This is a genomic window from Nonomuraea sp. SBT364, assembly GCF_001083785.1.
Lineage (GTDB): Bacteria > Actinomycetota > Actinomycetes > Streptosporangiales > Streptosporangiaceae > Nonomuraea.
In genome coordinates this window covers 1-56,415 of the sequence record NZ_LAVL01000045.1, presented here as the reverse complement: position 1 = coordinate 56,415, position 56,415 = coordinate 1, and the positions used below count along the sequence as shown (strand labels likewise).

Here is a 56,415-nt window from a genome sequence, read left to right as displayed (position 1 = left end):
GGTAGAACTCGCTGGTGCCCATCCGGACGCCGCCCCGGTTGAGCGTGGAGTCGGAGCGGCCGTAGATGACGCAGCTCCCGTCGCGTTCGAGCTTGATCCAGTCGCCGTGCCGCCACACGCCGGGGTAGACGTCGAAGTAGCTGTCGCGGTAGCGCTCGCCGGACGGGTCGTTCCAGAACATCACCGGCATCGACGGCATCGGCGCGGTCAGCACCAGCTCCCCCACCTCGCCGAAGACCGGCTTGCCGGTGGGATCGAACGACTCCACCCGGGCCCCCAGCGACCGGCACGGGATGACACCCGCCCTGATCGGGTGCAGCACGGTGGCGCCGACGAACCCGGTGCACACGTCGGTGCCGCCGGAGAACGACCCGAGCGGCACCCCCGGCAGCTTCTCCGCCACCCAGGCGAACCCCTCGGGCGGCAGCGGCGACCCGGTCGAGCCGATGCCGCGCAACCGCTCCAGCCCGTCGGGCGTGAGCCCGGCCTTCAGCGACGCCATGATGTACGGCGCGCCCACGCCGAAGTAGGTCACCCCTTCCGAGGCGGCGATGCGCCACAGCGCGGCGGGCGAGGGATGCGTGGCCGCGCCGTCGTAGAGCACCGGCGTGGCACCCACCAGCAGGGCGCCGATGAGGTAGTTCCACATCATCCAGCCCGTGGTGGTGTACCAGAAGAACACATCCCCCTCACCGAGGTCCTGGTGGAAGGAGAGCGACTTCAGGTGCTCCAGCACGACGCCGCCGTGCCCGTGCACGATCGGCTTGGGCAGCCCGGTGGTGCCGCTGGAGTAGAGGATCCACAGCGGATGCCCGAACGGCACCCGCTCGAACTCCAGCGGCGCGCTCTCCGCGCGCAGCCCCTCCCAGCCGATCACCTCGCCGCGCGGCAGCTCCCGGTCGTGGCCGGGCGCCGGCTCGGCCCGCTGCGGCGCGCGCCCCTCCTCGGCGGCGCTCAGGTACGGGATCCACACGGTGGCGCGCAGGCCGGGCAGCGCGGCGGCGATCTCGTTGACGGCGGCCGAGCGGTCGTAGCTCTTGCCGTTGTAGTGGTAGCCGTCGACCGCGATGAGCACCTTGGGCTCGATCTGCTTGAACCGGTCGACGACGCTGGGCACCCCGAAGTCCGGCGACCCGGCCGACCAGATCGCCCCCAGCGAGGCGGTGGCCAGGAACGCGATCAGCGCCTGCGGGATGTTGGGCAGGTAACCGGCCACCCGGTCGCCGCGCCCCACCCCGAGCCGCACCAGCCCGGCGCGCACCCGCGCCACCTCGTCACGCAGCTCGGCGTAGCCGATCTCCTGCCGGGCGCCGTCCTCGGAGACGAACACCACGGCCACGCCCTCGGTGCGGCGCAGCGCGTTCTCGGCGTAGTTGAGGGTGCTGCCGGTGAACCATTCGGCGCCGGGCATCGTTCCGGAGATGACGGGCCCGTCACCACGCTCACCGATCACCTCGAAGTAGTCCCAGATCGACGTCCAGAACTCGGCCGGCCGCTCGACCGACCACCGCCACACGTCCTCGTAGGGCTCCCCGGCACGCCCTGCCGACTCCAGGTAGCGCGTCAGCCGGGCGCGGGCGGCGGTCTCTTCGGTGGGTTCCCAGAGAAGTGCACCTTCAGCAACCATGTGCCCCATCCTGTCGGCCGCTCAGCGGAAAGTCATACCCGACCTCCCACATAACTTGCTATCTCCTCAGGTGGTCCACCGCCATACGCGCGGCCGTGCCGATCACCGCGTCGGCGCGCGGCTGGTTGAGCGCCGTGGAGAACGAGCGGGTGCACACCGCCACCGCGTAGCGCCCGCCGTCGGGATACTCCACCACGCCCGCCTCGCCGCGCAGCGTCGGCAGCGTGCCGGTCTTGCCGCTGACCGCCACGTCGTCGTACGGGAACCCGGAGGCCAGCCGGTGCGGCCACACCTGCAGGTTGAGCACGCCGCGCATCCACGCGCAGGAGCTCGGCGAGGCGGCCTCGTCCCGCCAGATCAGCCCGAACAGCCGGGCCAGCTCGCGCGCGGTGCTGTGGTTGGTGCGCGGCGGGTCGAGCACCCGCAGCCGGGCCAGGTCCTCGGGTTCGAGGAACGGCCAGGCGTGCCCGGCGTCGTCGGCCATGCTGGAGTTGGTCTCCCCGGCGCTCTGCAGCACCCGGGTGCCCGTCAGGCCGAACCCGTCGAGCATGGCGTTGACCGCCTCCATGCCGACCCTGGCCAGCAGCACGTCGGCCGCGGTGTTGTCGCTCACCGCGATCATCAGGTAGGCCAGGTCGCGCAGCGAGATCGTGACGTCGTCCAGCATCGCCGACAGCCCGGTCGGCCCGCCGACGCGATCGGCGCCCGTGACGGTCACGCGGCTCGCCGGATCGAGCAGCCCGGCGTCCGCCTGCCGGCAGAACTCCACCATCAGCGGCACCTTGAACATCGACGCGGTCGGCACCGGTTCGTCGGCCCCGTGCCCGATCTCGCGGCCGGTGTCGATGTCGGCGGCGAGCAGCCAGCCGCGCACGCCCGCCGCGCGGAACAGCGCCTCCAGGTCCGGGCCGCTCATGCCAGCATCCCCGGCCTGCGGCTGACCCGCCGCACGGGTGTCGCGTCCTCGTCGGTCATCCCCGCGCGCTCCTTCAAGGTCCGTTCGGCCACGGCGGAGAAGTCGGTCACCGCTGCCGTGGCCGCCCGCCAGGCGGTGGAGACCCGGTAGGCGATGGGCGAGCCTAGCAGCGGCCGCCAGGCCAGCCCCGCCACGTCCGCCCTCGGCCCGAACGCGACGGCGGCCCCGGCCATCACCAGGCCCAGCCCGGCGCCCTGGTGCACCTGCGCGGGCACGTACCCGTGGCGGCGGCACTCGGCCAGCAGCTCGGCGTGCAGGCCCGGCTCGCCCTCCCTGGGCGGCATCAGCAGCTCCCGTCCGGCCAGGTCGGCCAGATGCACCTCACCGGCCCCGGTCAGCGGGTCGCCCGCCGCGAGCAGCACCCCCTGCGACTGCACCAGCGTCCGGCCGAAGTGCAGGCCGGGGGCGGTGACCGGATGCCGCACCACGCCCACGTCGATCACGCCTTCGGCCAGCGCGCCCACCTGGTCGGCGGTCCAGATCTCGGCGGGCGCGAGGCGTATCTCGGGATTGCTCTCGCGAAAGCCCTCGACCAGGGCGGCGAGGACGGCGGCGGCCAGGTCGGGCGGGACGCCGACCTTGAGCACGGCGGCCTCGCCGTGCCGCACCACCTCGTGCAGCCGGTCGGCCCTGGCGACGATCTCCCGGGCCTCGCCGAGCAGCAGCCTGCCCGCCTCGGTGAGCCTGACCTGCCGGGCCGAGCGGTCGAACAGCCGCACGCCGAGCTCCTCCTCCAGGCGCTTGATCCGCTGGCTGAGCGGGGGCTGGGCCATGCCGAGCCGGATCGCGGCGTTGCCGAAGTGCAGCTCCTCCGCGACCACGGTGAAGTAACGCAGATGCCGGACCAGGTCCATGACCAGTCATTATAGCCAAACCCGTATCACCGGATCGCCTATATCAGTATTGGACAGTTCCGCCGGGGCTCTGCTGTCCTCTGACGCATGGCATCACAAACGGGGGCAATGTACGCACATCTCCAACCGGAGAAACCGCGCAGGCGCAGGCGGCGATGGCCGTGGGTCGCCGGGGTGCTCGTGCCCGTCGTCGCGGCGGCCGGGACCATGTGGGTGCTGCGCACGACGGGATCGCCCGAACAGGTCGCGGACGCGTACCTGTCGGCCTGGTCCGCGCAGGACTACCGGGCCATGCGCGAACTGGTCGCCGACCCGCCCGCCGACTTCGAGCGGCGGCACCGGGAGTTCCGCACCGCGCTGAAGGCCGAACAGGTGTCCTTCCAGCGGATCAAGCCCAACGGCATCTTCGCCTCCGACGGCGAGGACACCGGCCGGGTGAGCTTCCGCGCCGCGCTCACCGGCGCCTTCGACTGGAGATACAGCGGGGACCTGAAGTTCGTCGAGCGGGACGGCACCTGGAAGATCGACTGGAGCCCGGCCGCCCTGCACCCCGACGTGACCGAGGACCGCACGCTGCGGCTGGTCACCGAGCGGGTCAAGGGGCTGGCGGTGCTGGCCGCCGACGGCAGCCGCATCGACACCCCGGACGCGCCCGGCTCGGTGCAACAGCTCGTCGCCGGGCTGGCGCAGACCTACCCCGACCGGTTCGCCGAGCGCGACAGCGACCGGATCGAGCTGGTCGAGGACGGCAAGGTCGTCAAGAACGTCGTCGAACCGCCGCAGTGGACACCGCTCAGGACCACCGTCGACCTCAAGGTGCACCAGGCCGGGGCCGACGCCCTGGAGGACGTGGACAAGCCCGCCTCGCTGGTGGCCGTGCGCCCCTCGACCGGCGAGATCCTGGCCGCGGTCAACAAGCCGGGCGGGTTCAACCGGGCGCTGCTCGGCAAGTACCCGCCGGGCTCGACGTTCAAGGTCGTCACCGCCTCCGCGCTGGTCGCCGACGGGGTGCGGCCGGGCGAGAGCGTGCGCTGCCCGGCCGAGCAGAACATCGGCGGCTTCCCCTTCCACAACGCCGGCTTCAAGGACTACGGCACGCTGGCCTTCCGGGACGCGTTCGCGCACTCGTGCAACACCACGTTCGGCGCGATGGTGGTGGACGACCTGGGCGGCGACCGGCTCGCCGAGGTGGCCGCCAGCTTCGGCTTCGGTGCCAAGATCATGCCGGGCGTCCCGGCGGTGAAGGCCGACTTCCCCTCCCCCAAGGACGCCACCGACCTGGCCTCCGCCTCCATCGGGCAGGGCCGGGTGCTGGCGAGCCCGCTCAACATGGCCTCGGTCGCCGCCGCCATCGCCGACGGCGCCTGGCGACCGCCGAGGCTGGTTCCCGAGGACCTCGCGCCCGGCCACACGCTGCGGCCCCGCAAGCTGGACGACGACGTGGTGAGCGCCCTGCGCACGCTCATGCCCGCCGTCGTGACCGACGGCACCGCGCACGCCGTACGCTTCCCCGGCGGGACGGCGGGCAAGACCGGGACGGCCGAGTACGGGTCGGGCGAGGAGCCGCCCGCGCACTCGTGGTTCATCGGCTATCGGGGTGACCTGGCGTTCGCGGTCATCGTGGAGGGCGGCGGCGCGGGCTCGGCGGTCGCGGCCCCGATCGCGGCCCGCTTCCTCGGCGAGCTGTCGTGACCAGCGGCTCACGGCGGGCCGGGATGGTCAGCCCGCCTTGCGGTCGGCCGGGGTCGTGAGGGCGGCGACGGCGGAGACCACCTCGGCGGCGTCGGACAGGTCGGGCAGCACGAGGTCGGCCCCGGCCGCGCGCAGCTCGGCGGCCGTCGACCGGCCCGACGCCACCGCGATCATCGCGGCCCCGCCGATCCTGGCCGTCTGCACGTCACGGGCCGAGTCGCCGATCAGCACCGTGTTGGCCGGCGTGAACGGGACGCCCAGGCGCTGCTTGGCCCGGCCCTGGGCGACCTGGAGCAGCGACGCCTTGGGGTAGACCTCCTCGCCGTAGCCGCCGAGCTCGAAGTCGACGTACTTGTCCAGCCCGAACGCCTTGAGCTTGTGCACCGCGTTGCTCTTGATCGTGCCGGTGAGCACCGTCTGGGTCACGCCGTCGAGCCGGGCCACGGACCGGAGCGCGTCCTTGGCGCCGGGCATCATCCGGCCCTCCTTGGGCAGCCTCTTGCGCCGGTCGGCGAAGGCCAGGGCCAGCGCCGCCAGGAAGCGGGGCAGATGGTCGTCCTCGGCGACGATCCCGTTGACGGCGAGCGTCTCGAAGACGATCTCGGAGTCGGGCCGGCCCATCGGCGGCACCAGCTTGACCAGCGGGCGCCCGGTCACCGCGCGGAACGCCTCGGCGTAGGCGTCCCTCGTCACGATCGCGACGTCGACCAGCGTCAGGTCGATGTTCCAGAGAACTAGGCGGTTGATGGCGGCCTCCTGACTGCGAACCGCCCCCAGAGTACGGCCACGACGCCCGTCCGGGCCTGCGGACCGGTCGAATCAGGCATGGTCCATGGCTTCGGCGAGCGTGTCGACGACCGGGAAGCCGGTCGCCTCCAGCTCGGCCCTGGTCGACATGCCGCCGGTGTAGAGCACCGCCCGCGCGCCGACGTGCCTGGCGGCCAGGCCGTCGTCCACGCTGTCGCCGATCACCAGCACCTGGCGCGCCTCGACCCCGGCGGAGCGGATGTGCGCGGCCATGTGCGCCGCCTTCTCGCCGCCGAGCAGCCCGGTCAGGCCGTCGATCCGGGTGAAGTGCCGGCTGATGCCGAAGGAGTCGACCTTCGGGACCAGGTGATGGTGCGGGGCCATCGAGCACAGCGACTGCGTGCCCGTCCAGCCCTGCAGGAGCAGCTCGGCGCCCTCGGCCAGCCCGCACTCCCCGGCCAGCCCGAAGTAGTGGTCGTGGAAGCCGCTGTCGAGCCGCTCCCACTCGCCCTCCGTCAGCGGGCGGCCGAGCATCCGCTCGTAGAACACCCAGATGGGCCGGGTGTAGAAGGCGCGGAACCCGTCGGCCGTCAGCGGCGGCAGTTCGTAGGGCCGGAAGACCTCGTTCGTGGCTCCGACGACGGCGTCGATGTCGTGGAAGAGCGTGCCGTTCCAGTCCCAGACAATGTGCTTTGTCATCATGTGCAGCTTAACCGGCAAGCAGATCCGGGATTTCCTGGGTGGCGTACCACATGAGCTCGTGCGCCTCGGCCCCGTCGACGGTGAAGCGGGCATCGTCGTCGCCCTTGTCGGCCTCGGGCAGCGCGGCGATCGCCGCCTCGATGTCGGCCACCGCGTAGAGGTCGTCGATGTGCACCGCTGCGACCTTGGCCAGCGGGATCGGCGCGGTGAGCCGGACGCGGGCCTTCTCCCGGAGGTCCGCGCCGCCGTGCGGCACGGGCTCGGCCACCTCCGCCGCGACGACCACCCGGCGGGCCGGGACGGCGACCCCGTCGGCCTGGTCGGCGGCCAGCATGCGCAGCGAGGCCCGGGCCGCCTCGGTGAGCGCCACGTACTCCAGTTCCTCGGTGTCACCCGAGGCGTACCACTCGGTCAGCGCGGGGGTCACCGCGTAGCCGGTCAGCGGGACCGGGCCCAGCTCCCCGGCCTCGGCGGCCCTGGCCAGCGCGGGCAGGGTGCACGGCAGATAGACGCGCATCACGAACCTTTCACAGCGTGCGAGGGTCCCATCATGCCCGCCGCAGCGGCAGCCGGAGGAGAGACTCGAGTTCCCGGATGGTCGTGTCCGCGTCGCGGTGGTGGATCCCGGTGATGCCCAGGGTGCGCGCGGCCACGATGTTGGCCTCGATGTCGTCGATGAACACGCACGACTCCCCCGGCAGGCCGATCGCGTCGAGCGCGTGCCGGAAGATGCCCGGCTCGGGCTTGCGCATGCCGACCTCGCCGGAGATCACGATCGCGTCGAAGACCTCGTCCCAGCCGTCGCGCGGATAGGTGTTGGACCACGAGTTGGACAGCAGGCAGGTCTTCAGCCCGGCCTTCCTGACCTCGCTCAGCATGTCGTACATGGCCTCGACCCGTTCGAAGCCGGCGAACATGCGGTCCAGCAGGCCCTCGGCCTCCAGCGGCGTGCCGTCGAGCGTCAGCAGCCGGGACGCCAGGTCGCGCTCGAACGCGGACCCGTCGAGCTCGCCGCGTTCGAGGGCGTGGATGACGTTCGCCTCCTGGCCGTCGTAGGCGGCCTCGACGAGCTCACGCATGATCTGGCGATAGTGGTCACCGTCGATGCGGTCGGCCGCGATCCATTTGGCGATGGAGTCGGACAGGCTGGTCGTGAGCACCCCACCCCAGTCGATCAGCACACCTGTGACCACATCCGCCTCCTCGTGACAGTCCGGCACTCAAGCGTAGAGCCTCGCACAAGGCATTTCGCCGGATATAAACCCCAGTTAAGGATCACCGAATCACCTGTTTATGGTGATGGTCCTGTCCGATCCCCCAGAAGGGACCGCCGTTGCCGACGACGATCCTGATCACCTCTCCTGACCAGTTCAGAGCCCCCGGCCTGGAGCTGTTCGACCTCCCGCCGATCTTCGCCGGCGGCCCGGCCTGGTTCACCAAACCCGTCCTGGTCGCCCTGCTCTGCTCGGTCCTCGTCATCGCCCTGTCCTGGGCCGCCTACGCCAGGCCGAAACTCGTGCCACGCGGCTGGCAGAGCTATGGCGAGTACGTCTACGTGTTCGTCCGCGACCAGGTGGCCCGGCCCAACCTGGGCAAGGACACCGACCGGTGGATGGGCTTCCTGCTCAGCGTGTTCCTGACCGTGATGGCCTGGAACCTCATGGGCGTCATCCCGCTCGTCCAGTTCCCCGTCGCCGGGCACATCGCCTTCCCGCTGGGACTGGCGCTGATCGTGTACGGCATCAAGGTCTACCTCGGGATCCGGCACCACGGCGTGCTCGGCTACCTGAAGGGGATCGTGATCCTGCCGGGGCTGCCGGGCTGGGCCTACGGGCTCTACGCGCCGCTCATCCTCGCCGAGGTGTTCGTCACCTCGCTGTTCACCCACTTCATCCGGCTGTTCGCGAACATGTTCGCCGGCCACATCCTGCTGGCGTTCTTCAGCGCCGTCGGGTTCTGGTTCCTGTTCGAGAGACTCACGCCGCTCGGCGCGGGGCTCGGCGTGCTCGGCGTGGTGATGACGATCCTGCTGACCGCGTTCGAGATGTTCATCCAGTTCCTGCAGGCGTATCTGTTCGCCATGCTCGCCGCCATGTACGTGGCCAGCGGGCTGCACGGGGAGCACTAACCCATGGCGCGGGCGGCCAGCTTGCGGTGCTCCGGCGAGCGCAGCACCTGGGCCGCCCGCTTCGCGGACGCCACCGGCGCCTCCTGAAGCAGGCCGCGGGCCTGCTTCAGCTTGAGCAGCCGGGTGACCGACTGGTCCAGCCGCTGCTCGGAGATCCGCCCCTGCTTGACCGCCGACACCACGGCGCCGTAGGCCTTCCGCAGGTCGTACGGCATCAGCAGCAGGTCGGCGCCGGCCAGAACGGCGCGGACGGCCACCTCGCCGTCGCCGTACTTCTTGCGGACGCCGTCCATGTTGAGCGCGTCGGTCGAGATGACGCCCTTGAAGCCGAGCTCCTTCCTGAGCAGCCCGGTCAGGATCGGCTTGGACAGCGTCGCCGGATCGCCCGACGGGTCGAGCTTGGGGAAGACGATGTGCGCGCTCATCACCGCGTCGACGCCGGCCGCGATGGCGGCCTTGAACGGCGGCGCGTCCAGGCGCTCCCACTGGGCGCGGGTATGCTTGATCACCGGCAGGCCGGAGTGGCTGTCGATCCGGGTGTCGCCGTGGCCGGGGAAGTGCTTGGCGGTCGCGGCCACCTTCGCGTCGCCGAAGCCCTTGACGGCGGCGGTGACCATCTTGGCCACCTTCGCCGGGTCGTCGCCGAAGGCCCGCTGACCGATGACCGGGTTCTTCGGGTCGATGTTCACGTCCGCGACGGGGGCGAAGTCGAGGTTGACGCCGAGGGCGCGCAACTCCTCGCCGGTGGCCCTGGCCACGGCCCGCGACAGGCCCGTGTCACCGGTCGCGCCGATCTGCGCGGCGCCGGGGAAGCGGGTCATCAGCGTGGACATCCGCGACACCAGGCCGTTCTCCTGGTCGGTGCCGACGAGCAGCGGCACTCCGGCGGCCTTCTGCATGCCGTTGGTCAGGTCGACGACCTGCGCCGTGCTCTTGACGTTGGCGGGGAACAGGATGACGCCGCCCAGATGGTATTCGCGGATCACCTTGGCGGGCGTCTGGGCGCCGTAGCGGGCCTGGTTCTCGCCGGAGACGGTGTCGGCGGCGGTGCCGTACAGGACGGGCATGAACAGCTGGCCGACCTTCTCCTCGGTGCTCAGCCCCGCCAGGACCCGCTTGACCGGGTCGGCGGCGGGCGCCTGCGTCGGGGCTGCGGGCTCGCCGCTGCTCGCGGGCGGTTTGGCGGGCGGCTGCGCCGGCGACGCCGCGGTCGCCGGTCCGCCGCCGCCGCCGCACGCCGCCAGGGCGATCGTCAGAACGCTTGCCGCACCGATCCGTCCAACCATGCACCCCACCGTATCCATGCGGCGACGTGCCCGTGCCCGGCGACGGCCAAATCTTCTACAACCCCAGCGCCTCCAGCTCCGGCAGGTGCGCGCGGGCCGCCGCGCGGGCGTCGGCCGCCGTCGTCGCCGCCCTGGCCGACTCCGCCGCCGCCCGGCACTGCTCCAGCGTGTGGTACGCCAGCGCGGCCCGTACGGCGGGAAGCGCGGCGGGCCCCATCGACAGCGACGCCGCGCCGAGCCCCGCGAGCACGCAGGCCAGCCCCGGGTCGGCCGCCGCCTCGCCGCAGACGCCGCCAGGCTTGCCCGCCCGTGCCGCGGCCGTCAGAATCCCGGCGAGCAGGTCGAGCAACGCCGGCTGCCACGGGTCGTGCAGCTCGCTCAGCGCGCCCAGCTCCCGGTCGGCGGCGAAGGCGTACTGGGCCAGGTCGTTGGTCCCGGCCGAGACGAAGTCCACCTCGGCCACCAGGTCACTCGCCCGCAGCGCCGCGGCCGGCACCTCGATCATGACGCCGGCCACCGGCAGGTCGGCCGCCCGGCACGCGGCGGCGAACCACCGGGCCTCCTCGGCCGTCGTCACCATCGGCGCCATCACCCGCAACTGCCCCGCGCTCCCGGCGCCCGCCGTGGCCAGCGCGTCGAGCTGCGCCTCCAGCACGTCCGGATGGGCCCGCAGCAGGCGCAGCCCGCGCTCGCCCAGCGCCGGGTTCGGCTCGCTGGATCCGGGCGGCAGGAACGCCAGCGGCTTGTCGGCGCCCGCGTCGAGCGTCCGCACCACCACCTGGCCGCCGGGGAACGCCTCCAGCGCCGCCCGGTAGGCCCGCTCCTGCTCCTCGGCGTCCGGAAGGTCCGGGCGGCCCAGGAAGAGGAATTCGGTCCGGTAGAGCCCCACGCCCTCGGCGCCGCAGGAGAGCGCCGCGTCGAGGTCGCCGGGGCCGCCGACGTTGGCCAGGAGGGGCACCGGGTGGCCGTCCTTGGTCCGCCCGGGCCCGGTGACCCGGTCGATGGCGGCCTGCCTGGCGGTGTCGACGCTCTCGGCCCGCGCCACGTCGGACTCCGTCGGCCGCGCCCGTACCTCTCCGGACGTCCCGTCGACCAGCACCTCGACGCCGGGCCGCAGGGTCGTCGCGCCGGCGCAGGCCACGACGGCGGGCACGCCCAGCGCCCTGGCCATGATCGCGGTGTGGCTGGTGGGCCCGCCCTCCTCGGTGACGAACGCGGCCACCGCCTGGCCGGAGAGCAGCGCCGTGTCGGCGGGCGCGAGGTCATGCGCGACCAGCACGTACGGCGCGGCGCCCGCGGGCGGCAGGCCCGGCAGCTCCTGGCCGGTGAGCTGGGCGATCACGCGGTCCCTGAGGTCGTCCAGGTCGGCCGCCCGCTCGCCGAGATAGCCGCCGACCCCGGCCAGCACCTGCCGATATTTCGTGAAAGCCTCGTGCACGGCCCTGGGGGCGGCCACGCCCCGGTCGATCAGCGACCTGATCTTCACGACCAGTCCGGGGTCCTCGGCCATCAGGGCCTGCGCCTTGAGGATCTCGCGGGCCTCGCCGCCCGCCCGGTCACCGCGCGCCTCCAGCTCACCCGCCACCTGGGCGAGCGCCAGGACCGCGCGCTCCTTCTCCTGATCCGCGTCTCCCGCGTGTGTGGCGCCCTCGGGGGGTTCGGGCACACGGGCGGTCAGGAGGTACGCGGGGCCGTGCCCGATGCCCGGGCTGACCCCCACCCCCCGCAGGTTCACGGCGTCGAGGCGATGCTGGCGAGCTGGTCGAGAACCTCCTCGGCACCCTCGCCCTCGGCCGTGATCACGATGGTCTCGCCCTGGCGGACGTCGAGCGCCATGATCTGCAGGATGCTCTTGCCGTTGACCCGCTGGCCGCCCGTGACCTTGGCGACGCTGATGTCCATCGGGGCCTTCATCGCCGTCTGCACGAACGTGGCCGCGGGCCGGGCATGCAGCCCCACCTCCGCCGCCACGGTCGCCTTGCGCTCGCCCATGAACCCTTCCTTCCCTCTTGCTACGTCCATCGAAAAAGCTCGTCGCCCGCGTGCACGGCACCCCGCGCCACGTCCGTCACCGCTCCGGCGACCGCGTCGAGGGCCACCACCGGGCAGACGGGCGAACGCCCGCCCGCCTCGATCGCGGCCGGATCCCAGGACACCACAGGCTGCCCGGCGCTCACCCTGTCGCCTTCGGCCGCCAGCAACTGGAATCCCTTTCCCTTGAGCTGCACCGTGTCGATGCCCAGATGCACCAGCACGCCTTTGCCGTCATCTCCCACGATGACGTAGGCATGCGGATGCAATTTCATGATTTTCCCAGCTATGGGGGCAACAGCCTTCCCCGGGCCCCGCAACGGGTCGATCGCCGTTCCCGGCCCCACCATGCCTGCCGAGAAGACCGGGTCCGGCACCGCCGCCAGACCCACAGCCGCCCCCTCGACCGGGGCGAGAACAGTCGTCATGGTCTCGCCCTCTTAGCCGATGATGTCCTCGATGTCGCTGGCGATGGTGTCGGCCTCCGGCCCCACGACGACCTGCACCACGTTGCCGGCGGCCATCACGCCGTGGACGCCGGCCGCCCGGAGCGCGGCCTGGTCCACCTTCGTGGCGTCGGCGACCTCCGTGCGCAGCCGGGTGATGCAGGGCTCGATCTCGATGATGTTGTCGGCACCGCCTAGACCGGCGATGATCGCGTTCACGTCCGCCGCCATCCGGTCCTCCTCGTCATGACTCTGCGACCAGGCTAAACGACGCTGTGTGATCAGTCCGTCTGGGTCACCTTGTTGAGGCCGCGCGGCGCGTCGGGGTCGATGCCCAGTCGCCTGGCCAGCGCCTCGGTGAGCAGCTGCCCGGGGACGATGAGCCCCATCGGCGCCAGCCATTCGGGCAGGTCGGGGCCGTTGAGCGCGGCCGTGCCCGCCCGGGCCAGCCCGTCGCCGCCGCCGATGGTGAAGGCCGCCGCGCCCGCCGCGACGACCCGCTCGGCCAGCGCCACCGTGCCCTGCAGCGTCGGGCTGTTCTCAGCGGCGACCAGCAGCGCCGGGGTGTCGGCGTCGACGACCGCGATCGGCCCGTGCAGCAGGTCGGCGTACGACAGGCCCATGGCGTGCAGGTAGCAGGCCTCCTTGAGCTTGAGCGCGGTCTCCAGCGCCGTCGAGAACGCCATCCCGCGCCCGGACACCACCACGCCCGGCTTGTCCGCCAGCCCCTCCACGACCGCGTCGAGGTCGCCGGGCTCGGCGATCAGCTTCTCCACCGCCTCCGGAACCCGCCGCAGCTCGTCCGCGTCCACCTCGGCGCCGAGGCCCAGCGCGAGCACGGCCAGCGCGGCGAGCTGCGTGGTGTAGGTCTTGGTCGCCGGCACCGCCTTCTCCTCGCCCGCGACCGTGCACAGCGCCAGGTCGGCCACCTGCGCGAGCGGGCTGGCGGCGCCGCCGTTGGTGATCCCGACCGTACGGGCTCCGCAGTCCTTCGCCCAGGTCAGCGTCTCCACGATCTCCTCGGTACGCCCGGACTGGGAGATGGCGACGGCCAGCACGCCGTCGAGGTCGAGCTTGCGCTTGTAGGTGGTCGCGATGGACGGCGCGGCCAGCGCGGACAGCCGCCCGGCGTGCGACTCGACCAGGTAGCGGCCGTACACGGCGGCGTTGTCGGAGGTGCCACGCGCGATGAACAGCAGCTGGCGGGTCTGCTCGCCCAGCGCCTTCACCTCGCCGACCCTGGGGAGCAGGGAGTCGAGCGTGGCCCGCAGCGCCTCCGGCTGCTCGGCGATCTCGCTGCGCATCTTGGTGGTCATCTCGTGTTCATCCCTCAACTGTTACCGTTCGGACTTGACCCTGTTTTGCGTCTTGTGGTGGTCTAGTCCGGACTAGACCAGTACGAACCATAGCCCATGACCCAGGTCAGATCGAGGGGAGGATCCGTGGCGCACATCGATCCGGACAGCCCGGTGCCCAAGTACTTCCAGCTGCGCGAGATCCTGCTCGACCTCATCGACAGCGACGAGCTCAGCATCGGCGCCGCGATCCCGTCCGAGCGCGAGCTCTGCCAGCGTTTCGGCCTGTCCCGCATGACCGTGCGGCAGGCCGTCGACCATCTTGTCTCCGAAGGGCGCCTGCACCGGGTGCCGGGCAAGGGCACGTTCGTCGCCCGGCCCAAGATCGAGCTGGCGCTCCAGCTCACCTCCTTCACCGACGACATGCGGGCCCGGGGCATGGTGCCCGGCTCGCGCGACCTCGACCGGCGGATCGTGCGCGCCAGCGCCCACCTCGCCAAGGAACTCGGCATCCAGCCGGGCGAGGAGGTGCACTTCATCGAACGCCTGCGCACCGCCGACGGCGAACCGCTGTCGATCGAGCGGGCGCACATCCCGGTCAAGCTCGCCCCCGACCTGTCCGACCACGACCTGTCCGGCCGCTCGCTCTACGAGCTGCTGGAGAGCCGCTACGGGCTGGTCATGGACGCCGGCGAGCTCACCATCGACGGCGGCATCGCCGACCCGAGCGACGCCGACCTGCTCAAGCTGGCCCGAGGCGGCGCCGTGCTGCTGCTCCAGCGACGGTCCTTCTCCGGCGGCGTCTGCGCCGAGCTCGGCGTGTCCACCTACCGCGCCGACCGCTACCAGCTCCGCACCATTCTGGAAATGCCCGCAAGACGGGGTTGAGGGCCCGACCCGGAGGAACTCCCGGTGAACGAGACCACCGCCGCCCGGCCTTCGCCGTTCGCACGCGTGATGAACGTGCTTCAGCGGATGGGCCGCTCGCTCATGCTGCCCATCGCCGCCCTCCCCGTGGCCGCGCTCCTGGTGCGCTTCGGCCAGTCGGACATGCTGGGCTCCAACGGCGCCGAGCCGGGCGGCCTGGCCGACGTCGCCGGGTTCGCCTGGATGAACGACGTCGCCCTGGTCATGGAGGCCGCCGGCGACGCGCTGCTGGAGAACTTACCGATGCTCTTCGCCGTCGGCGTGGCCATCGGCTTCGCCCGCAAGGCCGACGGCACCACCGGCCTGGCCGCCGTCGTCGGCTACCTGGTCTTCGACCGGGTGACCAAGGTGATGTTCGCCGGCTCCGGCATCCGCGACACCGTGATCATCCGGGAGGCGCAGGACCAGGGCGTCGCCGAGGTCATCGACTTCGGCCTGCAGAACCCCACGAAGGTGCTCGGCGGCATCCTCATGGGCCTGGTCACCGCCCTGCTGTGGCAGCGGTTCCACCGGATCAAGCTGCCGTCCTGGCTGGCGTTCTTCGGCGGGCGGCGGTTCGTGCCGATCATCACGTCGTTCGCCGCGCTGCTGCTCGGGGTGGTCATCGGCTGGGTGTGGCCGATCCTGGGCGAGTGGATCGGCCACGCGGGCGAGGCGCTCACCACGCTCGGGCCGCTCGGCACCGGCCTCTACGGGCTGATCAACCGGCTGCTCATCCCGCTCGGGCTGCACCACTTCGTCAACTCCATCGTCTGGCACGTGGTGCCGCAGTGCGACGTGGGCGGGCGGGCGCTCGGCGGCGACTGGAACTGCTACTTCGCCGGCGACCCGTCGTCCGGGCAGTTCATGGCCGGGTTCTTCCCGATCATGATGTTCGCGCTGCCGGCGGCCGCGCTGGCCATGTGGCGGGCGGCTCCGGCCCATCGGCGCACGGCGGTGGGCGGCATCATGCTGTCGGCTGCGCTGGCCTCGTTCGTCACCGGCATCACCGAGCCGATCGAGTTCGCGTTCATCTTCGTCGCGCCGGTGCTGCTCGTGGTGCACGCCCTGCTCACCGGGCTGGCGATGGCGCTCACCACGCTGCTCGGCGGGCAGCTCGGCTTCGGCTTCTCGGCGGGACTGCTGGACATGGTGCTCAACGCCAGCAAGTCCAACACGCAGAACTTACCGGGCATCCTCCTGCTTGGCGTGATTTATGGGGTTGTCTACTACGTGGTGTTCAGCTTCCTCATCCGCCGCTTGAACATCATGACCCCCGGCCGCGAACCCGAACCCGACGTCGACTCCGGCGAGCCCCGCGACCCCTAGCGTCGTTTTCCGCCCCCCGCCGCGTGGTAGGAACCGACAGACCCCCGTGACGTGCGGGGGGATGCATGACCAGCAAGGGCGGCTCGGCGTTCGCGGTGCTGCAGCGCGTCGGCCGCTCGCTCATGATGCCCATCGCCGTCCTGCCCGCCGCCGGTCTGCTGTTCCGCTTCGGCCAGGACGACCTGCTCGGCAAGGACGGGCTCGGCGGCGCCTGGCCGTGGCTGCTGCCGGTCGCCAACGTGCTGGCGGCGGCCGGTGGCGCACTCTTCGACAACCTGCCGCTGCTGTTCGCCATCGGCGTCGCGATCGGCTTCGCCCGCAAGGCCGACGGCTCCACCGCCCTGGCCGCGCTGGTCGGCTACCTGGTCTTCGACCGCGTGACCAAGACGCTGTTCTTCGAGGCGGGCGGCGGCGCCGTCTACGACCGGGTCATGATCACCACCTTGCGGGACGGCGTCCCGGTGCCCGCCCTCGACCTGGCCGCCGCCAACCCCACCGGCGTCCTCGGCGGCATCCTCATCGGCCTGGCCGCCGCCCTGCTGTGGGAGCGCTTCTACCGCGTCAAGCTGCCGTCGTGGCTCGCCTTCTTCGGCGGTCGCCGGTTCGTCCCGATCATCACGGCCGTCGCCGCGCTCCTGCTCGGCGTCGTGCTCGGGGTGCTGTGGCGGCCCGTGGCCGACTGGCTGGCCGTCGCCGGCGACTGGCTGTCGGCGCACGGCACGGCCGGAGCCGGCATCTACGGCCTGGCCAACCGCCTGCTCATCCCGCTCGGGCTGCACCACGTCCTCAACACGATCGTCTGGTTCACGCTGCCGGAGTGCCGGGCCGGCCAGCACGGCGCCGTCCGCGACGCGGCGGGCGACCTGAACTGCTACTTCGCCGGCGAGCAGGGCGCCGGCATCTTCATGACCGGATTCTTCCCGGTCATGATGTTCGGCCTGCTGGGAGCGGCCATCGCGATGTGGCGGGCCGCACTCCCCCACCGCCGCGCGGCCGTGGGCGGCATCATGCTCTCGGCCGGGCTCACCTCGTTCGTCACCGGCATCACCGAGCCTCTGGAGTTCGCGTTCATCTTCGTGGCCCCCGTGCTGTTCGCCGTGCACGCGGTGCTCACGGGGCTGTCGATGGCCCTCATGGCCGAACTGGGCGCCCGCCTCGGCTTCACCTTCTCCGGCGGCGCCATCGACCTGCTCCTCAACGCCAGCAAGTCCAACACGCACCGGGTGGACCTGATCATCCTGACCGGTCTGGTCTACGCCGTCGTCTACTACGCGCTGTTCACCTTCCTGATCCGGCGGCTGTCCCTGCCCACCCCGGGGCGCGAGGTTGAGGACGCACCCGAGCGATCCGCGTCCTGACCCGAAAGGCCGCCGACCCGCTCCAGCTTCCGGTGACCTTCTACGCCGGCCGCCGCATACCGGGACACGCATCGAGGAAGTTGGCGGCGGATGTATCTGCCGTCCGCGCCGAAACCTCCTAGTACCGATCTGTCGCCCCCTGTTGGAGGACCCATGCCTTCGCACGACACCCACGGATCGCTGGCCCTGACCTCCCACCCCCTGGTGTGGGGCGCCCCCGGCGCCCCGCCCGACGAGCGCAGGCTCCGGCAGCTCGGCCAGGCCCTGGCGGAGGTCCTCGCGGGCCGCCGGCCGCCGGAGACGCTCGTCGACCGGCTCACCGACCGGGCCTACCGGGAGCTGGTCCGGGCCGGCCGCATGATCGACACACCCCGGCCGCCCTTCGTGGGCGTCCCCCACGTCAAGGAGCCCCGAGACGGGGCCATCGAGATGTGCCTCCTGGTCCACTGCGGCGACCGCAGCCGCGTCCTGGCCGTACGGCTGGAGCGGCGCGGCGTCCAGTGGCTCTGCACGGACTTCGAGACGGCCTGAAGCGGCCCACCCGGCTGCACGGCACGCAGCCCCGGGCATGGAACGGCCCCCGCTCCGATGAGGGGCGGGGGCCGTTCCGGGGAGACCGTCAGGCGGCGTTCTTCGGGTCGCCGTGGCAGCGCTTGTACTTCTTGCCGGACCCGCAGGGGCACGGCGCGTTGCGCTCGACGTTGCCGTAGGCGGCGCGCTCGGCCGCGGTGCTGACGCGGGTGCGCTCCACGTCGCCCTGCTCGCCCGGCGCGGTGTATTCGAGCTCGGCCGGCCGGTCCGGACCACGCAGCCCGCGGGCGATGATGGACCGGGTCTCGGTCATCATCGGATCCTCGACCTCCTCGACGATGGGGTTCTCCTGAACCTCCACCTCAAGGTTGAACAGGAACCCGACCGAGTCCTCCTTGATGCCCTCCAGCATCGCGGCGAACATCTCGAAGCCCTCGCGCTGATACTCGATCTGCGGGTCCTTCTGCGCGTAGGCCCGCATGCCGATGCCCTCGCGCAGGTAGTCCATCTCGTAGAGGTGCTCGCGCCACTTGCGGTCGAGGACGGAGAGGATGACCCGGCGCTCCAGGTCGCGGGTCGCCTCGGCGCCCCACTCCTCCTCGCGCCTGGCGTACGCCTCCAGCGCGTCGGCCTTGATCCGCTCGCTGATGAGGGCGGCGGTGAGCTCCTCGCGCCCGCCCACCTCCTCGATCAGGTCCTCGAGCTTGAGCGTGACCGGGTAGAGGCCGGAGAAGGCCTTCCACAGCTTCTCGAGGTCCCATTCCTCGGCGAAGCCCTCGGAGGTGGCGCCGGCGACGTAGCCGTCGATGACCTCCCCGATGAAGCCGCGCACCTGGTCGTGCAGGTCGGCGCCCTCCAGGACGCGGTGGCGCTCGGCGTAGATGACCTTGCGCTGGCGGTTCATCACCTCGTCGTACTTGAGAACTTCCTTGCGGATCTCGAAGTTCTGCTGCTCGACCTGGTGCTGGGCGGAGGCGATGGCCTTGGAGACGATGCCGGACTCGATCGGCTGCTCGTCGGGGATGTTGAGGCGCGTCATGATCATTTCGACTCTGGCCGAGTTGAACAGGCGCATCAGGTCGTCGCCGAGCGACAGGTAGAAGCGCGACTCGCCGGGGTCGCCCTGACGGCCGGAGCGGCCGCGGAGCTGGTTGTCGATGCGGCGCGACTCGTGGCGCTCGGTGCCGAGCACGTACAGGCCGCCGAGCTCGGTGACCTCGTCATGCTCGGCCTTGACCTGGGCCTTGGCCTTCTCCAGGGCTTCGGGCCAGGCCTTCTCGTATTCCTCCGGGGTCTCCAGCGGGTCGAGGCCGCGCTGGCGCAGCTCGGCGTCGGCGCGGAACTCGGAGTTGCCGCCGAGCATGATGTCGGTGCCTCGACCGGCCATGTTGGTGGCGACGGTGACGGCGCCCCTGCGGCCCGCCTCGGCGACGATCGCGGCCTCACGCGCGTGGTTCTTGGCGTTGAGCACCTCGTGCGGGACACCGCGGCGCTTGAGCGCCTTGGACAGCCGCTCGGACTTCTCGACGGAGGTGGTGCCGACGAGGACCGGCTGGCCGGCCTCGTGGCGCTCCTTGATGTCGTCGACGACCGCGTTGAACTTGGCGTCCTCGGTCTTGTAGACGACGTCCGGCTGGTCCTTGCGGACCATCGGCCGGTTGGTGGGGATGGGCACCACGCCGAGCTTGTAGGTCTGGTGGAACTCGTTGGCCTCGGTGACGGCGGTGCCCGTCATGCCCGACAGCTTGTCGTAGAGCCGGAAGTAGTTCTGCAGGGTGACGGTCGCCAGGGTCTGGTTCTCGTCCTTGACCTTGACGCCTTCCTTGGCCTCGATGGCCTGGTGCATGCCCTCGTTGTAGCGGCGGCCGTGCAGGATGCGCCCGGTGAACTCGTCGACGATCAGGACCTCGCCGTCGGAGACGATGTAGTCCTTGTCCTTCTTGAACAGCTCCTTGGCCTTCAGGGCGTTGTTCAGGAAGCCGACCAGGTGGGTGTGCTCGGGCTTGTACAGGTTGTCGATGCCGAGCCAGTCCTCGACCTTGGCGACGCCGTCTTCCAGCACGCCGATGGTGCGCTTCTTCTCGTCGACGATGTAGTCGCCGGTGCTCTCCTCGCCGGGGTTCTTGGCCTCGACGCCCTTGCGCAGGCGGGGCACGATCTTGGCGAACTCGGCATACCACTTGCCGGACTGCTCGCCGGGGCCGGAGATGATCAGCGGCGTACGGGCCTCGTCGATGAGGATGGAGTCGACCTCGTCGACGATCGCGAAGTTGTGGCCGCGCTGCACGCACTCGTCCAGCGACCACGCCATGTTGTCGCGCAGGTAGTCGAAGCCGAACTCGTTGTTGGTGCCGTAGGTGATGTCGGCCTGGTATTGCTTGCGGCGCTCGTCGGGCTGCTGCCCGGAAAGGATCATGCCGACTTCGAGGCCCAGGAAGCGGTAGATGCGCCCCATGTTCTCGGCGCCGACCTTGACCAGATAGTCGTTGACCGTGATGACGTGCACGCCCTTGCCGGAGATGGCGTTGAGATAGGCGGGCAGAGTACAGGTCAGGGTCTTGCCCTCACCGGTCTTCATCTCGGAGATGTTGCCCATGTGCAGGGCCGCGCCGCCCATGATCTGCACGTCGAAGTGCCGCTGGCCGAGCACGCGGCGGGCCGCCTCGCGCACGGTCGCGAACGCTTCGGGAAGCAGATCGTCGAGGGACTCGCCATCGGCGTAGCGCTGTCTGAACTCGTCCGTCATCGCGCGCAACTCCGCGTCGGACAGGCTCGTGAAGTCGTCCTCGATGGAGTTGACCTGGTCTGCGATCCGCTTGAGCTTGCGCAGAGTCTTGCCCTCGCCGGCACGTAGGATCTTGTCGAGAATGGCTGCCACTTTATGTAAAGCTCCTCGCAGGTCTTCCCCGGCGGCGCCGCCAGGAGGAGAGGCCGAGACAAACTTCCCCGTAGCCATCGTAGGCGGTTCTGCAACCAGACACAGCCACCGTGGCGACAAGGGCGCGTACCACGTCTGGGAGAATGGGGGGCTAGGCAGAGAGTATGCCGGTTGACCGCCGGTTCGCACCGATAAACGGGATTTCCGGCAAAGGAAGGATTTGTCATGGTTGAGGGGCAGAAGTCGGAGCAGACCGAGAACCTCGGCAGCCACGGCGGCCGCGCGTCCTCGTGGCTCGCCGTGACGGTGATGCTGGTGGGCACCATCGTGGGCGGCTTCGGTCTCACCGCCGCCAACTGGCCGATCGTGTGGGTCGGCGTCGGGCTCTTCGTCGTGGGCGGCATCCTCGCCCTGGTGTTCGACATCTTCACCGATGTCGTGATCGACGCTCCCCGGGTGGGCATGCGCGCCGAAGACCACCGCTGACCTTCAGGGCCCATCCCTCGGGCCCGTCAGCCCCCGAAACGGGCATCGAACTTTCTGTCGGTGCCCCTCGCTAGCATTCCGGCATGCTTCGCCGTACGGAATGGCCACTATGACCGCCTTGTCCCCCGAGGAGGCGCGCCGCCTCATCCTGCGCGCCCAGGGCTTCGTGGGCGCGGACGCGCGCCGGGGCGGGACTTACGCGATGCTCCGCCGGCTCGGCGCGGTCCAGCTCGACACGATCTCGGTGCTCGCCCGCTCCCACGAGCTGGTCGCCTACGCGCGCCTGGGCGCGGTGGGCCGTCAGGCCGTCGAGCGCGCCTACTGGCACAATCCCGCCCAGAGCTTCGAATACTGGTGCCATGCCGCGTGCATCCTGCCCATCGAGCACTGGCCGCTGTTCGCGTTCAGGCGCCGCGCCTACCGGGATCGCCGCTACCGCTGGCACGAGGTGCCCGACCACGTCGACAAGCTGCTCCAGCAGGCGCGCGACTCCGGCCCGCTGACCACCTCCGACGTCGGCGGCGCCAAGAACGGCGGCCCCTGGTGGGACTGGTCCGACTCCAAGATCGGCCTGGAGTGGCTGCTCGACATCGGCGAGCTCGTCTGCGCCCGCCGGGTCGGCTGGCGCCGCGTCTACGACGTCGCCGAGCGCGCCGTCCCCGCCGCCCTCCTGGCCGAGGACCTCACGGACGAGGAGTGCATCACCCGCCTGGCCGCCATCGCCGGCCGCTCCCTCGGCGTCGCGACGCGCGGCGACCTGATCGACTTCCTCCGCCTCACCGGCCGTCACAGCGCCATCCTCGACGAAGCCCTGCTCAGCGGCGCCGCCGGCCTCGTCCCCGTGCACGTGGCGGGCTGGCCCTCCGTCAGAGCAGTCAGATCCGGCAAATCCGTCCCGGCGAGTTCGGCCCCCAACGCCTGGGCCGACCCCGCCGCCCTGGAGTCCGAGCCGCGCGGCCGCCACCGCACCACGCTGGTGTCGCCGTTCGACTCGCTGATCTGGCACCGCGGCCGCACCGAGCGCGTCTTCGGCTTCAACTACCAACTCGAGCTGTACGTCCCCAAACACAAGCGGGTGCACGGCTACTTCACCATGCCGGTGCTGGCCGGTGGCCGCCTGATCGGCCGCGTCGACCCGGCCCGCGAAGGCTCCACCCTGGTCGCCAGGCAGCTCAGCCTCGAACCCGGCCTGACCAGCGCCAAATGGGTCGACGCGCTGCGCGAGGCCCTCTGGTCGGCGGCCGAGTGGGTGGGCTGCGACACGGTCCGCGTCGAGCGCACCGACCCGCCGGAGCTCGCCCCCCTGCTGACCATGACCGGCGGGGCCTGACCGAGACCGAACGGTTTCCGGAATTGCCTGACTCCGGAAACCATGGGTTAGGCTCAAGGCACCGAGGACACCTCGCGCGTTGGCACCCAGGTCGGCGTCGCCCCCGGCGAAGCACCGCTATCGGGCCCGCTCCGCGGGGCCGGAGGGCAGGCGAGCATGACGCCGACGCTCACCTCTCGTCCAACGCCGCCGACCACAGCCTCCTCAGCCCCACCCGGCACCGATCACACGCGAGGTTCCGATCGGCGCCCAGCGTCCCCGGGGAAGGGCGTCGCGCCGCAGGGCGACGATCGCAGGCCCGTGATGCCGGCAGGCGGCTCGCCCCCTTGACCGGGCGGCGAGAGGACCATCGCCGGCCAGCACGCCGGCCCGCCCACCCATGCACCGTCCGCAGGCCCGGATGGAGCGATTCGCCCAGTCAGGCGACCGACCGCTCTCCGGCCCCGGCACCTCATCCCATCTCACTTCTCCGAACGGAGACATCCATGACCGTCATCGACACCGCCCCGCTCAACAGCGTCCGCCCGCCGGTTCCCACCACCGTGCGCCTGTCCGGCGAGATCGACCTCTTCACCAGCCCGGCCCTGCGCCAGCGGCTGTGGAACACCCTCAGCCACAGCAACGGCCTGCTCGTCCTGGACCTGTCCCAGGTGACGTTCTGCGACGCCGGCGGGCTGGCCGTCCTGATCGGCACCCAGAGCCGCGCCAAGGCGCGCGGCATCACGGTCGCCCTGACCGGCCTCCGGCCGTTCATGACCCGGCTGCTGCGCATCTCCGGCCTGACCTACCGCTTCCCGATCGTGCCCTGACGCTCGTCAGCGCGGCGACAGGACGAGGATCGCGTCGTCGTCCGTGAGGGCGCGCAGGCGCAGCCGCATGTCGTTGATCCGGCCCGGCGTGTCCGGCCGGACGGTCAGCGCTCCCACGTCGTGGCAGCGGCCGTTGTCGCACGAGCTGCTCACGCTGATGCTCATCCCCCGCACGCTCAGCCCTCCGGAGGAGCCGCGGAGCTCGATCCGCACCCCGTCGCCGTCCAGGGAGGCTACGGTGAGCCGGTCCACACCGTGCCGCTCGTCCACCGCGAACCGGTCGCCGGCCTCCACCCTGACCTCGCAGTCCGCGTCCCGGCAGGCCGCCAGCTCGCTCCCGTCCCGAGGTGCGGCCTCCACCGCCTGAGCCCCCGGCGACGCCGCCCCCGAATCCGGCACACCCACCGAACCAGGGGTGCCATCCGTACCCCGAGTGCCCGGGGTGCCAAGGGTTCCGTCCGCGCCGGAGGTTCGGCCCGGGGCCGGTGTTCCGGCCGGACCTGGGGTCCCGGCCGAGCCCGTGGTCGTCGGGGCGGAGCAGGCCGCGAGGGCCGTGAGAGCGGCGAGGGCCGTGAGAGCGGCCAGCGCGGTCGCGGCGGAGGCTCGGGCGGGGATCGGCATGGGTCTCCTCGGGCCGGGGGGAACGTGCGCGTACGTCACCCGGCCCGCGCACGACCCGGCTGACTCCACCCGAGGTTGTGCCCGGTCGCCGAGGACCCCGCCCGCCTGGAGGCCCCACTTCCAGCCACACCCGCCGCACCCGCCACACGGCCACACCGGCACACACCAGCCGTACCCGCCACACGGCCGCACCGGCCGGGCCGGCCGCTCGTGCAGCACTCGCCGTGCAGCCGTACCCCTCGCTCCCGCCGCGTCAGCCGAGGACGGGCTGGGGTGGCGCGTCGGCCGGAGGTGAGGAAGGGGGTGCGGCTCTAGGTGATCTCCAGCATGCGTTCGCGTACCGCGTAGACCACGGCCTCCATCCGGGAGTGCAGCTGCAGCTTGTCGAGGATGTTGCGGACGTGGTTCTTGACCGTGTTCTCGGAGATGAACAACTGCTTGGCGATCTCCCGGTTGTTCATGCCCTTGGCCACCAGGCGCAGCACCTCCATCTCGCGCTCGGTCAGCCTGGGGACCGGGAGCTGGGGCGGGCGCTCGCTCTCCTTGCGGCTCATGTTCGCGAACTCGCTGATGAGCTTGGCCGCCATCGCCGGGTTGATCAACGACTGCCCTTCGTGCACGCCGCGCACCGCCGCCGGGACGTCGTTGATCTGGACGTCCTTGAGCAGGTAGCCCGTCGCGCCGGCCTTGATGGCCTCGAAGAGGTCCTCCTCCTCGTCGCTGACGGTCAGCATGATGATGCGGGTGCTCGGGACGGAGGCCTTGATGCCCTTGGCGGCCTCGATCCCGTCCTGGCGGGGCATGCGAACGTCCATCAGGGCCACGTCGGGCATGAGGCGGTCGGCCAGTTCGACCGCCTCCTGCCCGTCGCTCGCCTCGCCGACCACCTCGATGTCTGGTTCCGCGGCCAGAGCCAGCGCCAGGCTCCGCCGGATCAGCTCGTGATCGTCCACGATCAGCACGCGGATCGGCTCGCCGCCTGCGGGCCGGGGCTCGCCGGACTCCGTCACGAAGCCTCCCAGATCCGCCTCGCGACCGCTGTGTACGCGCTTCGCTCGCTCAACTGCGCCTGACTGAGCTCGCTCACGTCTCCTCCTCGTCGGGGGGCCAGAGCCGTCGGACCGCCATGATGACACGGGAACCGCGGTCCGGGGGTGGTCGAGAAGATCTTTTGGGCCGTGATCAGGGCTCCACGAGCCGCAACACGCCGTAGTTGTAACCGCGCCGGTTGTAGACGACGCACGGCTGGCCGCTCTCCTTGTCACGGAACAGATAGAAGTCGTGCCCGACCAGCTCCATCTCCAGCAGAGCCTGATCGATGGTCATGGGTTCGGCTTTGTGGTACTTCTCCCTCACGATGAGCGGCCCGTCGCCGTCCATCTCGATGGGGACGATGTCGTCGTACTGCTCGTCGTCGGGCAGCCGGTCCGCTTCGGGCTCGGGCTGCGCGGGGACGGCGGCCGGCTGCTGCGGTGGGGCCGCCGGCAGGTCGGGCAGCGTCGCGGTGATCTCCGCCAGCGAGGGCTGGCTGTGGTTGCCGTGATGGACCTTGCGCCGGTCGGCGAGCCGCCGGAGACGGCCTTCCAGCTTGTCCATGGCGAGGTCGAGGGCGGCGAATCGGTCGTCGGCGGAGGCCTCTGCGCGGATGGCGGGCCCTCGCGAGTGAATGGTGAGCTCGACGCGCTCACGCTGGTCGGCGAGGCGCGGGTTGCGCTCCTTCGACACCTCCACATCGACTCGGATGAGTTTGTTGTCCAGACGTTCGATCCTGGCCAGCTTGGTCGTCACGTGGTCGCGGAACCGCTCACTCACTCCTGTGTGCCGGCCCTTGACGATGATGTCCATGCAACAGCCCCCCTTCGGTCTAACGACTGAGAAAGAGCGCCCGACGACGTGCATGCCGGGCGGGGTCTTCTGTCTGCCTCTCTGTCACCGTTACCCTCTTCCGCCGACTCGTCACCGGGAACTCGAGTGGCACCCGCCCGGCCGACCTGGTCTTCGACCCCACATTCGCCTGCTGAGGATTTCGCAGCTCTATTGCCACTACTGCCCTTCTCTCCTGACGGGGGACATCTGGACCCCCGGGGAGGCAGGACTTACCCCTAAGCCGCACCGTGATCGGTCGACAAAGAGTCGCCTTACGTGGACCGTTTTGCCTGCGGCTGGCATCGGCTAGCGGAGCCGGGAGCCCCGGCCCTGCGCAACCACGGACCCGAACGGGTGCCATGTTCAGACGCTATCCGGATCGGCGGCGAATGTCAGCCGGGGGATCGGACAAAGGATCACTTTCTGTGATTTTCGTACGGTGTTGCGGGCGTGACAGATGGCCGGTTACGGCGCCCGCATCCCTTATCCGTACGGGACATCGCCCCTCTGAGCTGCCCTACCCCCGCGAAGGGTTACGGACATGTGGCCCAGGAGGGAGGCGGCGGACTTGGATCTTTCTTTACCGACCGTCACCGGAATCGTTCCCGAACTTCTCGGCGTGTCGGCGCGGCGACGGGGAAGGCGCGCGGGGTCGCGCCGACGGTGATGGCGAGCGGCACCGGCGAGCCGGCGGCCCGGAGCGCTCTGGCGGCCTCGGACAGGGTGGCGCCCGTCGTGACGATGTCGTCCACGAGCAGCACAGGCGTCGCTGACGGCACTTCGGCGGGCGACCGGACGCGGAGGGAGGCAGCGAGGTTGGCGGCCCGCTCCGTGGCACTCAGGCCCGCCTGGTCGGCCACCCGTCGTGCCTGCCCGAGCGCGGGCCGGAGTGTGACGTCGAGCCCGCGGGCTCTCAGGCGCCGCACGGCCAGCGCGGCCAGCGTGCCGACCGCGTCGTGCCCCCGGCCCCTGAGCGAGCGCCGGGCGCTCGGCACCGGGACCACCGCGTAGCTCGCGGCCCGGCCGTACGCGCTGACGGCGCTCAGCGCGGTGAAAGCCAGCAGCTCCGCCAGGACGGCGGCCAGCGCCGCCTCGCCGCGCTCCTTGTAGGCGACGACGGCCCGGCGGAGCACGCTCGTGTAGGGGGCGGCCGACCAGCAGTCGGGCAGCCCGGCCGGGGGTGCGGCAGGACGAGGTCGAGCACGGCGTTCAGCACGCCGCCCATGATGCCGGTGACCACCGACAATCGGCTCACCCCAGGGCGAAGAGCGGCTCGTCCACGGCGGTGGCGGGCTTGGGGGGCCAGGGCTGCTTGTCCCGGCCGTACTCCAGGATCTCCTTGCCCTCTTCGGTGGTGGCCAGGATGACGTCGCCCAGGGCGGGGGGGCAGGCCCGGCGCTTGCTGGGCGAGGGNGCATCCGGCGGGCGGGGGCGGCCAGACCGGCCAGGCAGGTCTCGCACAGCCGCGCCCCGGCGGCGCCGCACCCCAGGCAGGGCTGCGGCAGGACGAGGTCGAGCACGGCGTTCAGCACGCCGCCCATGATGCCGGTGACCACCGACAATCGGCTCACCCCAGGGCGAAGAGCGGCTCGTCCACGGCGGTGGCGGGCTTGGGGGTCCAGGTCTGCTTGTCCCGGCCGTACTCCAGGATCTCGTTGCCCTCTTCGGTGGTGGCCAGGATGACGTCGCCCAGGGCGGCGAGCCAGGCCAGCCGCTTGCTGGTCGTGGGCAGCTGGACGGTCTCGCCGTCGCCCACGTTGATCTCCTTGACCACCTGGCCGGCCTTGGTCTGCACGAGGACCAGCAGGTGCTCGGAGTCGCTCCACGCGATGTCGCGGATCTCGTCGTCCCCCTCGGCCGAGATGAGCGTCTGGAAGTTGCTCAGCATCGCCCCCGCGCCGCCACCCGCCAGGGCGCCGACCTGGACCTGCTTCATCCCCACCCGGACGGCCACCCGCACGCCGTCGCGGGACATCCGCAGCGAGGTGACGTCGAGCCCCTGCAGGGCGGGGGCGGCGACGTGCTCGGGGCCCTTGCCGACCGACGGGTAGGAGCGCAGCACGCTGCCGCTCTGCCGGTCGTAGGTCCACAGGGAGCCGTCGCGGTGCCAGGAGGGCTCGGTCAGCTTCCCCGTCCCGCCGGGGATGGACTGCTGCCAGCGGCCGTCGGCGGCGTGCCGGGTGACCCAGATGCCGCCTTCCGTGGACAGGGCGGCGATCCGGTCGCGGTCCTTGGAGATGGCGAAGCCGGAGTACGTCTCCCCCGGCTGCCCGGCGGGCCCCACCAGCGGGTGGCCCTCGCCGTCGGTGCCGAGGATGTGCACGGCGCCCTTGCTGGTGTAGAAGACCTGCCGGTCCTCGACGGCCAGCCATCGCTCCGGCAGGTTGGCGGGCACGATGAGCGGCCCCGTCGTGAAGAACGGCTCGCCCTCCACCTGGACCTCCAGGCTGCGCCCGTTGGCCAGGCCGTTGACGCTCAGGCTGGCCCTGAGCTGGGCCTGCAGCCCCTCGCGGAAGGTGTCGGACGGGGTGAACGGGCCGGCCAGGTTGATGATCACGCGGTCCTCGCTGGACCTGATCGACAGCACCCGCGCACCGGGCGGGAACTCGTTGCCGACCGCGCCCTGCAGCGCGCTGGTCGGGCCCTGGATGACCCGCTCGACGACGGTCTCGGCGAAGCTCTCCGTCGCCTTGATGCGCAGCCGTACGCGGTCGGCCACGAGCCGGTCGGGCTCGCGGTCGCCGGCGGCGGTGCCGTTGAGGTAATAGAGATTCGTGGACCGGTACGCGCGCCGCACGTCGGCGTCGGTGAGCAGGAGGCCCTGCGGGAGCAGGTTGACCCGATAGTCGCCGTTGCGGTCCTTGACCAGGGTGATCGCCCGGCTGACCTTGTTGTCGTCGGCCGGGTCGACGGGCACGTAGGTGTCGTCCTCGTTGATCTGGGCGATCTTGGTGCCCAGGATCGTGACGATGGTCTCCTTCTTCTCCTTGTTCTCGACGATGTCGTCGAAGCGGAAGCCGTTGTCGATCACCGTGACGGGGCCGTCGGGCTTCCACACCCGCCTGGCCTCCTCGGTCAGGTACTTGGGCAGGATGCCGGGGTCGTCGGCGTAGGCGGCCATGGCGGCCTGGAGGCCCTCGACGACCTGCTGGGCGCTCCAGCCCGGCTCGGGTTCGACGGCGACCATGCGCTGGAAGGGCACGGTCACCGAGTCGCCGCCGCCGGCCTCCTCGATGGGGAACGGCCCGCCCACGGGGATCACCGCGCAGCCCGACATGGGCAGCACGGCCAGCGCGGCCAGCACGGCGGCGGCGCGGAGCCTGTCAGTCCTCGCCATGGCCGCCTCCGTCGCCGGTCGCCGGCAGCAGCACCGGGGTCATCTGGCCCCGCCAGGTGCGGCGCATCTCGATCTCGGGCGGCACCAGCGACAGCGGCGAGCCCTTGAGGTCGATCCCGGCGCGGCGCGGCAGCGTGAGCCGGAACTGCGAGCCCTCGCCGGGCTGCCCCCACGCCTGCAGCCAGCCGCCGTGCAGCGTGGCGTCCTCGCGGGAGATGGCCAGGCCGAGCCCGGTGCCGCCGATGGTCCTGGCGCGTGACGGGTCGGCCCGCCAGAAGCGGTCGAACACCAGCGTGTCCTCGCCGTTCTTCAGCCCGATGCCGTGGTCGCGCACGGCCACGGCCACGGCGTCGCGGTCGGCGCCGACGGTGACGACGACGTCGCGGCCCTCACCGTGCTCGATGGCGTTGAACAGCAGGTTGCGCAGGATGCGCTCGACCCGGCGGTTGTCTATCTCGGCCAGGCACGGCTCGTTGGGCAGCCGCAGCTCGAAGCGGGTGCTGTGGCGTTCGGCCAGCGCCTCGGAGTCGGCGATGGCGCGCAGCACCACGTCACGCAGGTCGACGGAGTCGAGGTCCAGGGTGGCGGCGCCCGCGTCGTAGCGGCTGATCTCCAGCAGGTCGGCGAGCATCGACTCGAAGCGTTCGAGCTGGGCCTGCATGAGCTCGGCCGAGCGTGAGGCCATCGGCTCGAAGTCCTCGCGGGCGTCGTACAGCAGGTCGGCGGCCATCCGGACGGTGGTCAGCGGGGTGCGCAGCTCGTGCGAGACGTCGGAGACGAACTGCCGCTGGACCTGTGAGAGCTCCTCCAACTGGTGGATCTTGAGCGCCAGGTTGGCGGCCATCTCGTTGAAGGAGGTCGCCAGCCGGGCCAGGTCGTCCTCGCCGCGCACCTTGAGCCGCTCGTCGAGCTTGCCGGCGGCCAGCCGTTCGGCGGCCTGGCGGGCCAGCCGGACCGGGCTGACGACCTGCCGGGTGACCAGGTAGGCGATCGCGGCCAGCAGCAGCACCAGCCCGAAGCCGACCACGACGATGGCCAGCCGGACGTTCGACAGCATCTGCTCTTCGTCGGCGAACGGGAAGAAGTGGTAGACCTCGTACCCGCCGTACGCGCTGATCATGGCGCCGATGACGAGCGTCTGCCGGGGCTGGCTCTCGCCGGCGAACTGGATCCGCTCGGTGAAGCGCTGCGGCGTTTCGATGAACTTCTCCGCCTGCCGCTGCAGCCTCTGGCGCAGCGCCAAGGGCACGTCGGCGGGCGTGACGTTGCCGGAGGCACGCGACTGGCCGGGCTCGGCGACGTTGAGGATCAGCACCTCGTAACGCTTCTTCGAGCCGTCGCCGCCCGTCCCGATGATGGCGTCCATCACCTCGTCGAGCGGGTCGGGTGGCACGGTCTTGCCGGCCTCGGCGGGCTTGGACTGGTCGTCCTCGTGGCGGCTGAGCGCGTCGGCGATGCGCAGCCGGTCGGCCGAGGCGTCACTGGCGGCCGACTGCTGGCGGCGTTCGATGACCGAGTTGTTGATCTGGTCCGACAGGAACGTGCCGAGCACCACCACCACGATCACCGAGATGACGAGCGTGCTGGTGACGACCTGGAGCTGCAGCGAGCGGCGCCAGATCCGCCGCGCCCTGCCCGCCGCACGCCTGGCCCGCCGGCGGACTCCGCCGAGTATCTGGCGGAGTGTCCGGCGGCGCGTGCGCCTGGTCGTCGTCGGGGGCATGGCGTGGCGTCAGGGCAGGTCAGGCGGGGCCGGCTTTGTAGCCGACGCCGCGGACCGTCACCACGATCTCGGGGTGCTCGGGGTCCTTCTCGATCTTGGCCCGGAGCCGCTGCACGTGCACGTTGACCAGCCGGGTGTCGGCGGCGTGGCGGTAGCCCCAGACCTGCTCCAGCAGGACCTCGCGGGTGAACACCTGGCGCGGCTTGCGGGCCAGCGCGACCAGCAGGTCGAACTCCAGGGGCGTGAGGTTGATGGTCTCCTCGCCGCGCTTGACCGAGTGGCCGGCCACGTCGATGGTGATGTCGCCGATCTGCAGGATCTCGGGCGTCGGCTCGTCGGTGCGGCGCAGCCGCGCGCGCACCCTGGCCACCAGCTCCTTCGGCTTGAACGGCTTGACGATGTAGTCGTCGGCGCCGGACTCCAGCCCGAGCACGACGTCGATCGTGTCGCTCTTGGCGGTGAGCATGACGATCGGCACCCCGGATTCGGCCCTGATCCTGCGGGCGACGTCGATGCCGTCGGCCCCGGGCAGCATCAGGTCGAGCAGGACGAGATCAGGGCGCGTGTCGCGGAACGCGTCCAGCGCCTTGTCGCCGTCGCTGACAAAGGATGGTTCGAAACCCTCACCGCGCAACACGATGCCCAGCATCTCGGCGAGAGCGGCATCGTCGTCGACGACCAGCACGCGACCTTTCATGGCCCCTCATTCGTTCTACGCATTCTGGGACATATCAGCACGATCGCTGAAGGTTACCCTTGGTCGGCGCATGTGTGGGACATGACACCGGGTAAAGGCGATATTGGCTCGCCCCCACGACCGCAATCTTCAGTCTGCGGTAACAGAGCGTCCTTCGGCCATCCCTGCGCGATATCCGTGGCACGAATCGACGCAGCGACACCACCGACCCGCCCAGCATGCCAGGATTGGGATATGTCAGACGGTCACGGTTCCACTCCCGAGACGCCCCGAGGCTGGGCCGCGGAGCAGCCTCCGCCCTACGGCGCGCCTCCGGCTTCCCCGTGGACCGCCCCAGGACAGCAACAGATCCCCGGTCAACCCCAGATGCCGCCCCCGCCGCCGCCCCAGGGTTACGGACAGGCGCCCTACGCACCTTACGGCCCCCATCACGGCCCCCATCCGCAGGCGATGCGCCCCGGCATCATCCCCCTGCGCCCGCTGCGGCTGGGCGACCTCTACGACGGCACGATCAAGCTCGTCCGGTCCAACCCCAAGGCCGTGCTCGGCCTGTCGGCGATCGGCGCGCTGCTCGGGACCGTCCCGCTGGCCGTCGGGCAGGCGTTGATGTTCGACAGCATGGGGTCCTTCATCGGCGACCCGAACTGGCTGACCCAGCCGGGCAACGACCTCACCGGCGGGTTCGTCGCGCAGTACGGCGGCACGATCGTCTCCTACCTGATCAGTTTCGTCGTCGTCACCGTGCTGACCGGCGTGCTGACCCGCATACTCGGCCGGGCCGTCTTCGGCGGCAAGATGACCGCCTCCGAGGCCTGGCAGGCCACCAAGAGCCGGATGCCCGCCCTGTTCGGCGTGGTCGGGCTGATGACGCTGATCATGCTCGCGCCCCTGGTGCTGCTGGGCGTCCTGCTCTGGGCGGTCGTCGCCGGCGGCGGCGTCGACTCACCGGAGGCGGCGGGCGGCCTCATCGTGGTCTTCCTCCTGCTGCTCCTGCTCTATCTCGGCTACGTGCTGTTCTTCCGCACCCGTTTCGCCTTCGCGCCGGCCGCCGTGGTCCTGGAGGGCCGGGGCCCGGTCGACGCGATGCGGCGCTCGTGGAACCTGGTGACCGGTGACTTCTGGCGGGTCTTCGGCATCCTGCTGCTCACCACGTTCGTGGTCGGCATGGTGGCGACGGTGCTCAACTTCCCGTTCACCATGGCCGGCACGCTGCTCGGGATGCTCGGCGGCGGCGCGCTGTGGACCATCGTGGTCGCCGCGGTGCTGATCGCCGTCGGCGGCACCGTCGGCGCGATGATCACCTATCCGTTCGAGGCGGGCGTCGCCGGGCTGCTCTACGCCGACCGCCGGATGCGGTCCGAGGCGTTCGACCTCGTCCTGCAGACCGCCGCCATCGAGCAGCAGCGCCAGGGCTGGGTGCACGCCTCGGCGGACGAGCTCTGGCACCCGTCCCACTCCGCCAGGCCGTGAGCCCGGTCGGCAGGGAGGAGGCCGCGGGGCAGGCGGCGCGCGAGCTCCTCGATCCCCGCTACGCCGACGAGTCCCTGCCCGACCGGCTCTACCGCTATTTCAGCCAGTTCGTCGGCGACCTGATGGACGCTGCCGCGGGCGGCGGCTCGGCCGGCGGGGTGATCGCGGCGGTAGTGATCGGGCTGATCCTGGTCGGGGTCGCCGCGCTGATCGCCTACCAGTTGCGCCGCACCAGCCGGCGCAACACGGCGGCCCCGGGGGCGCTGTTCGGCGAGCGCGCGCTCACCGCCGCCGAGCACCGCACGGCGGCGGAGCGGCTGGCCGCCGAGGAGCAGTGGACCGCCGCGATCCAGGAGCGGCTGCGCGCCATCGCCCGCGACCTGGAGGAGCGGGCGCTGGTCAACGGCATGCCCGGGCGCACCGCCGACGAGCTCGCGGCCGAGGCGGGCCAGGCCATGCCCACCTTCGCCGGCGAGCTGGCGGCGGCGGCCCGTTCCTTCGACGACGTCACCTACGGCGGCGTCCCCGGCACCCGCGAGACCTACGACAGCATGACCGGCCTCGACGACCGGCTCCGCGCCGCCCGCCCGATCCCGCTGGGAGGCCCCTCATGACCGCGGAGGCGACGCGGTCGCGGCCCACCACGCCCACGGCGAAGAGCCGATGGCGCGGCGGACGGTGGATCGCGCTGCTCGGGCTGCTCGTCGTGCTGGGCGGCGTGGTCAGCGTGCTGCTGGGCCCCGAGCAGGAGACCCCCCGCCCGCTCGACCCCGCCGACACGTCGCTGCAGGGCTCCAGGGCCCTCGCCGAGCTGCTGCGCGAGCGCGGCGTCACCGTGGACCGGGTCGACTCCGCCGAGGCCGCCGCCGCCCTGGGCGGCGACCGGGTCCTGGTGGTCACCGACACCCTGCACGCGTATTCGGGGGACCTGGACGGGATCCGGGGCGACCGCCTGATCGTCGGCGCGCCGCTCGGCGTGGAGGAGATGGCCGGCGCGAACCCGGTCGGCGCGGCCAGGCAGCGCTCCCGCGAGCCCGAGTGCTCCCTGCCGGCCGCCACCGCGGCGGGCAGCGCCCACCTCGGCGGCATCGCGTACTCCGCACCGCGCGGCACCACCGGCTGCTACCCGGCGGGCGACGGCTGGACGCTGATCAGCTTCCCGAACGGGAGCGGCACCACCACGGTCGTCGGCAGCGGCGAGTTCATGAGCAACCAGCGCCTGGCCGAGGACGGCAACGCCGCCCTGGCGCTCAACCTGATCGGCACCGGCAAGCCCGTCACCTGGCTGGTCCGCCCGGAGGTGCGGCCGTCGGGCGACCTGGCCGGCCCCGAAGGCGAATCGGTGTACGACCTGATGCCGCCGGGCATCCCGTGGGCGGTGCTGATGGCCTGCCTGACCGTGGTGCTGGTGGCGTTCTGGCGAGGCAGGCGGCTCGGCCCGGTCGTGGCCGAGCGGCTGCCGGTGGTGGTGCGCGCCTCGGAGACCGTCGAGGGCCGGGGGCGGCTCTACCGCGCCAGGCGGGCCAGGGGCAGGGCGGCCGACTCGCTGCGGGCGGGCACGATCGACCGGCTGACGCCCCGGCTGGGGCTGGCCTCGGGGGCCGGGCCGCACGAGGTCGTCGCCGCGCTGGCCGTACGGACCGGGCTGGACCCGCAGCAGGTCGGCGGCGCGCTGTACGGGCCGCCGCCCACCGGCGACGCTGAGCTGGTCGCCCTGGCCGGATACTTGGATTCCATCGAAAGGAAGGTCCGTGAACTTTGAGGAGACCACCCGCGTGACCGGGTCCGCGGACTCGGCCAGGGAGGCGCTGGGGGCGCTGCGCGCCGAGGTGTCCAAGGCCGTGGTCGGGCAGGACGCGGTGGTGACCGGGATGGTCATCGCGCTGCTGTGCCGGGGACACGTGCTGCTCGAAGGCGTGCCGGGCGTGGCCAAGACGCTCATGGTGCGCACGCTGTCGGCGGCGCTGTCGCTGGACTTCAAGCGGGTGCAGTTCACGCCGGACCTGATGCCGGGCGACGTCACCGGTTCGCTGATCTACGACACGAAGACGGCGGAGTTCGAGTTCCGCGAGGGGCCGGTGTTCACGAACCTGCTGCTCGCCGACGAGATCAACCGTACGCCGCCGAAGACGCAGGCGGCGCTGCTGGAGGCGATGGAGGAGCGGCAGGTGAGCGTGGAGGGCACGGCCCGGCCGCTGCCCGACCCGTTCGTGGTGTGCGCGACGCAGAACCCCGTCGAGTACGAGGGCACCTACCAGCTTCCCGAGGCGCAGCTCGACCGGTTCCTGGTGAAGCTGACGGTGCCGCTGCCGCCGCGCGATCAGGAGATCGCGGTGCTGGAGCGGCACGCGCTCGGCTTCGACCCGCGCGACCTGTCGCACGTCAAGCCGGTGGCGACCGCGGCCGACCTGGCGGCGGGCCGCGAGGCGGTCGCGGCCGTGCACGTGGCGCCCGAGGTGCTCGGCTACATCGTGGACGTGGCGCGCGCCACCCGTAACTCGCCGTCGCTGCAGCTCGGCGTCTCGCCGCGAGGCGCCACCGCGCTGCTGGCGGCCTCGCGGGCGTGGGCGTGGCTGTCGGGGCGCGCCTACGTGACCCCCGACGACGTCAAGGCGCTGGCCAGGCCCGCGCTGCGGCACCGCGTGCAGCTGCGGCCCGAGGCCGAGCTGGAGGGCGCGACCGCCGACGGCCTGCTCGACGGCATCCTGGCCTCGGTGCCGGTCCCGCGCTGATGGCACGCACATGACACTGACGGGACGCGCCGGCCTGCTCGCGGCGCTCGGGATCGTGGTGGTGCTGCTCGCGCCGTCGCCCGGACCTGCCGTGGCCGGCGTCTGCCTGCTGCTGGCCGCCGCGATCGTCGCCGACCTGACGCTGGCGGGCGCGGTGCGGCCGCTGCGCCTGCACCGCTCGGGCGAGCGGCTGGTACGGCTGGGCGCGCAGGCCACGGTCGAGCTGGTCGTGGAGAACCCCGGCCGCAGGCGCGTACGCGGCGTGCTGCGTGACGCCTGGCCGCCCTCCGCCGGCGCCGAGCCGCGCGTGCTGAAGCTGGACGTGCCGCCGGGCGAGCGGCGCAAGCTCGTCGTGACCCTCACCCCGGCCAGGCGCGGCGACCGCGAATCGGTCTCGGTGACCGTGCGCTCGCTCGGCCCGCTCGGGCTGGCCGCCCGGCAGGGCAGCCACAGCTCGCCCTGGTCGGTGCGGGTGCTGCCGCCGTTCCTGTCGCGCAAGCACCTGCCGTCCCGCCTGGCCAGGCTGCGCGAGCTCGACGGCCGGCATCCGGCGCTGGTGCGCGGGCAGGGCACCGAGTTCGACTCGCTGCGCGAGTACGTGGTCGGCGACGACGTACGCTCGATCGACTGGCGGGCCACCGCCCGCCGCCACGACGTGGTCGTGCGCACCTGGCGTCCCGAACGCGACCGCCGGGTCATGATCGTGCTCGACACCGGCCGCACCTCGGCCGGCCGGGTGGGCGAGGCGCCGATCCCGCTGGCCGGAGCCGCCGTCGAGGGAGGCGGCCTGCTGGCACGTCCCGACCCGCGCCCGGTGCCCGGCTGGCCGCGCCTGGACTGGTCGATGGACGCCGCGCTGCTCCTGGCCGCGCTCGCCGCCAGGGCCGGCGACCAGGTGGACTTCCTGGCCTACGACCGGGCCGAGCGCGCCCGGGTGACCGGCGCGTCCCGCACGGAGCTGCTGTCGTCGCTGGTCAACGCGATGGCGCCGATCGAGGCCGAGCTCATCGAGGCCGACTCCCAGGGCATGGTGGCCGCGATCCTGGCCCGGGCCAAGCGCCGCTGCCTGGTCGTGCTGCTCACCGACCTCAACTCGGCCGCCCTGGACGAGGGGCTGATGCCGGTGCTGCCGCAGCTGTCCTCCCGCCACCTGGTGCTGGTGGCCGGCGTCTCCGACCCGCTCGTCGCCGCCATGGCCGGGCAGCGGAGCACCGCCGAGCAGGTGTACGACGCGGCGGCGGCCGAACGCGCGCAGCTCGAACGCCGGCGCATCACCGCCCGGCTGCGCCGCCACGGCGTCGAGGTCGTGGACGCGCTGCCCGACGACATCGCCCCGGCCCTGGCCGACGCCTACCTCGCGCTCAAGGCCGCCGGACGGCTGTAGGAGGTCAGGCGCTCGGGGCCACGTCCGGGGCCCGTTCGAGGTCGCCCGTCTCGCCCTCGCGGGCCGCGCGCCTGCCGAGGACGACCACGTACGCCAGGAAGACGAGCTCGGCGAGCACGCCGATGCCCACGCGGGCGGCGGTCGGCAGCCCGGACGGGGTGACGAACGCCTCGATCAGCCCCGACACGAACAGCACCGCCACCAGCCCGAGCGCCACCGCCATCACCGCGCGGCCCTGCTCGGCCATGACCTCGGCCCGCCTGCGGTGACCCGGGTCGATGACCGCCCAGCCCAGCCGCATGCCGACGGCCGCGGCGAGGAAGACGGCGGTCAGCTCCAGGAGGCCGTGCGGGGTGATCAGGCCGAAGAAGATGTCCAGCTTGTCGCGGGAGGCCATGAGGCCGCCGGAGACGGCGACGTTGGCCGCGTTCTGGAACAGGACCAGCGGGATCGGGATGCCGAGGAAGATCGCGTACACGATGACCTGCAGCGACACCCACGCGTTGTTGATCCACACGCGGCTGGCGAACGACGCCGCCGGGTTCTCCGAGTAGTAGTCGGCGAAGTCGTGCTCGACCAGCCGCGTGATCTCCTCGGGTGAGGCGATCGCGGCCTGCACCTCCGGGTTGGCCGCCACCCAGGCGCCGATCACCCACGAGAGCGCCAGGAACGCCAGCGAGGTGCCCAGCCACCACCATCGCGCCCGGTAGGCCACCACCGGGAACGACACGGTGAAGAACCGCACCAGCTCCCGCCAGGCCGGCGTGCGCGTGCCCGTCACGGCCGACCGCGCCCTGGCCACCAGCGCCGACAGCCGTCCGGCCAGCATCGCGTCGGGCGTCGAGGAGCGGACGATCGACAGATGCGTGGACACCCGCTGGTAGAGGTCGACCAGCTCGTCGACCTCCGCCCCCGTCAGCGAGGAGCGGCGCTTGATCAGCTGATCGAGCCGCTCCCAGACCGGGCGGTGCGCGGTGACGAAGGCGTCGATGTCCACCTGACCATTGTGGCCGGTATGTCAGCTGCCCATAGCCGTTAGGCTCCACATATGTCGGAGGTTGTGACCGGTGACGCCGTCGTCCTCGAAGTGCGGGTGGCGCAGATGCCCTCGCGGTTCCTGGCGCTGCTCATCGACATGGGCGTCCAGCTCACCGTGCTGATCGGCGCGTTCGTGCTGCTGGAGGCGTTCGCGGTGATCTCGGACCCGGCGATGTTCGCCGCGGTCTCGATCACGATGGTGGTACTGGTCCTGGTCGGCTATCCGGTGATCTTCGAGACCGCCAGCCGGGGGCGCAGCCTCGGCAAACTGGCGCTCGGGCTGCGCGTCGTGAGCGACGACGGCAGCCCCGAGCGGTTCCGGCAGGCGCTGTTCCGGGGGCTGGCCGGGGTGATGGAGTTCTGGATGTTCTCCGGGGCGCCGGCGTTGATCAGCTCGCTGATCTCCCAGCAGGGCAAGCGGCTGGGCGACCTGTTCGCCGGCACCATCGTGATCGCCGAGCGCGGGCCGCGTGACGCCGGCCAGGCCATCGTCATGCCACCGCCGCTGGCCGCCTGGGCGGCGACCCTGGAGCTGTCGCAGCTCCCGATGGAGGTGGCCGCCGCCGCCCGTCAGTACCTGTTGCGCTGGCAGCAGCTGTCGCCGCAGGTCCAGCACGAGATGGGCGTCCGCATCGCGACCCAGACGGCCTCCTACGTCTCACCGGCCGCGCCGGCCGGCGTCCCGCCGCACGCCTACCTGAGCGCCGTCCTCGCCGAGCGCCGCCGCCGCGACCAGCTCCGCCTCGCCCAGCGCATGGGCACCCAGCCCGGCCAGTGGGCGCCCGGCCCAGGAGCGCCACCGACGTGGCAGGCGCCCTTCGGGGGCGCCCCCGCTCCTCCGACGGGCCCGCCGGCGCCGTACGCGCCGCCGGGGGTCGCGGGCCCACTCCCCGGCGGGTCCCCGTACGGGCCGCCCGGGGCGGGGGGTGGACCGTCCGAGGTGGGGCCGGAGGTCACGGCCGGGGGGTTCGTGCCACCTCAGTAGGCGTTCTGGGTCTGGGCGTTGAGCGACTTCTGGCGGACCTTGGCGGCCGGATCGGTGCGCGGGTCGGTGATGCGCAGGACGTCCAGGCCGAGCTGGATGTCGCTGCTGTAGATGTGGCCGTTGTAGTAGTAGGCCGACCAGGAGCCGGCCATGTCGCGGGGCTTGAAGGCGGCGCGGTCGAAGTAGCCGATCTCGGCGGGCCTGGCGGAGTCGGTGAAGTCCCAGATCGACACCCCGCCCTGGTACCAGCCCTGGACCATGATGTCCCGGCCCTTGACCGGGATCAGCGAGCCGTTGTGCGCCACGCAGTTCTCGGACCGGCCCTGCTCCCGGGGGATCTTGTAGTAGCTCCGCTTGACGAGCTTCCCGCCGGTGATGTCGTAGACGGCGTTGGCCCCGTGCTCCGGCCCGGTGCTCTTGAGGCAGGTGGCCATCACGCCGCCGCCGAGCTCGTCGGTGAAGACGACCTTGGTGCCGCTGTTGTTGAACGTCGCCGAGTGCCAGAACGCGAAGTTCTCGTCGGTGACCCTGGCGGTGACCTTCGGGCGTTCCCGGTCGGAGATGTCGATCAGCACGCCGTCGCCCATGCAGGCCCCGGCGGCGAGGTTCCTGGCCGGGTAGACGGTGATGTCGTGGCAGCCGCTGGTTGCCGACGCGGCTCCGTCGCCCCGCTCGTTGCCGCCGTCGGGGAACAGCACGGGCCTGGCCACGACCTTGGCGGCCGACGGCTTCTTGAGCGGCACCTTGACGATGGAGATCCGGTCGTGCGGCGGCTTGCAGCCGGGGAAGATGTCGCCGGGCCCGTACGAGGAGACGTACAGGTAGACGGTGTCCTTCGAGGCGCCCGGCACCAGCGTGTGCGTGTGGGAGCCACAGGCGGTCTCGATGGACTTGACGTACTTGGGCCGCTTCTTGGAGCTGATGTCGAAGATGCGGATGCCCTCCCAGGAGCCCTTGTCGGTCGGGGAGGCGCTGCGGGTCTTGCAGGAGTCGCTCGCGACGGACTCGTCCACGGACAGGAAGAGCAGGTCGCCCTTGACCGAGACGTCGCCCTGCGCGCCGTAGCAGGAGACGCGGCTGACGACCTTGGGCTTGGCCGGGTTCGCGATGTCGTACACGGTGAACCCGTTGTAGTTGCCCTGGTAGGCATAGGTGCCCTGGAAGGCCAGGTCGCTGTTGTACGCCTGCCGCGACGCGAACGGGGCCTGCTTGGGCACGTTGGCCACGTGTTCGACGTTGGCGCTGGTCCTGACGTCGTCGGCCGCGTGAACCGGTGACGCCGTCAGGACCAGCGCCGCTCCTGCCAGCGCCAGGGCGCGGCCGAGTCTGGACGCCACGGGGGGACCTCCTGTCAGGGGTGATCTACGAGGTCCCCCACTATGTCAGGAAATAATCGGGCTAGTGATGGTGGCCCCGCTCCCGGTACGACTCCTGCGTCTGGGCGTTCAGGTCGTCGAACCGCACGCCGTTCGCCCGGTTGGTCCGCGGGTCGTCGATCTTGAGCACGTCGAGACCCTGGTTGAAGTCGGAGCCGTAGATGTAGCCGTTGTAGTAGTACGCGGACCAGAAGCCGCCCGACAGCGCCGGCGCGGTGTTGTCCGGGCCGCGCTCGAAGAAGGCGATCTCCTGCGGGTTGGCCGAGTCGGTGAAGTCGACCACCGAGATGCCGCCCTGGTACCAGGCCTGGACCATGATGTCCTTGCCCTTGACCGGGATCAGCGAGCCGTTGTGCGCCACACAGTTCTCGGTCGCGTCCTGGTGACGGGCGATCTTGAAGTAGCTCTTGAACTGCAGCTGGCCGCGGACGATGTCGTAGTAGGCGTTGGCGCCCCGGGTCGGCCCGATCTCGGGGTTGCAGGTGGCCCTGGTGCCGCCGCCGAGCTCGTCGGTGAAGATCACCTTGTCGCCGCGGTTGTTGAAGGTGGCCGAGTGCCAGAAGGCGAAGTTCGTCTCGTCCCTGACGGTCGCGGTCACCCGGGGACGCTCCGGGTTGCGGATGTCCATGAGGATGCCCTCGCCCATGCAAGCGCCGGCGGCGATGCCCTTCTCCGGGTAGGCGGTGATGTCGTGGCAGCCGGTGGTGGCGGACTTGCCGTCCGGGTACGACCCGGGCATGCCGGGGAAGCCGCCGTCGGGGAACAGGTTGGGCGCCGAGATGACCGACGCGGAGGCCGGGTCACGCAGCGGCACCTTGATGATCGAGATCAGGTCGTGCGGCGGCTGGCAGTCGGGGAAGGCCGCGTTGGGGCTGTAGGACGAGACGTAGATGTAGACGTTGCGGCCCCGGCGGTCGGGCACCAGCGTGTGCGTGTGGGAGCCGCAGTTGGTCTCGACCGACTTGACGTAGCGCGGGTTGGTCTTGTCGCTGACGTCGAAGATCCGGACGCCCTCCCACGATTCCTTGACCGACGCGCTCTGCCCCGTGCTGCTGCAGGAGTCGTCGTTGCGCGAGGAGTCGACGGACCCGAACAGCAGGTTCCCGTAGACCGACACGTCCATCTGGCCGCCCGGGCACAGCACGGAGCTGACCAGGGAGGTCCGCTTGGGCTTGCGGATGTCGTAGATGGAGAACCCTGAGTAGTTGCCGACATAGGCGTAGTTGCCCTGGAAGGCCATGTCCGTGTGGATGTCGGGGAGGGCCTCGGGCTTGGGCACGTTGGTGACGTGCGTGATGTTGGGGCTCATGACGATCTCGCCGGGAGCCGGGATGTCCGCCGCCTGCGCGGGGATGCCGGCCATCGCCAATGCGATCGCGGCTCCCGCGAGGGTGAGGGCTCGTCGGGGTAACAACACCTATCCTCCTATAAAGGGGACATAAATGTATGAAATCTTCACCCCTGACGGTCACGCCGACCAGCACGCAAGTTGTCAAAACTTATACCTGTTTGCCCTCTTCTAACGATCATTCTTACGGCCTAGAATCCGCAGTTCCGACCGAAATCAGTCAGGAGGCTGAGTGCGCGCAGCGCTCATCGTCGTCGTCACGGGCACACTGATCGTCCTGTCGGGCTGCACCTCCGACCCCGCGCCGCAGGCACCCCGGGCCGGCTCCACCGCACCGGTGATCGCGCCGGGCCGCCCCGGCGAGGAGGCCAGGACCCTCTCCCCCGCCGAGGCCGCCACCGCGGCCCCCACCCCCAGCGCGAACGCCGCGGACGTCACCTACGTCCAGGACATGATCGTCCACCACCAGCAGGCGCTCGACATGGCGATCCTGGCCCCCGGCCGGGCGGCATCGGCCAAGCTCAAGAGCCTGGCCTCGCGGATCGCCGACACCCAGGGCCCGGAGATCCAGTGGATGCGCACCTGGCTCCAGGAGCAGGGCCAGCGCGTCCCCGACCACCACGCGGCCCACGAGGGCATGCCCGGCATGGCCACGCCCGAGCAGCTCGCCGGGCTCAAGGCCGCCACCGGCGAGGACTTCGACGCCCGGTTCCTGCAGCTCATGATCGCCCATCACCAGGGCGCGATCGAGATGTCGGAGCGGGTGCTGACCGGCGGCTCGCACATCAGGATCGAGGAACTGGCCAACGACGTCGCCGTCACCCAGACGGCGGAGATCAGCCGGATGCGGGAGATGCAGGCCGGCTAGGAGCCCGAACGCCAGGAGTGCAGGTACGTCTCCTGCTCGGCCGTCAGCTCGTCGATGGCGATCCCGGTGGCCGCCAGCTTGAGGCGCGCCACCTCCTGGTCGATGTCCGCCGGCACGTCGTACACGCCGGGGGCGAGCCCGGCCCGCTCGCGGGCGAGCCAGGCGACGGCGAGGGCCTGCGCGGAGAACGACATGTCCATCACGGCAGCCGGATGCCCCTCGGCGGCGGTCAGGTTGACCAGCCGCCCCTCGGCCAGCAGCAGCAGCCTGTGCCCGCCGGGCAGCACGTACTCGTCGGTGTTGGGGCGCACGCCCCGGTGCACCTCCACGGCCAGCTCGTCCAGCGCCCGCACGTCGATCTCGACGTCGAAGTGCCCGGCGTTGGCCAGGATCGCGCCGTCCTTCATCACGGCCAGGTGCTCGGCCCTGACCACGTCACGGTTGCCCGTCACGGTGATGAACAGGTCGCCCACCACGGCCGCCTGCTCCATCGGACGGACCTCGTACCCCTGGAGGGTCGCGTCGAGCGCCTTGACCGCGTCGATCTCCGTCACGATCACCCGCGCGCCCAGCCCCTTGGCCCGCTCGGCCACGCCGCGCCCGCAGTAGCCGAACCCGGCCACCACCACGGTGCGCCCGGCCAGCATGGTGTTGGTGGCCCGCATGATCCCGTCGAGCGTCGACTGCCCGGTGCCGTAGCGGTTGTCGAACATGCGCTTGGTGCGGGTGTCGTTCACCGCCACGACGGGGAAGCGCAACGCCTGCTCGGCGGCCATCTGCCGGAGCCGGATGATGCCCGTCGTGGTCTCCTCGCAGCCGCCGCTCACGCCGCCGAGCAGGTCGGTCCGCTCGGTGTGCAGGATGTTGACCAGGTCGCACCCGTCGTCGAGCACCAGGTCGGGCGCGAGGTCGAGGGCCTGGTGGATGTGCCGGTAGTAGGCGGCCCTGTCGACGCCCGCGCGCGCGTGCACGGCCATCCCGTAGGAGCGCAGCGCCTCGGCCACGTCGTCCTGCGTCGACAGCGGGTTGGAGGCGGCCAGCGCGATCTCGGCCCCGCCCGCCTTCAGCGCCCCCATCAGCACCGCCGTCTCGGCGGTGACGTGCAGGCAGGCGGCGATCCGCAGCCCGTCGAGCGGTCGCTCGGCCGCGAACCGCTCCCCTATGGCGGTCAGCACCGGCATCGCGCGGGCGGCCCAGCTGATCTGCCGCTCCCCGCTCTCCCCCAGGTCCATCGACTCTCCTTACGACGGAGGAGCCGGCGCGCACCGCGCACCGGCTCCTCCGGGGCTTGCTGTCAGTAGCGGTAGTGGTCGCTCTTGTACGGGCCCTCCACGTGGACGCCGATGTAGGCGGCCTGCTCCTTGGTCAGCTCGGTGAGCTTGACGCCCAGCGCGTCGAGGTGCAGCCGGGCGACCTTCTCGTCGAGGTGCTTGGGCAGCGTGTAGACGCCGATCGGGTATTCGGCCGTCTTGGTGAACAGCTCGATCTGCGCGATCACCTGGTTGGTGAAGGAGTTGGACATGACGAACGACGGGTGGCCGGTGGCGCAGCCCAGGTTCATCAGGCGGCCCTCGGCGAGCACCAGGATCGAGTGGCCGTCGGCGAACACCCACTCGTCGACCTGCGGCTTGATGTTGCGCCGCTCGATGCCGGGCGTCTTGGCCAGACCGGCCATGTCGATCTCGTTGTCGAAGTGGCCGATGTTGGAGACGATCGCCTGGTGCTTCATCCGGGCCATGTGGTCGGCCCGGATGATGTTGAAGTTGCCGGTGGTGGTGACGAAGATGTCGGCGATGCCGACGACCTCCTCCAGCGTGGTGACCTGGAAGCCGTCCATGGCCGCCTGGAGCGCGCAGATCGGGTCGATCTCGGTGACGATGACCCGGGCGCCCTGGCCGCGCAGCGCGTCGGCGCAGCCCTTGCCGACGTCGCCGTAGCCGCAGACCACCGCGACCTTGCCGCCGATGAGCACGTCGGTGGCGCGGTTGAGGCCGTCGATGACCGAGTGGCGGCAGCCGTACTTGTTGTCGAACTTCGACTTGGTGACCGAGTCGTTGACGTTGATCGCCGGGAACAGCAGCTGGCCGTTCTTGTGCATCTCGTAGAGACGGTGCACGCCGGTGGTGGTCTCCTCGGTGACGCCCTTGATGCTCTCGGCGATCTTCGTCCACCGCTTGTCGTCGCCGACCGTGCGGGTGAGCAGGTCGATGATGACGTGCCACTCCTCCGGGTCGTCGGCGGTCGCGGCGGGGACGGCGCCGGCCTTCTCGTACTCGGCGCCCTTGTGGACGAGCAGCGTGGCGTCGCCGCCGTCGTCGAGGATCATGTTGGGGGCGTCACCGCCGGGCCAGGTGAGGGCCTGCTCGGTGCACCACCAGTATTCCTCCAGCGTCTCGCCCTTCCAGGCGAAGACCGGGACGCCCTTGGGGTCGTCGACGGTGCCGTCGGGGCCGACGACCACGGCGGCCGCGGCGTGGTCCTGGGTGGAGAAGATGTTGCAGCTCACCCAGCGGACCTCGGCGCCGAGCGCGACGAGGGTCTCGATGAGGACGGCGGTCTGGATCGTCATGTGCAGCGAGCCCATGATCTTCGCGCCGCGGAGGGGCTGGGAGGCCGAGTATTCCTTGCGGATCGACATGAGGCCGGGCATCTCGTGCTCGGCGAGCCGGATCTCCTTGCGGCCGAAGTCGGCAAGTGAAAGGTCGGCGACCTTGAAGTCCATCGGGGTTCCCCTCGCATCACATTGTTGTCGCGACGAGTTTAGGCGCCTCCCCGCCCCGATCGCATCTCGCAGAGAGCTAACCTGACGTAAGAATGTAAGGATGCGCATCACGGAAGCCGCGAAACGGCTCGGCATGTCTCCCAGGATGCTCCGCTACCGGGAGGCGCTCGGGCTGCTGCCGCCCGTGCGCGAGCAGGGGGCGCACCGCCGCTTCGGCCCCGAGGAGCTGTCCGCCGTCGCCCAGGGGGTGGAGCTGGAGAAGCGGTTCGACGTCTCCCCCGCCGAGCTGGCGTTCGCCCTGCGCGCGCTCAGCGACCCCGCCGTCGCGGCCGCCGTGCGCGACCTCGGCGTACGGATCGGCCGCATCCAGGTGCCGCGCCGGGCGCTGGACTTCGAGAAGGAGAAGGCCCTGCGCCTGCTGCGAACCGCGGGCCCCGGGCCGACGTCAAACAGGGCATGAAAGAGCTCCTGATGGCCACAGTGCTCGCCCTGGCACCCGTCCAGGCGGGCACCGACGTCAAGGTGTACTTCTCCCACGGGTTCGGCATCCCCGGCAAGGTCGTCGCGGTGCACCGGACCTCCCCGCACGCGGGCCTCGCCAGGTTCGCCGTCGAACAGCTCATCAAGGGCCCCACGGCCGCCGAGCGCCGCCGCGGCCTGCACGCCGAGCTGGGCGGTCAGATCCGCGGCCGCTCCGACTGCGGCGCCGACTTCACCCTGAAGATCAAGAAGGGTACGGCCACGCTCCGCTTCTGCCGGACCGTCCTGGGCACCGGCGTGGGCGGCGACGCCCGCGTCCTGCGCACGATCGAAGCGACGCTCAAGCAGTTCGGCAGCGTCAAGAAGGTCGTCACGCTGGACCGGAAGGGCCGCTGCCTGTTCGACCAGACCGAGGCCGGCACGTCCTGCCGCACCGGCCACGAGTGAGGCCGGTCAGGCGTTGCTGGGCGTCCGGTCCAGGTCGGGCTCCAGGTAGATGACGCGGGCGATCGGCACGGCCTCCCGGATGCGCCGCTCGGCCTCGTCGATGCCGGCCGCCACCTCTGCCGCCGTGTCGTGGTGCGTCACCGCGATCTTCGCGGCCACCAGCAGCTCCTCCGGGCCGATGTGCAGCGTCCGCATGTGGATCACGCGGTCGACCTGGGGCGTGGCGTCCAGGGCGGCCCGGATCTGGGTCTCCATCTCCGGCGCCGCGCCCTCGCCGACCAGCAGCGACTTGGTCTCGATGGCCAGCACGATCGAGATGACGGCCAGCAGCACACCGATCATCAGGGTGCCGACGGCGTCCCACCGGCCGTCGCCGGTGATGACCGCCATGGTGACGCCGAACAGCGCGAAGATCAGGCCGAGCAGCGCGCCGAGGTCCTCCAGCACGATGACCGGCAGCTCGGGCGACTTGGACCTGCGGATGAAGGCCATCCACGACTGCTTGCCGCGCACCGCGTTGGACTCCTTGATCGCGGTGCGGAACGAGAACGCCTCGGCGACGATCGCGAAGATCAGCACCCCGAACGCCCACTGCGGCGCGTCGACCGGATGCGGGTCCGACAGCTTGTGGACGCCCTCGTACAGCGAGAACAGCGCGCCGATCGCGAACAGCACCACGGCCACCACGAAGGCGTAGAAGTAGCGCTCACGGCCGTAGCCGAACGGGTGCTTCTGGTCCTTCTCCCGCTTGGCGCGCTTGCCGCCGAGCAGCAGCAGCGCCTGGTTGCCCGAGTCGGCCACCGAGTGGATGCCCTCGGCCAGCATCGAGGACGAACCGGTGAACGCGGCCGCCACGAACTTCGCCACCGCGATGGAGAGGTTCGCGGCCAAAGCCGCAACAATCGCTTTCGTACCGCCGCTAGCACTCACCGGTCGTCTCCAGTCATGCGATCACTACTCATTGCCCGAACCGGGATCTTATTGGGTGATCCTGGACTTCAGCTCGGCAATGGGTGCAACAGTAGTCGGATCGATCCCGTACCCGAGCGCGAGGTAGGTGGCCGCGTAGTCGGCCAGCCCGACCAGCGAGGCCAGCCGCTCCAGCGGGTGCTCGCCTTCGGCGGACAGCTCGCTCACCGGCACGCCGCGGTCCTGCGCGAGCCGCAGCACCGCCTCCCGGGTCTCGGCGACCCGCGGGTGCTCCTCGGTGTCACGCATCAGGACGAGCCTGACCGTACGGCCGTGCTCCTCGGCGAAGATGTCGCGCCCGGCCAGCGGCCCGTCGAAGACGGCCACCTGGTTGTGCGCGACCTCCGGCAGCTCGCCGGAGACAGCCGGGTAGCCGGCGTCGGTGTTGAGCCGGCAGGCCAGCCGGTAGGCGGCCACGGCGGCCGGCCGCGACGAGCCCCAGATCATCGGCACGCTCTCGGCCAGGTCGAGGGCCAGCGACTTGCCCGGGTTGATGAACGACTCGCTGGACGGCCGGCACCGGTGCGCGATGCCCTCCAGCACGCCGGCCACCCGCTCGTAGAGAGCCTCGTCGGCCCGCGCCAGCCCCAGCGAGGAGGCGGCCACGACCAGCGGGATCGTCACCAGCCACAGATCGGCCCTGGCCCGCCCGGCCACCGGGAGCGGCACGTAGACGGCGCCCGCCTGGGTCGCCACGGCCTCCAGCGCCGACCCGGGCGCGCCCAGAGCCAGCAGCCTGCACCCCCGGCGCACCGCCTCGGCGGCCACCGAGAGCGTCTCCTGGGTCTCGCCGGACCAGGAGATCGCCACCACCAGGTCGGCGGCGCCCACCCAGCCGGGCAGCTGGTAGGAGCGCAGCGTGACGACGGGCAGCGGGGCGCTGTTGCCGCAGACCGCGGCCAGCATGTCGCCCGCGAGCGCGGAGCCGCCCATGCCCGTCACCACCACCGCGCGTGGCCTGAGGTCGCCGGCCAGCCGGTCGACACCGGACTCGACGGCGCACCGGAGCCCGGTGCGCACCTGGGCCGCCGAGGCGGCGACCGCGGGCAGCATGCCGCCCGGGTCGCCCTCGCTCAGGTGCCTCTGGTCGTCGAGCCGCTCCGGCTCCCAGGTCACGGCTTCCTGGCCTCGTCGACGAGCAGCACGGGGATGTCATCCCGGACCGGATAGATCAGGCCGCAGCCGGTGCAGTCGAGCTCTTCGGACTCGCCCTCGACACGCAACGGTGACTTGCACGCCGGGCAGGCCAGGATCTCCAGCAGCCAGTCGTCGATCTTCACTCGTCCACCTATCTCGCTCGCCAACGCCAAAACCGACCGTAACATCACGGTGCCACTACTCAGGTGGATTGCGCGCCCCGAATGACGGCTCGGATGTGCCCGGACGCCGCCCGCCTCGGCCGCCGGTTCATCGAGCCTCGATTCCGAGGTAGTCCTCGACGAACTTCGCGGTCTCCTCCCAGCCCTCGACCGCGACGCACTCCACGCCCATCGCCTTGACCGGGTAGTCGTTGCCGCCCTCGTCGAGCCGGTCACCGACGAACAGCACGTCGTCGATGGTCAGCCCGAGGGTGTCGAGCAGCCGGCCGATGCCGTAGGCCTTGTCCACGCCCTTGTGGGTGATGTCGACGGACGTCGAGCCGCCGCTGCGCACCTCCAGGCCGGGCAGCCGCTCCGACACGTGCGCGCACAGCAGGCGGCGCTTGGCGCCGTCGGGGTCCCAGGCGTACTTGGCGCCGGGCGGGGCCTGCTGGCCGAGCGCGGAGAAGGTGATCTGGCTGCCCCGGTCCTCGATGATCTCCCCCCAGGGGGCGTCGGCCCACAGGCCCAGCTCCTTGGCGCTGCGGGTGAGGACGTCGATGATCTCGGCCTTCTGCGGGCCGGTGAAGTCCTCGGCGTAGACCAGCCGCCAGTCCGCGTCCTGCCAGCGGTAGTAGCGGGTGCCGCAGGTCGGCATGAGGTGCAGCCGGGCGCGCTGCCCGTCGTCGATCGGCAGGTGGCGCAGCACCTGGGCCTGGAACTGGGCATACTGCCCGCCCGAGATCACGCAGACGTCCACCAGATCGAGCAGCCGGGACAGGAGCCCGGCCATGCGGTCGTCGATCCGGGACTTGGAGACCGCCAGCGTGTCGTCCAGGTCGAAGGCGACCAGAGAGAACTTGCGATTAATCGGAGCTCCTACGATTCGACCGCGGACAGGTGCCTCGACTGTACCCGGCCGGATGGCAGGCGGCGCGTCACCGATCCCGGTTGGGCTGGGTGGAGCGCAGGATGCGGAGATGCCCCCGCCTGCCGACCTCGACGGCGTCGCCCACCGGCTCGACGCCGCGCGCGGGGCTCGGCCTGGCGGCCTCACGCACCGCGTTGGCCAGCGCTTCGAGGTCGTCGGAGCTCGGTGAGCCGCCGTCGGTGGGCAGCCGGACGACCTCCCAGCCTCGGGGGGCGGTCAGCCGCTCGGCGTGTTCGGCGCACAGGTCATAACAGTGTGGCTCGGCGTACGTCGCCAGAGGGCCGAGAACCGCGGTCGAGTCGGCGTATACGTACGTGAGCGTGAAGACGGCAGGCTGACTGCAAGCAGTGCGGGAACAGCGGCGGACGGGGCTCACGGAGGGACCGTATCTGGTAAGAGTGCGAGGCGCCACTATCTGAGCGCTCTTAACGAGCGTGTCGCCACAATTCGGACACCTGTCGCAGCCTTTCCACCCACATGCCCCGATGGTGCCTGCCTTTAGACTTGCCGTGTGACTCTCAAGCGCGGTCCCAGGCGTCGTGACCGGCACGGTCGTGGCCTGCGCGGGCCGCTCGCGCCTTCGTACGTGCCCATGTCCAGGGCTCGCTCCGAGCGTTTCGACGACCTGGTGCTCGACGCCGTCGACCGGCTGCGGCCCAAGTGGGGCAGACAGCTGGCCGCGGTGGAGTTCGCGGTGGAGGACGTGCCGCCGCTGAGCGAGCTGAGCGACGGGCCCGGCTTCCGCGCCGGCCCGATCCCGTTCGGCCGCGCCGACACCGCCAAGGGCCAGGACCCGGCCTCGGTGGTCGTCTACCGGCGCCCTCTGGAGGCGCGCGCCCGCGACCGCGACACGCTCGGCGCGCTGGTGCACGACACGGTGGTCGAGCAGGTGGCGACGCTCCTCGGCCTGTCGCCGGAGGCCGTCGACCCGGGCTACGACGAGCGCTGACCCGCCCGCGCGGTCACGGCAGCACCGCCAGCGCGGTGTCCGCCAGGTGCGGCAGCATCGTCCACACCCTGGCCTGGGCCAGCGGCTGCGCGGTGACGAGCAGGCCGCCACGCTGCCGTTCCTCCATCACCCGGCCGCCGTACACCTGCCCGGACACCGGCGTCACCACGACGCCGAACGACCCCTTCGCCTTCAGCGGCACGCTCTTGGTGCGCCCGGCGGGCACCTCGACCTCGGCGGGTGGCCCCGGCTCGCCGTCCGGCGGCACGATCTGCACGCGCACCCGGCCCGCGTAGCCGGGGGCGGTCAGCAGCAGCCTGGAGCCGGCCCCGTTCGCCGCGACGGCGCTGCCCAGGTCGAGCGGCGGCGTCCCGGCGGTGTACGCCACGTCCTGCCGCGCCCCGGTCCCGGTGATCACCACACCGGCGACGACCGGGGCCGTCGAGTCGAGCACCAGCCCGGCGGACTCGCCGCCGATGCCCGTGGTCACGTCGATCGACAGCACGCCGCCCGCCGGCACGTCGACGGACTCGCGGCCCTTCATCGCGTACCGGGCGCCCTCGGTCACGGCGGTGATCCGCACGGTCGCGTCGGTCTCGCCGGGGGCCGCGATCAGCAGCTCGCGCCTGCCGCCGCCGCCCGGGATGCCGGGCACGACGACCTTCTTGGCGGGCGCGGCGGCGGCCGGCAGCCAGTCGGCGCCGCCCGGCTCCGGCGCGGCGCTCGCGGCGACGGCCACCCGGCCGATGAGCGAGGTCACGCTGACGGCCATCACGTCGGCCGACGGGGCGAGCCCGCGCAGATCGACCTTCCGGTGCTCGCCGGGCCCGACCTCCAGGCCGAGCCCCTCCTCGCCGGACACCAGTCCTTCGGCCGCCCACACCTGGACGTCGGCCATGGCGGGCGTCTTGGCGGCGTTCACCAGGTGCAGCGTCACGTCGGCGTTCGCCGGCCCCGGCCCGACCAGCCACGTCTCGGCGGCCGGCTCGGCGCACCGCACCCCGGCCAGCCCTCGGCGGGCGCCGGAGGTGGCGCGCGTGACGAAGCCGGCCTCCAGGCCGCCGGGCCCGGTCACCGTGTACGGCTCGGCGTTCTTCATGGTCTCGCGCGACATCGTGCCGGGCAGGTAGACGGCCACGTCCGCGCCCTTGACGCCGGGGCAGACCGCGGTCGCCGACTCCACGCCCACCCGTTCGGGCTTCGCCGCCTGGGTACCGGCCGGCGCGGGCTCGGTCACGTACGCGATCCCGTACAGAAGCAGGAGGGCGGCGAGGACGGCGGCGAGCGACGCGAAGCGGTTGCGCGGGATCGGCATCAGGCACCCGCCAGGGCCGGGTCTGGGGTGCGGGCGGCTTCCTCGGCGGGCTCGCGCCGGCCGGGCGCGGCCATCAGGGCCGCGAGCAGCACCAGCGCTCCCTGGAGCCACAGCCACGGCGTGTGCATGAAGTGCGCGGGCTGGGCGGGGACGGGGGTGACGGGCTCGGCGATCCGCCACAGGCCGCCGCCGTCCGACAGGCTCATGCGCTGCAGCGAGGGTTGTGAGTCGAGGGTCCTGGCGACCTCCGGCTCGACCGGCGGCGCCACCGCCACCATCGCGACGCCGTGCTGGGCGAGGACCGCGGCGTCGTCGCCGCCGCGCCCGCCCGCGAGCCCCTGCGCCGCCGCGGCCACCTTGGCGCGCTCGTCGGACGTGCCGGCCAGCTCCGCCTCGCCGATCAGCGGGGTACGGCCGCGCAGCACGGTGAATTCGGCGCCCCGGATGAGCAGGGTGCGTTCGCCGTGCCGGGAGTTCAGCACGGCCAGGGCGGGCAGCGGGTCGCGCGCGTCGCCGTCCAGCGGCCCGCGTACGCCCTGGACCAGCCAGTGCCCGGCGGCCAGCAGCGGCGTGCTGAACGCCACCGCCACCACGAGCCAGGCGGCGATCCTGCGCAGGCCGCCCCTGGCCCGGGCGGCGTCCAGCCGGTGCGCGCTGAGCGCGGCGAGCACGATCAGCGCGGCCCCGGCGACCGCCAGCGGCACGCCCGGCCAGGCGGGCGCGCCGTTCACGCCGACCCGGCCCGCCACGAGGGCGACCATCAGCGCGAACAGCGCGATCCCCCAGCCGGCCAGCACCGCGAGCAGGCCGGGCCCGGCCTGCGGCTCCGGCCGGGCGCGCCGTCCCGTGCGGACGCGATGGACGAGCAGCGCCGCCAGCGCCACCGCCAGCAGGCCGCCGGTCACCCAGAAGGGCGGCAGGCCGGGGCCGCCGGGGCTGAGCGTCAGCAGGTCGTGGGCGGCGGGAGCGGGGTTCACCAGGGCCGGGTCGTGCAGCCCGGCCTCCAGCAGGAACCTGCCCGGGTCCAGCAGGAGCCCGCCCAGCCACGGCAGCAGCAGCGCCACCGGCACGCCCAGCGCGACGCCCACCGACACGAGGACGCCGGGCCGCAGCTTGCGGAAGAGGACGACGGCGAGCACGCCGAGCACCAGGGCCATCGGCAGCAGCAGCGGCACGAACGCCACGCCCGCCGCCAGCACCAGCCCGAACCCCCAGGCCGCCCGGCGGGAGCGGCGCGGGTCGGGGCCCAGCAGGTGCGCGCCGAGGACCGCGCAGGCGGGCAGCAGCACCAGCACCGCCGCCGTGCCCAGCCGTCCCGCCGCGATCGCGCCGGTCGCGACCGGCAGCAGCGCGTACGTCGCGGCCACCCACACGCGGACGCCGACACCCGACTCGGTGGCGTCCGGCACGAGCCGCCGCGACGCCAGGTACGCCGACGCGCCCGCCAGCGGCACCGAGCCGAGCAGCAGCACGGACACGGCCGTCGAGGTCTGCCCGAAGGCCAGCGTGGACAGCGCCGCCACCAGCGCCACGTACGGCGGCGCCCAGCCGGCCGAGCCGAGCCCGATGTCGTGGTAGCCCTCGGTGTAGAACGCCCACAGGTCGCCCGCGCTCCCGGTCACCGGCACGAGCGCGCCGCCGCCGAGCCGCCCGGCGCCCAGCAGCGACCGCTCCGCCACCAGTGCGACCAGCGTGAGCCCGAACACCAGCAGCACGCCGGGACGGCCGAGGAACCGCTTGACCGGGTTGCCCTGGGGGACGGGCGCCGGCCCGATCTCCTCCTCGTCCGGGGCGGCCTGGTGATGGCGGCCCGCCGAGTCGACCGGCCCCTCGCCCGCAAGGAAGCTCTGCACCATGTCGGTGAGCCGGCGCAGGCCCGCGCCGCGCGGGGTGAGCAGCCGGCTGATCCGCTTGTGGCTCTTCTTGCGGCCTTCGCGCCTGGCACGCCGTGCCTTCGCCAGCCGCATCGGGTGCACCAGCACCGAGCCGAGCGCCACCAGCTCGTCCAGCGCGTTCGCGGGCTGCTTGCCCACGACGAACAGCAGCGTGCGCGTCAGCGAGCCCGCCACGTTGCGCAGCAGCACCCACAGCATCGCCGCGAACGGCAGGTTCGCCATGACGACGAAGATCCCGTTGCGCCGGTCCAGCCGGCGCGGATGGTCGCCGCTGACCGTCATGCGCCGCCGGCGGCGGGCCGACGCCTCGGCGTGCCAGGCCACGGCCTCGGTGACGACCAGCACCCGGTGACCGGCGTTGCGCACCCGCCAGCACAGGTCGAGGTCGTCGCGGAAGATCGGCAGGAACGGGTCCAGCCCGCCCGCCGCCTCCCACACGTCGCGCCTGATCAGCATCCCGGCGGTGGACACCGACATGACCTCGCGGGTGCCGTCGTGCTGGCCCTGGTCGAACTCGCGGGGCTCCAGCCCGGTGTCGCGGCGGCCGGTGCGGCCGACGGTCACGCCGATCTCCAGCAGCAGCCGCCGGTCGAGCCAGTCGCGCAGCTTCGGGCCGAGCACCGCCGCCTTGCGGTCCTGCTCGGCCGCGCGCAGCAGCGCCTCCAGGGCGCGGCGGTCAGGGGCGCAGTCGTCGTGCAGCAGCCACAGCCACTCGCCTTCGCCGCCCGGGGGCAGCTTGCCGAGCACCTCGGAGACGGCCTCGCCGAAACTCGCCGAGCGGGGCAGCTTGAGCACGTTGGCGTTGCCGAGCGCGCCGGTCAGCAGGTCGGCCGAGCCGTCGCGGCTGCCGTTGTCGGCGCCCACCACCCGGTCCGGGCGGTGACTCTGGCTCGCCAGGGCCTTCAGGGTCTCCCCGAGCCAGCGCCCGCCGTCATGGGCGACGACGATCACGGTGACGAAGGGGCGGGACATACGACTCCATTGGGCGGTGATCAAACGCCGCCACCCTACAGGCAGCACCGCCCATGGATACGGAAAAGGGTCACACGGGAGCCCGCGTGACCCTTTCCACATCTATCCCTAAACGGCCTGGCGCTTGATCCGTCTGCGCTCCCGCTCGGACAGCCCACCCCAGATGCCGAAGCGCTCGTCGTGCTCGAGTGCGTATTCCAGGCACTCGGCACGCACTTCGCACGATCGGCACACCTTCTTGGCCTCTCTGGTGGAGCCGCCCTTTTCCGGGAAGAACGCCTCTGGATCCGTCTGCGCGCAGAGAGCGCGCTCCTGCCAGCCGAGTTCTTCAGCGTCAAGCTGATCCTGTGCGATGACCAGATCGGTCACTGCACACCTCCCTGCCGCCCGCCCGCAATGGAGCCCCCCATGGAACGCCTTCCTTGTACCCACCCACGGGAAGGCGTAACAACATGGTTGTAATTACACGCGTGTGCCGTACGTGGCGTCAAGCGGCATGCCGGTATCCGGGGGAAGACCAGCTCTCGCCCCGGTCGTGCCTGGCATCAGATGTTCGCGCCCGGTTTGCGCCGGGCGTGTTCAACGCTGTCAGCGGTCGGAACCGTATCAGGGCGGGATGAGCCCCGCCCTCCGGGCCACCTCTTCTCTAGCAGTCGTTTGCCGGTTCCTTACCTGCGTGGCTCGTTAGGGGTGTATATGGCCGTCGGGTCGATCGGGTCGTCGCCCTGACGGGGCGGATCGCCCAGCGCGTCGCCGCGGATCGCCTGCTGGTCCAGGCGGATGGTCGACTCCGCCGGCTGCTGCCCCCAGCCGGGCTGCTGGTACTGGCCCTGCTGGGGCTCGTACGGGGCCTGCTGCTGCTGCGGGTGACCGAACACGTCGGGCTGGCCGTACTCGGGGACGCGCAGCTCGGGCTGGGTGCCCACGCCCGACTGGTACGTGTCCGCCTGCTGGTAGGCGTCCAGCAGTTGCTGCGAGCGCGGGTCCACCGGCGGCTCGGGCTCGTGCGCCGGCGTCGCGAACTCGTGACCGGAGTAACCGGTGAACGGCTGGCCGCCCTGGCTCTGCTGCTGCTGGCCGTCGAAGGCCGACGGGCGGTCGTAGTAGGGCTGCTGCTGGTCCGGGTACGGCACGCTGGGCGAGGTCTCGCCCGACGGGTACGACGGGGCGTACGGGTTCTGCTGGTTGTGCACGTTCGGCTGGCTGTCGGCCGGGACGTACGGGGCCGGCTGATACTCCGACGGCGGCTGGTAGCCCGAGTCCGGCATCGTCTCGGACGGCGTGTAGGCGTGCGAGGGCTGCTGCGGATACGGGTTCTGGGCCTGGAACGCCTCGGTGGGGGGCTGGGCGTACTGGTCCTGGGCCGGAGGGGCGTACGGGTCCGCGGCGGGAGTGGCGTACTGGTCGTGGGCCGGCGGGCTGTAGGGGTCAGCCGCCGGAGGGGCGTACGGGTCCTGGTTGTACTGGGGGGCGTCCTGGGCGTACTGGGGGCTGTACGGGTCCTGGGCGGGCTGGCCGTAGCCGCTGTCCTGCTGCTGCTGGTCCGACGGGGCCGCGGGGGGGGGGGGGGGGGGCTGGGGG

Annotated in this window: 53 protein-coding genes and 1 pseudogene (1 of these 54 only partly in view); 19 read left to right on the top strand and 35 right to left on the bottom strand. The window is 71.6% G+C overall.

Annotated features, from left to right (window positions below; all coding sequences use genetic code 11):
• The 3 genes in view from ADY59_RS21260 to ADY59_RS21250 are tightly spaced (at most 58 nt apart) and all read right to left on the bottom strand, a layout consistent with a single transcriptional unit that may run on beyond the window.
• Positions 1 to 1,627: the 5' portion of an acetoacetate--CoA ligase gene (locus tag ADY59_RS21260; protein WP_049564728.1), read on the bottom strand. The gene continues 335 nt to the left of window position 1, outside the view; 1,627 of the gene's 1,962 nt are visible here — the first part of the coding sequence; its start codon is at positions 1,625 to 1,627; its stop codon lies beyond the left edge, outside the window.
• A gap of 58 nt (positions 1,628 to 1,685) precedes the next feature.
• Positions 1,686 to 2,543 carry a serine hydrolase gene (locus ADY59_RS21255; protein WP_049564726.1) on the bottom strand — a complete coding sequence of 286 codons (858 nt, stop codon included), beginning with the start codon at positions 2,541 to 2,543 and terminating at the stop codon, positions 1,686 to 1,688.
• Positions 2,540 to 3,457 carry a LysR family transcriptional regulator gene (locus ADY59_RS21250; RefSeq protein ID WP_049564724.1) on the bottom strand — a complete coding sequence of 306 codons (918 nt, stop codon included), beginning with the start codon at positions 3,455 to 3,457 and terminating at the stop codon, positions 2,540 to 2,542. Before ADY59_RS21250 ends, ADY59_RS21255 begins: the two co-directional genes overlap by 4 nt.
• A 108-nt stretch (positions 3,458 to 3,565) precedes the next feature.
• On the opposite strand from ADY59_RS21250, the gene ADY59_RS21245 reads away from it, so the two are divergent.
• A complete protein-coding gene (locus ADY59_RS21245) occupies positions 3,566 to 5,149 on the top strand; it encodes a penicillin-binding transpeptidase domain-containing protein (protein ID WP_063780725.1) in 1,584 nt (527 codons plus the stop codon).
• Positions 5,150 to 5,176: 27 nt separating this feature from the next.
• Here ADY59_RS21245 and ADY59_RS21240 read toward each other — a convergent pair whose 3' ends face one another.
• The 4 genes from ADY59_RS21240 to ADY59_RS21225 form a co-directional block, all read right to left on the bottom strand.
• Positions 5,177 to 5,896, bottom strand: coding sequence for an HAD family hydrolase (locus ADY59_RS21240; protein ID WP_082310280.1), 720 nt, complete (start codon positions 5,894 to 5,896; stop codon positions 5,177 to 5,179).
• A 72-nt stretch (positions 5,897 to 5,968) separates the two neighbouring features.
• Positions 5,969 to 6,595: an HAD family hydrolase gene (locus ADY59_RS21235; RefSeq protein WP_049564790.1), complete on the bottom strand. Its 627-nt coding sequence runs from the start codon at positions 6,593 to 6,595 to the stop codon at positions 5,969 to 5,971.
• Positions 6,596 to 6,605: 10 nt separating this feature from the next.
• Positions 6,606 to 7,115, bottom strand: coding sequence for a DUF6912 family protein (locus ADY59_RS21230; protein WP_049564720.1), 510 nt, complete (start codon positions 7,113 to 7,115; stop codon positions 6,606 to 6,608).
• A gap of 31 nt (positions 7,116 to 7,146) precedes the next feature.
• Complete coding sequence (locus ADY59_RS21225) at positions 7,147 to 7,791, bottom strand: HAD family hydrolase (protein ID WP_049564717.1); 645 nt, start codon at positions 7,789 to 7,791, stop codon at positions 7,147 to 7,149.
• Positions 7,792 to 7,931: 140 nt separating this feature from the next.
• On the opposite strand from ADY59_RS21225, the gene atpB reads away from it, so the two are divergent.
• Positions 7,932 to 8,726 (top strand): F0F1 ATP synthase subunit A, encoded by a 795-nt coding sequence (gene atpB / locus ADY59_RS21220; protein ID WP_063780724.1) that lies wholly within the window; start codon positions 7,932 to 7,934, stop codon positions 8,724 to 8,726.
• Here atpB and nagZ read toward each other — a convergent pair.
• The 6 genes from nagZ to ADY59_RS21190 are packed head-to-tail and all read right to left on the bottom strand — an operon-like array spanning position 8,723 to position 13,805.
• Positions 8,723 to 10,012: a beta-N-acetylhexosaminidase gene (gene nagZ, locus ADY59_RS21215; protein WP_053175002.1), complete on the bottom strand. Its 1,290-nt coding sequence runs from the start codon at positions 10,010 to 10,012 to the stop codon at positions 8,723 to 8,725. The two genes, atpB and nagZ, sit on opposite strands and share 4 nt — an antisense overlap.
• Positions 10,013 to 10,067: 55 nt before the next feature.
• A complete protein-coding gene (gene ptsP, locus ADY59_RS21210; protein WP_049564713.1) occupies positions 10,068 to 11,747 on the bottom strand; it encodes a phosphoenolpyruvate--protein phosphotransferase in 1,680 nt (559 codons plus the stop codon).
• The gene (locus ADY59_RS21205; protein ID WP_049564712.1) at positions 11,744 to 12,004 is read right to left on the bottom strand and encodes an HPr family phosphocarrier protein; all 261 of its coding nucleotides are present in this window, start codon (positions 12,002 to 12,004) and stop codon (positions 11,744 to 11,746) included. The genes ptsP and ADY59_RS21205 overlap by 4 nt, the downstream gene beginning before the upstream one ends.
• A 20-nt stretch (positions 12,005 to 12,024) precedes the next feature.
• Complete coding sequence (locus ADY59_RS21200) at positions 12,025 to 12,471, bottom strand: PTS sugar transporter subunit IIA (RefSeq protein ID WP_049564710.1); 447 nt, start codon at positions 12,469 to 12,471, stop codon at positions 12,025 to 12,027.
• Between the two features lie 12 nt (positions 12,472 to 12,483).
• Complete coding sequence (locus tag ADY59_RS21195) at positions 12,484 to 12,720, bottom strand: glucose PTS transporter subunit EIIB (RefSeq protein ID WP_049564709.1); 237 nt, start codon at positions 12,718 to 12,720, stop codon at positions 12,484 to 12,486.
• A 50-nt stretch (positions 12,721 to 12,770) separates the two neighbouring features.
• Positions 12,771 to 13,805, bottom strand: a complete 1,035-nt coding sequence (locus ADY59_RS21190) for an SIS domain-containing protein (RefSeq protein ID WP_049564707.1) — start codon at positions 13,803 to 13,805, stop codon at positions 12,771 to 12,773.
• A gap of 126 nt (positions 13,806 to 13,931) precedes the next feature.
• Here ADY59_RS21190 and ADY59_RS21185 point away from each other — a divergent pair, with 126 nt between their 5' ends.
• From ADY59_RS21185 to ADY59_RS21170, 4 genes are all read left to right on the top strand, one after another.
• Positions 13,932 to 14,672, top strand: a complete 741-nt coding sequence (locus tag ADY59_RS21185) for a GntR family transcriptional regulator (protein ID WP_231618818.1) — start codon at positions 13,932 to 13,934, stop codon at positions 14,670 to 14,672.
• A 24-nt stretch (positions 14,673 to 14,696) separates the two neighbouring features.
• Positions 14,697 to 16,019: a PTS transporter subunit EIIC gene (locus ADY59_RS21180; protein ID WP_049564704.1), complete on the top strand. Its 1,323-nt coding sequence runs from the start codon at positions 14,697 to 14,699 to the stop codon at positions 16,017 to 16,019.
• A 65-nt stretch (positions 16,020 to 16,084) separates the two neighbouring features.
• Positions 16,085 to 17,377: a PTS transporter subunit EIIC gene (locus tag ADY59_RS21175; protein WP_049564702.1), complete on the top strand. Its 1,293-nt coding sequence runs from the start codon at positions 16,085 to 16,087 to the stop codon at positions 17,375 to 17,377.
• 153 nt (positions 17,378 to 17,530) lie between these two features.
• Positions 17,531 to 17,908: an Rv3235 family protein gene (locus ADY59_RS21170; RefSeq protein WP_049564700.1), complete on the top strand. Its 378-nt coding sequence runs from the start codon at positions 17,531 to 17,533 to the stop codon at positions 17,906 to 17,908.
• Between the two features lie 88 nt (positions 17,909 to 17,996).
• Here ADY59_RS21170 and secA read toward each other — a convergent pair whose 3' ends face one another.
• Positions 17,997 to 20,786, bottom strand: coding sequence for a preprotein translocase subunit SecA (secA, locus tag ADY59_RS21165; RefSeq protein WP_049564698.1), 2,790 nt, complete (start codon positions 20,784 to 20,786; stop codon positions 17,997 to 17,999).
• Positions 20,787 to 21,011: 225 nt separating this feature from the next.
• On the opposite strand from secA, the gene ADY59_RS21160 reads away from it, so the two are divergent.
• From ADY59_RS21160 to ADY59_RS21150, 3 genes are all read left to right on the top strand, one after another.
• A complete protein-coding gene (locus ADY59_RS21160) occupies positions 21,012 to 21,272 on the top strand; it encodes an HGxxPAAW family protein (protein ID WP_049564696.1) in 261 nt (86 codons plus the stop codon).
• Between the two features lie 109 nt (positions 21,273 to 21,381).
• Positions 21,382 to 22,602 carry a winged helix-turn-helix domain-containing protein gene (locus ADY59_RS21155; protein WP_082310278.1) on the top strand — a complete coding sequence of 407 codons (1,221 nt, stop codon included), beginning with the start codon at positions 21,382 to 21,384 and terminating at the stop codon, positions 22,600 to 22,602.
• Positions 22,603 to 23,087: 485 nt separating this feature from the next.
• On the top strand, positions 23,088 to 23,411 hold the full coding sequence (locus ADY59_RS21150; protein ID WP_049564692.1) for an STAS domain-containing protein: 324 nt from the start codon (positions 23,088 to 23,090) through the stop codon (positions 23,409 to 23,411).
• 6 nt (positions 23,412 to 23,417) lie between these two features.
• On the opposite strand, the gene ADY59_RS21145 is transcribed toward ADY59_RS21150, so the two are convergent.
• The 7 genes from ADY59_RS21145 to mtrA form a co-directional block, all read right to left on the bottom strand.
• On the bottom strand, positions 23,418 to 23,816 hold the full coding sequence (locus ADY59_RS21145; protein WP_156325628.1) for a hypothetical protein: 399 nt from the start codon (positions 23,814 to 23,816) through the stop codon (positions 23,418 to 23,420).
• A gap of 527 nt (positions 23,817 to 24,343) precedes the next feature.
• Positions 24,344 to 25,042, bottom strand: a complete 699-nt coding sequence (locus tag ADY59_RS21140; protein ID WP_082310277.1) for a response regulator — start codon at positions 25,040 to 25,042, stop codon at positions 24,344 to 24,346.
• A gap of 172 nt (positions 25,043 to 25,214) precedes the next feature.
• Positions 25,215 to 25,877, bottom strand: a complete 663-nt coding sequence (gene hpf / locus ADY59_RS21135) for a ribosome hibernation-promoting factor, HPF/YfiA family (RefSeq protein ID WP_049564689.1) — start codon at positions 25,875 to 25,877, stop codon at positions 25,215 to 25,217.
• Positions 25,878 to 26,488: 611 nt separating this feature from the next.
• Positions 26,489 to 27,031, bottom strand: coding sequence for a ComF family protein (locus ADY59_RS21130; RefSeq protein WP_053174996.1), 543 nt, complete (start codon positions 27,029 to 27,031; stop codon positions 26,489 to 26,491).
• A 434-nt stretch (positions 27,032 to 27,465) separates the two neighbouring features.
• Positions 27,466 to 29,235 carry an LpqB family beta-propeller domain-containing protein gene (locus ADY59_RS21125; protein WP_049564687.1) on the bottom strand — a complete coding sequence of 590 codons (1,770 nt, stop codon included), beginning with the start codon at positions 29,233 to 29,235 and terminating at the stop codon, positions 27,466 to 27,468.
• Positions 29,222 to 30,958: an MtrAB system histidine kinase MtrB gene (mtrB, locus tag ADY59_RS21120; protein ID WP_049564685.1), complete on the bottom strand. Its 1,737-nt coding sequence runs from the start codon at positions 30,956 to 30,958 to the stop codon at positions 29,222 to 29,224. The genes ADY59_RS21125 and mtrB overlap by 14 nt, the downstream gene beginning before the upstream one ends.
• 19 nt (positions 30,959 to 30,977) lie before the next feature.
• Entirely contained in the window at positions 30,978 to 31,655 is a 678-nt protein-coding gene (mtrA, locus tag ADY59_RS21115; protein ID WP_043620615.1) for an MtrAB system response regulator MtrA, read from the bottom strand.
• A 450-nt stretch (positions 31,656 to 32,105) separates the two neighbouring features.
• On the opposite strand from mtrA, the gene ADY59_RS21110 reads away from it, so the two are divergent.
• From ADY59_RS21110 to ADY59_RS21090, 5 genes are read left to right on the top strand one after another with little or no spacing between them, the layout of a single operon-like run.
• Positions 32,106 to 33,125 (top strand): DUF7847 domain-containing protein, encoded by a 1,020-nt coding sequence (locus tag ADY59_RS21110; RefSeq protein WP_231618817.1) that lies wholly within the window; start codon positions 32,106 to 32,108, stop codon positions 33,123 to 33,125.
• Positions 33,122 to 33,739 carry a DUF4129 domain-containing protein gene (locus tag ADY59_RS21105; RefSeq protein WP_049564683.1) on the top strand — a complete coding sequence of 206 codons (618 nt, stop codon included), beginning with the start codon at positions 33,122 to 33,124 and terminating at the stop codon, positions 33,737 to 33,739. The genes ADY59_RS21110 and ADY59_RS21105 overlap by 4 nt, the downstream gene beginning before the upstream one ends.
• Positions 33,736 to 34,887: a DUF4350 domain-containing protein gene (locus ADY59_RS21100; protein ID WP_049564681.1), complete on the top strand. Its 1,152-nt coding sequence runs from the start codon at positions 33,736 to 33,738 to the stop codon at positions 34,885 to 34,887. Before ADY59_RS21105 ends, ADY59_RS21100 begins: the two co-directional genes overlap by 4 nt.
• Positions 34,877 to 35,857: an AAA family ATPase gene (locus tag ADY59_RS21095; RefSeq protein ID WP_197093766.1), complete on the top strand. Its 981-nt coding sequence runs from the start codon at positions 34,877 to 34,879 to the stop codon at positions 35,855 to 35,857. The genes ADY59_RS21100 and ADY59_RS21095 overlap by 11 nt, the downstream gene beginning before the upstream one ends.
• 10 nt (positions 35,858 to 35,867) lie before the next feature.
• On the top strand, positions 35,868 to 37,241 hold the full coding sequence (locus ADY59_RS21090) for a DUF58 domain-containing protein (protein ID WP_049564679.1): 1,374 nt from the start codon (positions 35,868 to 35,870) through the stop codon (positions 37,239 to 37,241).
• 4 nt (positions 37,242 to 37,245) lie between these two features.
• Here the strand turns inward: ADY59_RS21090 and ADY59_RS21085 are convergent, their stop codons facing one another.
• Positions 37,246 to 38,238 carry a stage II sporulation protein M gene (locus ADY59_RS21085; RefSeq protein WP_049564677.1) on the bottom strand — a complete coding sequence of 331 codons (993 nt, stop codon included), beginning with the start codon at positions 38,236 to 38,238 and terminating at the stop codon, positions 37,246 to 37,248.
• A 51-nt stretch (positions 38,239 to 38,289) separates the two neighbouring features.
• On the opposite strand from ADY59_RS21085, the gene ADY59_RS21080 reads away from it, so the two are divergent.
• Positions 38,290 to 39,264, top strand: a complete 975-nt coding sequence (locus ADY59_RS21080) for an RDD family protein (protein ID WP_049564675.1) — start codon at positions 38,290 to 38,292, stop codon at positions 39,262 to 39,264.
• Here ADY59_RS21080 and ADY59_RS21075 read toward each other — a convergent pair.
• Together ADY59_RS21075 and ADY59_RS21070 are read right to left on the bottom strand one after the other, a co-directional pair.
• Positions 39,258 to 40,601: a hypothetical protein gene (locus tag ADY59_RS21075; protein ID WP_053174989.1), complete on the bottom strand. Its 1,344-nt coding sequence runs from the start codon at positions 40,599 to 40,601 to the stop codon at positions 39,258 to 39,260. The two genes, ADY59_RS21080 and ADY59_RS21075, sit on opposite strands and share 7 nt — an antisense overlap.
• Before the next feature lie 61 nt (positions 40,602 to 40,662).
• On the bottom strand, positions 40,663 to 42,057 hold the full coding sequence (locus ADY59_RS21070; protein ID WP_053174986.1) for an LVIVD repeat-containing protein: 1,395 nt from the start codon (positions 42,055 to 42,057) through the stop codon (positions 40,663 to 40,665).
• Positions 42,058 to 42,220: 163 nt separating this feature from the next.
• On the opposite strand from ADY59_RS21070, the gene ADY59_RS21065 reads away from it, so the two are divergent.
• On the top strand, positions 42,221 to 42,856 hold the full coding sequence (locus ADY59_RS21065) for a DUF305 domain-containing protein (RefSeq protein WP_053174983.1): 636 nt from the start codon (positions 42,221 to 42,223) through the stop codon (positions 42,854 to 42,856).
• Here ADY59_RS21065 and ADY59_RS21060 read toward each other — a convergent pair.
• Both ADY59_RS21060 and ahcY read right to left on the bottom strand, forming a co-directional pair.
• Positions 42,853 to 44,088 carry an adenosylhomocysteinase gene (locus ADY59_RS21060; RefSeq protein WP_049564671.1) on the bottom strand — a complete coding sequence of 412 codons (1,236 nt, stop codon included), beginning with the start codon at positions 44,086 to 44,088 and terminating at the stop codon, positions 42,853 to 42,855. The two genes, ADY59_RS21065 and ADY59_RS21060, sit on opposite strands and share 4 nt — an antisense overlap.
• Before the next feature lie 62 nt (positions 44,089 to 44,150).
• Positions 44,151 to 45,578, bottom strand: a complete 1,428-nt coding sequence (gene ahcY, locus ADY59_RS21055; RefSeq protein ID WP_049564670.1) for an adenosylhomocysteinase — start codon at positions 45,576 to 45,578, stop codon at positions 44,151 to 44,153.
• 100 nt (positions 45,579 to 45,678) lie between these two features.
• Between ahcY and ADY59_RS21050 the strand changes: the two genes are divergently transcribed.
• Both ADY59_RS21050 and ADY59_RS21045 read left to right on the top strand, forming a co-directional pair.
• Entirely contained in the window at positions 45,679 to 46,038 is a 360-nt protein-coding gene (locus tag ADY59_RS21050) for a MerR family transcriptional regulator (protein WP_049564668.1), read from the top strand.
• Positions 46,039 to 46,049: 11 nt separating this feature from the next.
• Complete coding sequence (locus tag ADY59_RS21045; RefSeq protein WP_049564665.1) at positions 46,050 to 46,505, top strand: GerMN domain-containing protein; 456 nt, start codon at positions 46,050 to 46,052, stop codon at positions 46,503 to 46,505.
• A gap of 6 nt (positions 46,506 to 46,511) precedes the next feature.
• On the opposite strand, the gene ADY59_RS21040 is transcribed toward ADY59_RS21045, so the two are convergent.
• The 5 genes from ADY59_RS21040 to ADY59_RS21025 form a co-directional block, all read right to left on the bottom strand.
• Positions 46,512 to 47,435: a cation diffusion facilitator family transporter gene (locus ADY59_RS21040; protein WP_049564664.1), complete on the bottom strand. Its 924-nt coding sequence runs from the start codon at positions 47,433 to 47,435 to the stop codon at positions 46,512 to 46,514.
• Between the two features lie 48 nt (positions 47,436 to 47,483).
• Positions 47,484 to 48,590, bottom strand: coding sequence for an SIS domain-containing protein (locus tag ADY59_RS21035; RefSeq protein WP_049564662.1), 1,107 nt, complete (start codon positions 48,588 to 48,590; stop codon positions 47,484 to 47,486).
• Positions 48,587 to 48,754: a Trm112 family protein gene (locus tag ADY59_RS48860; protein ID WP_082310275.1), complete on the bottom strand. Its 168-nt coding sequence runs from the start codon at positions 48,752 to 48,754 to the stop codon at positions 48,587 to 48,589. Before ADY59_RS48860 ends, ADY59_RS21035 begins: the two co-directional genes overlap by 4 nt.
• 127 nt (positions 48,755 to 48,881) lie before the next feature.
• Positions 48,882 to 49,829, bottom strand: a complete 948-nt coding sequence (locus ADY59_RS21030) for an HAD-IIB family hydrolase (RefSeq protein WP_269433628.1) — start codon at positions 49,827 to 49,829, stop codon at positions 48,882 to 48,884.
• A complete protein-coding gene (locus ADY59_RS21025; protein ID WP_049564660.1) occupies positions 49,711 to 50,079 on the bottom strand; it encodes a DUF3499 domain-containing protein in 369 nt (122 codons plus the stop codon). Before ADY59_RS21025 ends, ADY59_RS21030 begins: the two co-directional genes overlap by 119 nt.
• A gap of 135 nt (positions 50,080 to 50,214) precedes the next feature.
• Between ADY59_RS21025 and ADY59_RS21020 the strand changes: the two genes are divergently transcribed.
• The gene (locus ADY59_RS21020) at positions 50,215 to 50,652 is read left to right on the top strand and encodes a metallopeptidase family protein (protein ID WP_049564658.1); all 438 of its coding nucleotides are present in this window, start codon (positions 50,215 to 50,217) and stop codon (positions 50,650 to 50,652) included.
• A gap of 13 nt (positions 50,653 to 50,665) precedes the next feature.
• Here ADY59_RS21020 and ADY59_RS21015 read toward each other — a convergent pair whose 3' ends face one another.
• From ADY59_RS21015 to ADY59_RS51555, 4 genes and pseudogenes are all read right to left on the bottom strand, one after another.
• On the bottom strand, positions 50,666 to 51,967 hold the full coding sequence (locus tag ADY59_RS21015; RefSeq protein WP_049564657.1) for a DUF5719 family protein: 1,302 nt from the start codon (positions 51,965 to 51,967) through the stop codon (positions 50,666 to 50,668).
• Positions 51,967 to 54,834, bottom strand: coding sequence for a glycosyltransferase family 2 protein (locus ADY59_RS21010; RefSeq protein ID WP_049564655.1), 2,868 nt, complete (start codon positions 54,832 to 54,834; stop codon positions 51,967 to 51,969). Before ADY59_RS21010 ends, ADY59_RS21015 begins: the two co-directional genes overlap by 1 nt.
• Positions 54,835 to 54,942: 108 nt before the next feature.
• Entirely contained in the window at positions 54,943 to 55,203 is a 261-nt protein-coding gene (locus tag ADY59_RS21005; protein ID WP_049564653.1) for a WhiB family transcriptional regulator, read from the bottom strand.
• Positions 55,204 to 55,502: 299 nt separating this feature from the next.
• Positions 55,503 to 56,415: pseudogene (locus tag ADY59_RS51555) on the bottom strand (hypothetical protein); the annotation flags it as partial.

Excerpts from the sequence above, each read along its gene's own strand:
- ADY59_RS21255 (WP_049564726.1), bottom strand. The coding sequence starts at position 2,543 with ATGAGCGGCCCGGACCTGGAGGCGCTGTTCCGCGCGGCGGGCGTGCGC.
- ADY59_RS21250 (WP_049564724.1), bottom strand. The coding sequence starts at position 3,457 with ATGGACCTGGTCCGGCATCTGCGTTACTTCACCGTGGTCGCGGAGGAG.
- ADY59_RS21245 (WP_063780725.1), top strand. The coding sequence starts at position 3,566 with ATGTACGCACATCTCCAACCGGAGAAACCGCGCAGGCGCAGGCGGCGA.
- ADY59_RS21235 (WP_049564790.1), bottom strand. The coding sequence starts at position 6,595 with ATGACAAAGCACATTGTCTGGGACTGGAACGGCACGCTCTTCCACGAC.
- ADY59_RS21230 (WP_049564720.1), bottom strand. The coding sequence starts at position 7,115 with ATGCGCGTCTATCTGCCGTGCACCCTGCCCGCGCTGGCCAGGGCCGCC.
- nagZ (WP_053175002.1), bottom strand. The coding sequence starts at position 10,012 with ATGGTTGGACGGATCGGTGCGGCAAGCGTTCTGACGATCGCCCTGGCG.
- ADY59_RS21205 (WP_049564712.1), bottom strand. The coding sequence starts at position 12,004 with ATGGGCGAGCGCAAGGCGACCGTGGCGGCGGAGGTGGGGCTGCATGCC.
- ADY59_RS21200 (WP_049564710.1), bottom strand. The coding sequence starts at position 12,471 with ATGACGACTGTTCTCGCCCCGGTCGAGGGGGCGGCTGTGGGTCTGGCG.
- ADY59_RS21195 (WP_049564709.1), bottom strand. The coding sequence starts at position 12,720 with ATGGCGGCGGACGTGAACGCGATCATCGCCGGTCTAGGCGGTGCCGAC.
- ADY59_RS21190 (WP_049564707.1), bottom strand. The coding sequence starts at position 13,805 with ATGACCACCAAGATGCGCAGCGAGATCGCCGAGCAGCCGGAGGCGCTG.
- ADY59_RS21175 (WP_049564702.1), top strand. The coding sequence starts at position 16,085 with ATGACCAGCAAGGGCGGCTCGGCGTTCGCGGTGCTGCAGCGCGTCGGC.
- ADY59_RS21170 (WP_049564700.1), top strand. The coding sequence starts at position 17,531 with ATGCCTTCGCACGACACCCACGGATCGCTGGCCCTGACCTCCCACCCC.
- ADY59_RS21160 (WP_049564696.1), top strand. The coding sequence starts at position 21,012 with ATGGTTGAGGGGCAGAAGTCGGAGCAGACCGAGAACCTCGGCAGCCAC.
- ADY59_RS21155 (WP_082310278.1), top strand. The coding sequence starts at position 21,382 with ATGACCGCCTTGTCCCCCGAGGAGGCGCGCCGCCTCATCCTGCGCGCC.
- ADY59_RS21150 (WP_049564692.1), top strand. The coding sequence starts at position 23,088 with ATGACCGTCATCGACACCGCCCCGCTCAACAGCGTCCGCCCGCCGGTT.
- hpf (WP_049564689.1), bottom strand. The coding sequence starts at position 25,877 with ATGGACATCATCGTCAAGGGCCGGCACACAGGAGTGAGTGAGCGGTTC.
- ADY59_RS21125 (WP_049564687.1), bottom strand. The coding sequence starts at position 29,235 with ATGGCGAGGACTGACAGGCTCCGCGCCGCCGCCGTGCTGGCCGCGCTG.
- mtrB (WP_049564685.1), bottom strand. The coding sequence starts at position 30,958 with ATGCCCCCGACGACGACCAGGCGCACGCGCCGCCGGACACTCCGCCAG.
- mtrA (WP_043620615.1), bottom strand. The coding sequence starts at position 31,655 with ATGAAAGGTCGCGTGCTGGTCGTCGACGACGATGCCGCTCTCGCCGAG.
- ADY59_RS21110 (WP_231618817.1), top strand. The coding sequence starts at position 32,106 with ATGCGCCCCGGCATCATCCCCCTGCGCCCGCTGCGGCTGGGCGACCTC.
- ADY59_RS21100 (WP_049564681.1), top strand. The coding sequence starts at position 33,736 with ATGACCGCGGAGGCGACGCGGTCGCGGCCCACCACGCCCACGGCGAAG.
- ADY59_RS21090 (WP_049564679.1), top strand. The coding sequence starts at position 35,868 with ATGACACTGACGGGACGCGCCGGCCTGCTCGCGGCGCTCGGGATCGTG.
- ADY59_RS21080 (WP_049564675.1), top strand. The coding sequence starts at position 38,290 with ATGTCGGAGGTTGTGACCGGTGACGCCGTCGTCCTCGAAGTGCGGGTG.
- ADY59_RS21060 (WP_049564671.1), bottom strand. The coding sequence starts at position 44,088 with ATGGACCTGGGGGAGAGCGGGGAGCGGCAGATCAGCTGGGCCGCCCGC.
- ahcY (WP_049564670.1), bottom strand. The coding sequence starts at position 45,578 with ATGGACTTCAAGGTCGCCGACCTTTCACTTGCCGACTTCGGCCGCAAG.
- ADY59_RS21050 (WP_049564668.1), top strand. The coding sequence starts at position 45,679 with ATGCGCATCACGGAAGCCGCGAAACGGCTCGGCATGTCTCCCAGGATG.
- ADY59_RS21045 (WP_049564665.1), top strand. The coding sequence starts at position 46,050 with ATGGCCACAGTGCTCGCCCTGGCACCCGTCCAGGCGGGCACCGACGTC.
- ADY59_RS21015 (WP_049564657.1), bottom strand. The coding sequence starts at position 51,967 with ATGCCGATCCCGCGCAACCGCTTCGCGTCGCTCGCCGCCGTCCTCGCC.
- ADY59_RS21010 (WP_049564655.1), bottom strand. The coding sequence starts at position 54,834 with ATGTCCCGCCCCTTCGTCACCGTGATCGTCGTCGCCCATGACGGCGGG.